At 71.3% G+C, this 56951-nt stretch carries 49 protein-coding genes and 1 pseudogene (1 of these 50 running past the window's edge); 24 read left to right on the plus strand and 26 right to left on the minus strand.

Translation table 11 applies throughout. The features are described from left to right. Nucleotides 1-196: 196 nt before the first annotated feature. Nucleotides 197-1306: a potassium channel family protein gene (locus ACIQ9E_RS08625; RefSeq protein WP_403704077.1), complete on the minus strand. Its 1110-nt coding sequence runs from the start codon at nt 1304-1306 to the stop codon at nt 197-199. A 157-nt stretch (nt 1307-1463) separates the two neighbouring features. Here ACIQ9E_RS08625 and ACIQ9E_RS08630 point away from each other — a divergent pair. Both ACIQ9E_RS08630 and ACIQ9E_RS08635 read left to right on the plus strand, forming a co-directional pair. Beyond that, nucleotides 1464-2129: pseudogene (locus tag ACIQ9E_RS08630) on the plus strand (potassium channel family protein); the annotation flags it as partial. A gap of 57 nt (nt 2130-2186) precedes the next feature. Then, a complete protein-coding gene (locus ACIQ9E_RS08635; RefSeq protein ID WP_403704080.1) occupies nt 2187-3179 on the plus strand; it encodes an NAD(P)H-quinone oxidoreductase in 993 nt (330 codons plus the stop codon). 157 nt (nt 3180-3336) lie between these two features. Here the strand turns inward: ACIQ9E_RS08635 and ACIQ9E_RS08640 are convergent, their stop codons facing one another. After that, nucleotides 3337-4581, minus strand: a complete 1245-nt coding sequence (locus ACIQ9E_RS08640; RefSeq protein ID WP_403704082.1) for an MFS transporter — start codon at nt 4579-4581, stop codon at nt 3337-3339. Nucleotides 4582-4678: 97 nt separating this feature from the next. On the opposite strand from ACIQ9E_RS08640, the gene ACIQ9E_RS08645 reads away from it, so the two are divergent. Then, the gene (locus ACIQ9E_RS08645) at nt 4679-5683 is read left to right on the plus strand and encodes a winged helix-turn-helix domain-containing protein (RefSeq protein WP_403704084.1); all 1005 of its coding nucleotides are present in this window, start codon (nt 4679-4681) and stop codon (nt 5681-5683) included. Between the two features lie 192 nt (nt 5684-5875). Here ACIQ9E_RS08645 and ACIQ9E_RS08650 read toward each other — a convergent pair whose 3' ends face one another. From ACIQ9E_RS08650 to ACIQ9E_RS08675, 6 genes are all read right to left on the minus strand, one after another. Continuing rightward, on the minus strand, nt 5876-6418 hold the full coding sequence (locus tag ACIQ9E_RS08650) for a bacterial proteasome activator family protein (protein WP_403704087.1): 543 nt from the start codon (nt 6416-6418) through the stop codon (nt 5876-5878). Between the two features lie 305 nt (nt 6419-6723). Beyond that, complete coding sequence (locus ACIQ9E_RS08655) at nt 6724-9576, minus strand: ABC transporter permease (RefSeq protein WP_403704090.1); 2853 nt, start codon at nt 9574-9576, stop codon at nt 6724-6726. 55 nt (nt 9577-9631) lie between these two features. Beyond that, a complete protein-coding gene (locus ACIQ9E_RS08660) occupies nt 9632-10408 on the minus strand; it encodes an ABC transporter ATP-binding protein (protein WP_403704094.1) in 777 nt (258 codons plus the stop codon). Between the two features lie 468 nt (nt 10409-10876). After that, nucleotides 10877-11530, minus strand: a complete 654-nt coding sequence (locus ACIQ9E_RS08665; protein ID WP_403704097.1) for a PadR family transcriptional regulator — start codon at nt 11528-11530, stop codon at nt 10877-10879. A gap of 121 nt (nt 11531-11651) precedes the next feature. Further along, nucleotides 11652-12353 (minus strand): hypothetical protein, encoded by a 702-nt coding sequence (locus ACIQ9E_RS08670; protein WP_403704100.1) that lies wholly within the window; start codon nt 12351-12353, stop codon nt 11652-11654. 218 nt (nt 12354-12571) lie between these two features. Then, nucleotides 12572-14497 (minus strand): protein kinase, encoded by a 1926-nt coding sequence (locus ACIQ9E_RS08675; protein WP_403704103.1) that lies wholly within the window; start codon nt 14495-14497, stop codon nt 12572-12574. A 484-nt stretch (nt 14498-14981) separates the two neighbouring features. Here ACIQ9E_RS08675 and ACIQ9E_RS08680 point away from each other — a divergent pair, with 484 nt between their 5' ends. Continuing rightward, nucleotides 14982-16604, plus strand: a complete 1623-nt coding sequence (locus ACIQ9E_RS08680; protein WP_403704106.1) for a protein kinase — start codon at nt 14982-14984, stop codon at nt 16602-16604. A 453-nt stretch (nt 16605-17057) separates the two neighbouring features. Here ACIQ9E_RS08680 and ACIQ9E_RS08685 read toward each other — a convergent pair whose 3' ends face one another. The 3 genes from ACIQ9E_RS08685 to ACIQ9E_RS08695 all read right to left on the minus strand — a co-directional run bounded on the left by ACIQ9E_RS08685 (nt 17058) and on the right by ACIQ9E_RS08695 (nt 19910). Beyond that, nucleotides 17058-18128: a phosphotransferase gene (locus ACIQ9E_RS08685; RefSeq protein ID WP_403704109.1), complete on the minus strand. Its 1071-nt coding sequence runs from the start codon at nt 18126-18128 to the stop codon at nt 17058-17060. A gap of 15 nt (nt 18129-18143) precedes the next feature. Continuing rightward, nucleotides 18144-18665, minus strand: coding sequence for a pyridoxamine 5'-phosphate oxidase family protein (locus tag ACIQ9E_RS08690; RefSeq protein ID WP_403704112.1), 522 nt, complete (start codon nt 18663-18665; stop codon nt 18144-18146). A 564-nt stretch (nt 18666-19229) separates the two neighbouring features. Then, nucleotides 19230-19910 (minus strand): response regulator transcription factor, encoded by a 681-nt coding sequence (locus tag ACIQ9E_RS08695; RefSeq protein WP_006347979.1) that lies wholly within the window; start codon nt 19908-19910, stop codon nt 19230-19232. Nucleotides 19911-20295: 385 nt separating this feature from the next. Between ACIQ9E_RS08695 and pdhA the strand changes: the two genes are divergently transcribed. The 3 genes from pdhA to ACIQ9E_RS08710 are packed head-to-tail and all read left to right on the plus strand — an operon-like array spanning nt 20296 to nt 23997. Further along, nucleotides 20296-21501: a pyruvate dehydrogenase (acetyl-transferring) E1 component subunit alpha gene (gene pdhA, locus ACIQ9E_RS08700; protein WP_403704115.1), complete on the plus strand. Its 1206-nt coding sequence runs from the start codon at nt 20296-20298 to the stop codon at nt 21499-21501. A 2-nt stretch (nt 21502-21503) separates the two neighbouring features. Continuing rightward, nucleotides 21504-22484: an alpha-ketoacid dehydrogenase subunit beta gene (locus ACIQ9E_RS08705; RefSeq protein ID WP_403704117.1), complete on the plus strand. Its 981-nt coding sequence runs from the start codon at nt 21504-21506 to the stop codon at nt 22482-22484. A gap of 22 nt (nt 22485-22506) precedes the next feature. Further along, the gene (locus tag ACIQ9E_RS08710) at nt 22507-23997 is read left to right on the plus strand and encodes a dihydrolipoamide acetyltransferase family protein (RefSeq protein WP_403704120.1); all 1491 of its coding nucleotides are present in this window, start codon (nt 22507-22509) and stop codon (nt 23995-23997) included. 205 nt (nt 23998-24202) lie between these two features. On the opposite strand, the gene ACIQ9E_RS08715 is transcribed toward ACIQ9E_RS08710, so the two are convergent. Then, complete coding sequence (locus tag ACIQ9E_RS08715; RefSeq protein ID WP_403704123.1) at nt 24203-25126, minus strand: D-alanyl-D-alanine carboxypeptidase family protein; 924 nt, start codon at nt 25124-25126, stop codon at nt 24203-24205. Between the two features lie 298 nt (nt 25127-25424). Here ACIQ9E_RS08715 and ACIQ9E_RS08720 point away from each other — a divergent pair, with 298 nt between their 5' ends. Together ACIQ9E_RS08720 and ACIQ9E_RS08725 are read left to right on the plus strand one after the other, a co-directional pair. Further along, a complete protein-coding gene (locus ACIQ9E_RS08720; protein ID WP_403704125.1) occupies nt 25425-26075 on the plus strand; it encodes a GntR family transcriptional regulator in 651 nt (216 codons plus the stop codon). After that, a complete protein-coding gene (locus ACIQ9E_RS08725) occupies nt 26072-27400 on the plus strand; it encodes a nitrate/nitrite transporter (protein ID WP_403704128.1) in 1329 nt (442 codons plus the stop codon). The genes ACIQ9E_RS08720 and ACIQ9E_RS08725 overlap by 4 nt, the downstream gene beginning before the upstream one ends. Before the next feature lie 222 nt (nt 27401-27622). On the opposite strand, the gene ACIQ9E_RS08730 is transcribed toward ACIQ9E_RS08725, so the two are convergent. Next, entirely contained in the window at nt 27623-28447 is an 825-nt protein-coding gene (locus ACIQ9E_RS08730; RefSeq protein WP_403704131.1) for a maleylpyruvate isomerase family mycothiol-dependent enzyme, read from the minus strand. A 444-nt stretch (nt 28448-28891) separates the two neighbouring features. Here ACIQ9E_RS08730 and ACIQ9E_RS08735 point away from each other — a divergent pair, with 444 nt between their 5' ends. Continuing rightward, nucleotides 28892-30667, plus strand: coding sequence for an NHL domain-containing thioredoxin family protein (locus ACIQ9E_RS08735; RefSeq protein ID WP_403704134.1), 1776 nt, complete (start codon nt 28892-28894; stop codon nt 30665-30667). A 65-nt stretch (nt 30668-30732) separates the two neighbouring features. Here ACIQ9E_RS08735 and ACIQ9E_RS08740 read toward each other — a convergent pair whose 3' ends face one another. The 4 genes from ACIQ9E_RS08740 to ACIQ9E_RS08755 all read right to left on the minus strand — a co-directional run bounded on the left by ACIQ9E_RS08740 (nt 30733) and on the right by ACIQ9E_RS08755 (nt 35376). Further along, nucleotides 30733-31191, minus strand: a complete 459-nt coding sequence (locus tag ACIQ9E_RS08740) for an MmpS family transport accessory protein (protein WP_403704137.1) — start codon at nt 31189-31191, stop codon at nt 30733-30735. A 126-nt stretch (nt 31192-31317) separates the two neighbouring features. Beyond that, complete coding sequence (locus ACIQ9E_RS08745; protein WP_403704139.1) at nt 31318-32637, minus strand: M18 family aminopeptidase; 1320 nt, start codon at nt 32635-32637, stop codon at nt 31318-31320. Nucleotides 32638-32736: 99 nt separating this feature from the next. Further along, nucleotides 32737-33348, minus strand: a complete 612-nt coding sequence (locus ACIQ9E_RS08750) for a Uma2 family endonuclease (protein WP_403704142.1) — start codon at nt 33346-33348, stop codon at nt 32737-32739. A 195-nt stretch (nt 33349-33543) separates the two neighbouring features. Next, complete coding sequence (locus ACIQ9E_RS08755) at nt 33544-35376, minus strand: acyl-CoA dehydrogenase (protein ID WP_403704145.1); 1833 nt, start codon at nt 35374-35376, stop codon at nt 33544-33546. 120 nt (nt 35377-35496) lie between these two features. Here ACIQ9E_RS08755 and ACIQ9E_RS08760 point away from each other — a divergent pair, with 120 nt between their 5' ends. From ACIQ9E_RS08760 to ACIQ9E_RS08770, 3 genes are all read left to right on the plus strand, one after another. Then, nucleotides 35497-35985: an SseB family protein gene (locus tag ACIQ9E_RS08760; RefSeq protein ID WP_403704148.1), complete on the plus strand. Its 489-nt coding sequence runs from the start codon at nt 35497-35499 to the stop codon at nt 35983-35985. 141 nt (nt 35986-36126) lie between these two features. Next, on the plus strand, nt 36127-37107 hold the full coding sequence (locus ACIQ9E_RS08765) for a pirin family protein (protein ID WP_403704151.1): 981 nt from the start codon (nt 36127-36129) through the stop codon (nt 37105-37107). A gap of 242 nt (nt 37108-37349) precedes the next feature. Then, nucleotides 37350-38429: an AI-2E family transporter gene (locus ACIQ9E_RS08770; RefSeq protein WP_403704154.1), complete on the plus strand. Its 1080-nt coding sequence runs from the start codon at nt 37350-37352 to the stop codon at nt 38427-38429. Between the two features lie 131 nt (nt 38430-38560). Here ACIQ9E_RS08770 and aspS read toward each other — a convergent pair whose 3' ends face one another. Then, nucleotides 38561-40342 (minus strand): aspartate--tRNA ligase, encoded by a 1782-nt coding sequence (aspS, locus tag ACIQ9E_RS08775; protein ID WP_403704157.1) that lies wholly within the window; start codon nt 40340-40342, stop codon nt 38561-38563. 305 nt (nt 40343-40647) lie between these two features. Here aspS and ACIQ9E_RS08780 point away from each other — a divergent pair, with 305 nt between their 5' ends. Further along, nucleotides 40648-42744 (plus strand): SpoIIE family protein phosphatase, encoded by a 2097-nt coding sequence (locus ACIQ9E_RS08780; protein ID WP_403704160.1) that lies wholly within the window; start codon nt 40648-40650, stop codon nt 42742-42744. A gap of 40 nt (nt 42745-42784) precedes the next feature. Next, nucleotides 42785-43999, plus strand: coding sequence for a helix-turn-helix domain-containing protein (locus ACIQ9E_RS08785; protein WP_403704163.1), 1215 nt, complete (start codon nt 42785-42787; stop codon nt 43997-43999). A 35-nt stretch (nt 44000-44034) separates the two neighbouring features. Here the strand turns inward: ACIQ9E_RS08785 and ACIQ9E_RS08790 are convergent, their stop codons facing one another. Further along, nucleotides 44035-45216, minus strand: coding sequence for a helix-turn-helix domain-containing protein (locus ACIQ9E_RS08790; RefSeq protein ID WP_403704166.1), 1182 nt, complete (start codon nt 45214-45216; stop codon nt 44035-44037). Between the two features lie 169 nt (nt 45217-45385). On the opposite strand from ACIQ9E_RS08790, the gene ACIQ9E_RS08795 reads away from it, so the two are divergent. From ACIQ9E_RS08795 to ACIQ9E_RS08815, 5 genes are all read left to right on the plus strand, one after another. Next, nucleotides 45386-46108, plus strand: a complete 723-nt coding sequence (locus ACIQ9E_RS08795; RefSeq protein ID WP_403704168.1) for a hypothetical protein — start codon at nt 45386-45388, stop codon at nt 46106-46108. 81 nt (nt 46109-46189) lie between these two features. Then, entirely contained in the window at nt 46190-46429 is a 240-nt protein-coding gene (locus tag ACIQ9E_RS08800; RefSeq protein WP_403704169.1) for a hypothetical protein, read from the plus strand. Then, nucleotides 46426-46641, plus strand: coding sequence for a hypothetical protein (locus ACIQ9E_RS08805; RefSeq protein WP_403704171.1), 216 nt, complete (start codon nt 46426-46428; stop codon nt 46639-46641). Before ACIQ9E_RS08800 ends, ACIQ9E_RS08805 begins: the two co-directional genes overlap by 4 nt. A 100-nt stretch (nt 46642-46741) precedes the next feature. After that, the gene (locus tag ACIQ9E_RS08810; RefSeq protein WP_403704174.1) at nt 46742-47206 is read left to right on the plus strand and encodes a hypothetical protein; all 465 of its coding nucleotides are present in this window, start codon (nt 46742-46744) and stop codon (nt 47204-47206) included. Between the two features lie 58 nt (nt 47207-47264). Further along, the gene (locus tag ACIQ9E_RS08815; protein ID WP_403704178.1) at nt 47265-47777 is read left to right on the plus strand and encodes a hypothetical protein; all 513 of its coding nucleotides are present in this window, start codon (nt 47265-47267) and stop codon (nt 47775-47777) included. Nucleotides 47778-47787: 10 nt separating this feature from the next. Here the strand turns inward: ACIQ9E_RS08815 and ACIQ9E_RS08820 are convergent, their stop codons facing one another. Further along, complete coding sequence (locus ACIQ9E_RS08820) at nt 47788-48309, minus strand: DUF6879 family protein (RefSeq protein ID WP_403704181.1); 522 nt, start codon at nt 48307-48309, stop codon at nt 47788-47790. Beyond that, nucleotides 48306-48593 carry a type II toxin-antitoxin system Phd/YefM family antitoxin gene (locus ACIQ9E_RS08825; RefSeq protein WP_403704184.1) on the minus strand — a complete coding sequence of 96 codons (288 nt, stop codon included), beginning with the start codon at nt 48591-48593 and terminating at the stop codon, nt 48306-48308. The genes ACIQ9E_RS08820 and ACIQ9E_RS08825 overlap by 4 nt, the downstream gene beginning before the upstream one ends. Nucleotides 48594-49002: 409 nt before the next feature. Here ACIQ9E_RS08825 and ACIQ9E_RS08830 point away from each other — a divergent pair, with 409 nt between their 5' ends. Both ACIQ9E_RS08830 and ACIQ9E_RS08835 read left to right on the plus strand, forming a co-directional pair. Next, nucleotides 49003-50220 carry an Ig-like domain-containing protein gene (locus ACIQ9E_RS08830; RefSeq protein ID WP_403705188.1) on the plus strand — a complete coding sequence of 406 codons (1218 nt, stop codon included), beginning with the start codon at nt 49003-49005 and terminating at the stop codon, nt 50218-50220. Nucleotides 50221-50253: 33 nt separating this feature from the next. Further along, nucleotides 50254-50619: an iron chaperone gene (locus ACIQ9E_RS08835; protein ID WP_403704187.1), complete on the plus strand. Its 366-nt coding sequence runs from the start codon at nt 50254-50256 to the stop codon at nt 50617-50619. Between the two features lie 134 nt (nt 50620-50753). Here ACIQ9E_RS08835 and ACIQ9E_RS08840 read toward each other — a convergent pair whose 3' ends face one another. The 5 genes from ACIQ9E_RS08840 to ACIQ9E_RS08860 all read right to left on the minus strand — a co-directional run bounded on the left by ACIQ9E_RS08840 (nt 50754) and on the right by ACIQ9E_RS08860 (nt 55553). Continuing rightward, complete coding sequence (locus tag ACIQ9E_RS08840; protein ID WP_403704190.1) at nt 50754-50942, minus strand: hypothetical protein; 189 nt, start codon at nt 50940-50942, stop codon at nt 50754-50756. A gap of 76 nt (nt 50943-51018) precedes the next feature. Further along, nucleotides 51019-52446 (minus strand): beta-propeller fold lactonase family protein, encoded by a 1428-nt coding sequence (locus ACIQ9E_RS08845; RefSeq protein WP_403704193.1) that lies wholly within the window; start codon nt 52444-52446, stop codon nt 51019-51021. A 456-nt stretch (nt 52447-52902) separates the two neighbouring features. Beyond that, nucleotides 52903-53772 (minus strand): ABC transporter permease, encoded by an 870-nt coding sequence (locus tag ACIQ9E_RS08850; RefSeq protein ID WP_403704196.1) that lies wholly within the window; start codon nt 53770-53772, stop codon nt 52903-52905. Further along, nucleotides 53769-54800, minus strand: a complete 1032-nt coding sequence (locus ACIQ9E_RS08855) for an ATP-binding cassette domain-containing protein (RefSeq protein WP_403704199.1) — start codon at nt 54798-54800, stop codon at nt 53769-53771. Before ACIQ9E_RS08855 ends, ACIQ9E_RS08850 begins: the two co-directional genes overlap by 4 nt. Before the next feature lie 375 nt (nt 54801-55175). Next, nucleotides 55176-55553: a hypothetical protein gene (locus ACIQ9E_RS08860; RefSeq protein WP_403704202.1), complete on the minus strand. Its 378-nt coding sequence runs from the start codon at nt 55551-55553 to the stop codon at nt 55176-55178. A gap of 295 nt (nt 55554-55848) precedes the next feature. Between ACIQ9E_RS08860 and ACIQ9E_RS08865 the strand changes: the two genes are divergently transcribed. Continuing rightward, nucleotides 55849-56793, plus strand: coding sequence for a hypothetical protein (locus ACIQ9E_RS08865; RefSeq protein ID WP_403704205.1), 945 nt, complete (start codon nt 55849-55851; stop codon nt 56791-56793). 4 nt (nt 56794-56797) lie between these two features. Beyond that, nucleotides 56798-56951, plus strand: partial view of an endonuclease/exonuclease/phosphatase family protein gene (locus tag ACIQ9E_RS08870; protein WP_403704208.1) — the 5' portion only. It continues 974 nt past the right edge of the window; 154 of the gene's 1128 nt are visible here — the first part of the coding sequence; it begins with the start codon at nt 56798-56800; its stop codon lies off the right edge, out of view.

The following is a 56951-nucleotide window of genomic DNA, read 5'->3' on the forward strand; positions in this document are numbered from 1 at the left end:
GGGGGGGTGGGGTGGGGGGGGGGGGGGGGGGTGGGTGGTGGGGGGGGGGGGGGGGGGGGGGTGTGGGGGGGGGGGTTGGGGGGGTGTGGGGGGGGGGGGGGGGGGGGGGGGGGGGGGGGGGCTTTCCCCCCCCCCCCCCCCCCCCCACGGCCCCCGGACCGGGCAACGCACCCAAGCCCTCCGGGAGCGGACAACCCTAGTAGTCGGTCTCCTCACGGCTGATCGTGATCAGCCGGTCCCCGAATTGCAGCGTCGCCGACTCCGGGTCGGTGTAGTCCAGCATCCGCTTCCGCCGTACGACGGCGACCACCAGGTCCGTCGCCTCCCGGGGCGATCTGCCGATTTCGTCCTGGCGCACCGGACGCTCCGTGAGGCTCAGCCCGCGGCCGTGCGTCATCAGGTCTTCCAGGGTGTCGGCGACATGGGGGCTGGCCGTCGACACCCCCAGCAGACGGCCCGCCGAGCTGGAGCTGGTGACCACGGTGTCCGCGCCGCTCTGCTTCAGCAGCGGGACGTTCTCGTCCTCACGGACCGCGACCACGATCGCCGCGCGGCGGTTGAGCTGGCGCGCCGTCAGCGTGACCAGGGTCGCCGTATCGTCCCGCTGGAGCGAGACGATCACCCGGGTCGCCCGGTCCAGCTCCGCCTTCAGCAGGGTGCGGGAGCGGGTGGCGTCGCCCTGGACGGCGACCAGACCGTCGTTGTTCGCCGCGTCGATCGCCTTCTGCTGGGGGTCGACCACCACGATCTTCTCCTTGGGCATGCCCTGGCCCTTGAGAGTCTCGACGGCGTGCCGGCCCTTGGTGCCGTAGCCGATGACCACGACGTGGTCCCGCATCCTGGAGCGCCAGCGGTGGACGCGGACCTGCTGGCGGGTCCGCTCGGTGAGCACCTCCAGGGTGGTGCCGACCAGGATGATCAGGAACACCACGCGCAGGGGTGTGATGACGAAGATATTGGTCAGCCGCGCGGCATCGCTGACGGGGGCGATATCGCCGTAGCCCGTGGTGGAGAGGGTGACGGTGGTGTAGTAGGCGGCGTCGAGCAGATCGACCTTGCCGTCGGCGTTGTCGTTGTAGCCCGCCCGGTCGAGCCATACGAGCAGGGTGGTGACGGCGAGCACCAGTATCGCCATCGCCAGACGCCGCAGCACCTGCTGGAGCGGTGGCACGGCGGCCGCCGCGGGCATGGTGATGAAACGTCCGGCCTCGGCGTCCTCCCGGGCCTCCGCCCGGGGGCGGGACCAGATGGTCCGCAGGATCGGGAACCTTCCCTCCTTGGGAGGCGGATGCTCCTCGTCCTTCATCGGGTGTCTCCTCCGGCATTGGCCGTCGTGCGGGGCATGAGTGACCATGGTCGCGGATCCGTCCGGGTAAGTCTCGCCGGGTTCGATCGGTTGTGCCGGAGCCACCGGGAACGACGTACGCCGTACGTCGTACGGCGAGGTACCGGACGGGACTGGGAGGAGCAGGCCGGACATGCGCGATCACACGATCATCGTCGGCTTCGGAACGAAGGGCCGCTCGGCGTTGCAGACGCTGATGGCGACGGGGCTGAGAAAGGACCAGGTCATCGTCGTCGACCCCAGTGGCAAGGTCATCGAGTCGGCCGCTGCCGAGGGAATCGAGGGCGTCGTCGGCGATGCGACCCGCAGCGGGGTACTGCTCCGGGCCGAGGTCCAGCGGGCCCGCCAGATCGTCATTGCGACGCAGCGCGACGACACGGCTGTCCTGGTGACGCTGACGGCCCGGCAGCTCAACCGCCAGACCAAGATCGTGGCCGCGGTCCGCGAGGAGGAGAACGGCCCGCTGTTGCGCCAGTCGGGGGCCGATACGGTCATCACCAGCGCCAGCGCCGCCGGACGCCTGCTGGGACTCTCCGTCCTCAGCCCCAGCGCCGGGGCGGTGATGGAGGACCTGATCCACCAGGGCAGCGGTCTCGACCTGGTGGAGCGGCCGGTGATAAAGGCCGAGGTGGGGCGGAACGTACGCGATACCGACGATCTGGTGGTGAGTGTGCTGCGAGGACATCGGCTGATCGGGTACGACGACCCCGCAGCGAGCCCGCTCCAGTTGACGGACCGTGTGATCACGATTGTTCGGGCGGGGGCGTCCGAAGGCGACGGATAGTGCCCCCCGGACGTTCGGAGCGGGCCCGGCGGGTCGTGCGGGAGTAGCCTCGCGGCCATGTACGCGATGACAATTCCGGAACCCGGCGGACCCGATGCGCTGCTCTGGGCCGAGGTGCCCGACCCCGTGCCCGGTGAGGGCGAGGTGCTCGTCGAGGTGGTGGCGAGCGGGGTCAACCGTGCGGATGTGCTCCAGCGGCAGGGCTTCTACGATCCCCCGCCGGGCGCCTCGCCCTATCCGGGCCTGGAATGCGCGGGCCGGATCGTCGGGATCGGCCCGAACGTGTCGGGCGTGGCTCTCGGCGACGAGGTGTGCGCCCTGCTCGCGGGCGGCGGATATGCGGAGAAGGTCGCGGTACCGGCCGGTCAGGTGCTGCCGGTGCCGAAGGGCGTCGGCCTCGCGGCCGCGGCCGCCCTGCCGGAGGTCGCCGCGACGGTCTGGTCGAACGTCTTTATGATCGCCCAGCTGCGGCCCGGCGAGACCGTGCTGGTCCACGGCGGGGCGAGCGGAATCGGCACCATGGCGATTCAGCTCGCGAAGGCGGTCGGGGCCCGGGTGGCGGTCACCGCGGGCAGCCCGGAGAAGCTGGCGCGCTGCGCCGAGCTGGGGGCGGACATCCTCATCGACTACCGGCAGCAGGACTTCGTGGACGAGCTGCGCCGGGCGACCAACGGCGACGGCGCGGATGTCGTCCTCGACATCATGGGCGCGAAGTACCTGGACCGGAATGTCCGCGCGCTGGCGGTCAACGGGCGGCTCGCCGTGATCGGGCTCCAGGGCGGGGTGAAGGGCGAACTCAATCTGGCGACCCTGATCGGGAAGCGGGCGGCGATCACCGCGACCTCGCTGCGGGCGCGGCCGCTCGACGAGAAGGCGGCCATCGTGGCGGCGGTACGGGAGCATGTCTGGCCGCTGGTCGAATCGGGCCGGGTCCGGGCGGTCGTCGACCGCGAGTTCCCGCTGCGGGAAGCGCAGGCGGCCCATGAGGCCCTGGAGTCGGGTACCCATGTGGGCAAGCTGCTGCTCCGTACCGAAAGCTCCCGTGGATAACGAACAGGGGGCAGGGGAGGCAGGGGACGGGGAGCCGGTTCGGAGGGCTGCGGTACGGGCCTGTTGAGCGGCTGGGCCCGGTCCCGGGCGGGCGACGGCGGCCGCCGTCGCCCGAGCCTCCGGGTTCGTCCCGGACGCGGTGGCGGCCGACGGTGGCTCACTGCTCCGCGACGGTGGATCTGTCCTCGGCGGCGGCCGGATCCGGTCCGGCGGCCGGCCGCGGCCCGGGGACGGCCGGTTGTTCCTTCCCTCGCCCGCCGACTGCCGCGAGGGCCAGGGTCACTCCCACCGAAGCGGCCGCCATCAGCGTCATCGCCGTGGCCGGGGAGGTCAGTTGGGCCAGGGTGCCCGCCAGCAGGGCGCCGATGCCCTGGCAGCCGGCCATACCGGTGCCGTGCAGTCCGAGGGCCTGGCCGGTGAGTTCGTCGGGGGTGAGGGATATCAGGCGTTCCTGGAGGATCAGGCTCGCCGCATAGCCGATGGAGGCGACCGCGACGGCGACGGCGGCCGGTACGACGCCGGGCCGCAGGACGAAGAACAGATAGGGGATCGCCAGCAGCAGCCGCAGCGGGACCGTGAGCCGGGAGCGGACCGCGGGCGGCACCAGACGGCCCACCAGCAGATCGCCCGCGAACATGCCCAGCGCCGCGCACGCGTACAGGGTTCCGGCGTCCCCGGGGGCGTAGGAGATGTAGAGCGAAGCACTCCCGACCACCAGTCCGTTGGGGAGCCACAGGCCCAGATAGGTCAGACGGCGGGGGCGCGAGGACCACAGCAGGGCGTTGCTGCGCCAGGAGGCCGCGGGGGAAGGGCGGCCGGAGGCGCGGGCCGGGCGGGCCGTGAGGCCGAGGCGGGTGACGAGGGCGCTCAGCAGGTGCAGTGCCGCCGCGAGGAGCAGACAGTTCTGCGGGGACAGCAGCGTCAGCAGTGCGCCGCCCGCCGCGAACCCGGCCACCTGCATCAGGCCCCAGAGCATGTTGTAGACGGAACGGCCCAGGACGTAGCCGTCCTTGGACAGGATCTCGTTCAGCAGCCCCCCGCGGGCGCCCCCGCCCAGCGAGGCGACCAGACCCTGGAGGAGGACGACGGCGAAGACCGCCGGGATCGGCAGACCGGGAAGGGCCGGGACCGCCGTGACCGCGGCGAAGGCGAGGGCGAGGCCGGTCAGGAGCGTGCGCGGCGGCAGCCGGTCGGAGGCCGAGAGCAGAAAGGCGGCTCCCAGCAACTGCGCGAGCTGGGGTCCGAACATGCTGACCGCCGACAGGAGCGGGGAGCCGGTGGCCCGGAAGACCAGCGTGCCGAGGGCCAGACCGCCGATGGTGTGGGCCGCGCCGGAGGCGCCGAAGGAGAGCAGGAACGGGGTGAATTCAGGGGTCCGGAACAGGGTGCGGTAGCTGCGCATGCACCGCAGTCTCCGAGCTGCGGGAGACGCTGTTAAATGTTTCGCCGGTACGCGAAAGGCCGATACGCGAAAGGCCGGTATCCGAAAGGTCGTACGCATGGGTTTGTGGCAGATCGGCACCGACACCCTGGCCTCCAGCCGGTTTGCGCTGTCACCGTTCGCCGAGACCTTCGCGAGCCTGCGCCTGCTGCACACGGGGAGCGGCTCCCATCCGGGCGAAAGGGCCTGGCTGCGGGCGCAGCTGCCCGGCTACCGGGCCCGCCTGGCGGCCGATCCGGTGGCGGCGGCGCTGGTCCGGGCAGCCTTCGGCACCTCGTGGAACGCCGACTTCCTCTGCCCCGCGCCGGGCGCGGGAGAGGCCTTCGACGAGACCGTGGCCCGGGTGCGCGCGGCCGGGCCGGGAAAGGCGCGGGACGATCTCCGGGTGTCCCTCCGGGGCCCGCTTCCCGCCGCCCTGGACCGGGACGATCTGCCCGAGCGGGCGGCCGCGCTCCTGACGTATGTGTGGGAGGCGGCCGTACGGCCCCACTGGGAGCGCCGGAGACGGGTTCTGGAGGCCGATGTGGCCGCGCGGACCGCACAGGTGAGCCGGGGCGGCTGGGCGGCCGTGCTGGACTCGCTGAGACCGGGGACGCGATGGCTCGGGGAGAGCGGCTTCCAGGTCAATCCGTGGCCGTACCCGCCGCGGGAGATCCCCGCGGGGGCCGAGCTGCTGTTCACGCCGGTGACCCCGAGGACCGGATGGGTGGCGTGGCAGGAGCGCGAGCGGTACGCGGTCTTCTACCCCTGCCTCGGGGTGCTCGCCGAGGACCACCACAGGCGCCCCGTCCCGGCCGGGCTCGGGGCGCTCGTCGGCAGCGCGCGGGCCGGAGTGCTGGCACTGCTCGGAACCCCGCTGAGCACGACCCAGCTGACCGCCCTGACCGGGCAGGGGCTGGGGTCGGTGGGCCGGCATCTCAGGGTGCTGCTGGACGCGGGGCTGGTGGAGCGGCGCCGGGCCGGGCGATCGGTGCTGTACGTCCGCACCGCGGCCGGGGAGATGCTGGTGGCGGCCTCGGGCCCGGGGGCCGGTGCCGAGGACCGGGAGCCCGGGACCGGCTGAGGAAGCCGGGCCGGTGGGTCCGGGAGCGGAGTGCCCCGGGGCTCTTTCCGTACGCCAGGAGCGCCCGCCGGGGCCGTACCGCGGAGCGGGACGCTCCGCGGGCCGGGACGGCACCGGATCAGCGGTGGACGACGGCCCGCGGCGGGGGCCCGGGACGATCCGGGGTTCCGGGCCGCCGCGGGCCGGGACGGTCTACAGATACGGGCCCGAGCGCAGGGCGCCGTGGGCCGGGTCGTCGTCGTGCGAGGCGCCGGGCGGCAGGGCGCGGCGCATCTGCTCCAACTGGGCCCGGGCCGCCATCTGCTGGGCGAACAGGGCCGTCTGAATACCGTGGAACAGACCTTCCAGCCAGCCCACCAACTGGGCCTGGGCGATGCGCAGCTCGGCCTCGGAGGGCACGGCCTCATTGGTGAACGGCAGGGAGAGCCGCTCCAACTCCTCGACCAGCTCGGGCGCGAGGCCGTCCTCCAGCTCCTTCACGGAGCTGGCGTGGATCTCCTTCAGCCGTACCCGGCTCGCCTCGTCGAGGGGAGCCGCCCTGACTTCTTCCAGCAGCTGCTTGATCATGCTGCCGATCCGCATGACCTTGGCCGGCTGTTCCACCATGTCCGTCACGGGGACCTCACGAGACTCGTCGTCACCGTTACCGTCACCGCCGCCGAGAGCCATGCCGTCCTGCCCCACGACGAGGACGTGGGGACTCTCCTGCGAGCGTTCGTTCCTCGGCATATCCATGCCGCCATTCTCGCGCACGCGCGCGTCATCACGCGGTGTGCCCCCGGGCGGGAGTGATCACTCCCGCCCGGGGGCACGAATGCGCAGGTGGCCGCCGGTCCCGCCCGGTCCGGGTTCCTGGCAGGGAGCCCCGGACCGGAGTCACTCCGGGTCGACCGGAGGGCCCGCTTCCGTCACCTCGTCCGGACGGTGCGGGCTTCTGTCACACGGCCTCGTCCGGCTGGGAAGGCCTGATGTCACACGGCCTCGTCCGGCTGGGGCGGCCCCCGTTGCTCCGCCCCGCTTCCGGAGCGCCGCCCGTTCCGTCACGTCGTCTCGCGGCGGGCCAGCGCCCCTCGCGAGCGGGTCATCAGCGCCGCCAGCAGCACCGCGCCCAGCGGGACCACGACCAGCAGGGCCCCGAGGGTCTCCCACGGCATGATGATCGGGACGTACGGGGCGGGCATCTCGTACCCGCCGTTCAGCGCGTCCTCGTACCAGGACTGTTCCTCCCGGCGCTCGGTGAGCAGCAGTCCGATCGCGGGCAGTACACCCGCCGCGGTCCCGAGCACCACACCCATCGTGGCGACCACCCCGCACTGGAATCCGCTGAGGGTCCTGCGGACCCGCGGCGGGGCACCCACCGCGGCCAGCGTCTTCAGATCGGCCTCGGCATCGGCCTGGGAGAGACCCGTGGCGATACCGGCCGCACCGATGGTGATCAGCGCGGCGAAGGCGGCCAGGGCCACCAGCACGATGCTGGTGTCGGACTCGTAGCCCTTCTCGACGGTGAGACTGGTGCTGGTACTGATCCGGGAGAGTTCGTCCTCCAGCTTCTGCAGGTCCTTGTCGGAGGCCTTGCCGTCCGTGAGGACGTAGGAGCCGTACGGTACGGCCTTCATCGCGCCCGCGGACTTCAGAGCGGAGGGCGGGAGCACGGTCTGGAACCCCCAGGCGTTCACCTCGCCGGTCACCTCGTGCACCGGGAAGGACTTGACGGTGCCCGGCTCCTCCTTGCCGGTTTCGAGCGCCTTGTCGGCGGCCTTGATATCGGTGATGACCTTGATGTCGACCGTGCCGCCGTCGCCGATGTGCTGCTTCTTGAAGGTGATGGCCTTGCCGGACTTCAGCGCCTGCTCCGCCGCCGGGTTCTTGATGTCCAGAACCTTCAGCAGCTTCTCGTCGGCGACGACCACCTCGCCCTGGTACGGGCCCTGCTCGCCCTTGCAGCGCCAGTCCTTGGCCAGGGCGCGCCGCTGCTCCACGGTGAACCTGGCCGCCGGGTCCTCCCCGTTGGGCACGTTGCCGTCCGAGTACAGCGGGCACCTCTTGGCCTGCGGGATGACCAGGGTGTACCGGCCGCAGGCCGGGTCCTCGTCGTACATGCCGCAGGTCGACTTGCCGACGACGAGCCGGTCCACATCGGCCCGGACCTCGACCGGGACGCTCCGCTGGACCGCGGTGCGGATCGCGGGTACGTCACGGCCGTTCTCGTCGGTGACGATGACCGATCCGTGCGGGGCCTGAGCGTTGTACGCCGCCTTCTGCTGGGCCTCGTCACTCGCGGCATAGGTGGCCACCGCCACGGTGCCCGCGACGGCCGCCAGGACCGCCGCCACCGCCGGAGCCGTACGGCCGCGATTGCGGACCGCGTCCCGCAGGGCCAGCCGCGGCGACAGCGGCAGAAAACCGCCGAGCCGCCCGAAGAGCCCGACCAGGGCCGGGGTGAGCGCCACGATGCCCAGCTCGGCGATGATCGCACCGGCGCCGACGATCACGATGCTTTCGAACATCATCGAGCCGGCGAGGGCGATGGTGGCGCCGAGGGCCGCCGCGATCAGTCCGATCACCGGCAGGACGCGGCTGCTGCGCCGGATACCGCGGCGTCCGGTCAGCGACGACAGGACGGACTGGCGGGACGAGGTGACGGCCGGGACGAGCGCCGCCATCGTGCCGGTGAAGACCGCCAGCAGGGCGATGCCGAGCAGCTCCAGCGGCCGGGCGTCGAGGGCGCCGAACCGGGCGCCCATCATCTCCTCGAAGGTGCCCTGGAGCGCGATGCTGAGGAGCACGCCCAGGGTGGTGCCGATCACCGCGGCCGCCGCGCCGATCACCAGACCGCCGGCGAGCACGATGGAACGGATATGGCTGCGCTCACCGCCGTTGGCGCCGACCAGGCCGAGCTGACGGCGGGAGCGCCGGGCGCCCACGGCGAAGGCCGGTCCGGCCAGCAGACAGATCTCCAGCAGCGCCAGGCTGACCACGGTGGCCAGGGCGGTCAGCTCTTCGGCCTGGAAACCCGGACCGTCCATCCCGTACTTCTGGAAACCGGGCTTCTGGTAGAGCGGGACCTCGGAGTCAGCGGGCGGGGAGAGAGCCACCGCACGGGATTCGACGATGCCGCCCCTGGCGTTGGTCTCCTTCACCTTGTTCCACGTGAAACCACCCTCGACGGAGACCAGATAGGTCGTCGAGCCGTAGTCGGTCCCCAGATCGGCCTTCTTCAGCGCCTCGTTGAGCGGCTTGATGAAGGCGCCCGGCAGGGCGTTGATCTGGTCCGTCTCCAGACTGCTGGGCAGTTCGTAGGCACCGGTGATCCGGTACTCGCGGTCGAGGTGGCGTGCGGTCAGCTTGCCGCCCACCTTCAGACCGCTCTTCTTCAGGAAGGCGGTCGTCGCGGCGACCTCGCCCTCCTGCGCGGGGAACCGGCCCTCGGTGAGGTCCATGATCCCCTCGGCCATCGGGTCCGTCGCCTTCAGCTCACGGACCTCGGTGTTCAGCAGTCCGTGCGCCGTCTCCAGCTTCGCCCGGCCGACGGTGTCGGGCAGCAGCCGGGCGTCCTTGGGCGCCGCCTTGCGGAGCTCCATGGAGCCTTCGGGGTACGGCTCGTTCTCCTTGAGCACCCTCGCGGGCTCGTAGCGCTGGGCGTCGGGGGACTGGAATACGGCCTCCCCACCCATATCCGGATTGCTGAGCCGGCCGTCCGCCGCGCCTATCCCGCGCTCCAGCTGCTCCGTCGTGGAGAGTTCGGCGCTGCGGAGGGTCAGATCGGCGGCGCTGACACCGATGATCGGCAGCGCGATCATCGCCAGGACGAGGAAGCTGCGTCCCTTGGAGCGCCAGGCGTCGCGGCGGGCGATACGGAGCGCGGCCCGCCAGGAGTGGAACCATTTGTTCACAGTGCTGCCCTCGTGCGGATCATTGGTATGCCGGTCGGTGGGTGCGGTGCGGTCTTCACCGGTCGGCCGCCTGGCCCGTCAGCAGCGAGTCGGCGTCGCTGCGGACCGTCTGGTCGACGACGGAGCCGTCCCGTACGAAGACGACCCGGTCCGCCCAGGCCGCGAAGCGCGGTTCGTGGGTGACCAGGACGGCGGCGGCACCCGCGTCGCAGCGGGAGCGCAGCAGGGCGAGGACCGACTCGCCGGTCTCCGAGTCCAGGGCGCCGGTCGGCTCGTCGGCGAGGACCAGTCTGCGGTCGCCGACCAGGGCGCGGGCGATGGCCACCCGCTGCTGCTGGCCACCGGACATCTCGTCGGGGAAACGCTCGGCGAGATGGCCGAGGTCCATCTCCTCCAGGGCCGCTATGGCCTCCGCTTTGGCCTTGCGCGCGCTGGTGCCGTCCAGCTCCCGGGGGAGGGCGACGTTCTCGGCGGCGGTCAGGGCCGGGATCAGGTTGTAGTCCTGGAAGACGTAGCCGATGCTCCGGCGGCGCAGGGCGGCGAGCGTCTTGCGGCTCGCGGTGGTGATGTCCGTGCCCTCGACGATCACTTGGCCCGAGGTGGGCAGGTCCAGCCCGCCCGCGAGGGTGAGCAGGGTGGATTTGCCGGAGCCGGACGGGCCCATGACGGCGACGAGTTCGCCGGGGAAGACATCGAGGTTGACCCCGCGCAGCGCATGGACCTCGGTGGCTCCGCTGCCGTGGACCCGGGTGAGCTGGACGAGCTGGAGCACCGGCTGGTTCGGCTGTGAAGCACGGGTCTGCTGTGACTGCTGGGGACTGGCGGTGGACATGGTGGGTTCCCCCCTTGGGCGGGCAGATATGAGCGGTCGGCCGGTGCCTCCGGCTCCGCTGGACCATGCGGGACCCGGCGGCCCCGGAGGAAGCGGTGGGGGCCGCGGGCGATGGAACGGCGGATCGGCCGGTGGCGGTACGGGCCGTGGTCGGGCGGGACCCGGTGGCGCGTCGGCTCGTCCCCCGTGAGGACGCATCTGCGGTGCGGGCGCACGGGGGCGAGAACGGTCACGCGTGCGGGCGTGGGTGGAGCGGGTAGTGCGGGTGGTGCTGGTGGTTTCGGTGCGGCGGACGGCGCCTGTGGTGCGGGCGCCTTCAAGTGCCTTCAAGCGGTCGAGCAGGTCGAGCAGGCCGAGCGGTCGAGCAGTGCGCGTGGTACGAGCAGTGCGGGTGGTTCAGGAGGTGCGGGTGGTTCAGGAGGTGCGGGCAGTGCGGGTGGTTCAGGCAGTGCGGGCAGTGCGGGCAGTTCAGTGGGGCCGGGTGCCGGCCGGGTGGGGAGCGGGCGGGGCGGAGGCCTGGCCCCCGTCCGTCCCCTGCGCGGCCTTCCGGTCGTCCAACGCTCTCCGATCGGCCGTGGCGGAGAGCCGGATCAGCCGGGCCTCGGAGTGGTCCAGCCAGCGCGCCTCCGCCTCGGTCTGGAAGATCAGCTGTTCCAGGACGAGCAGCCAGGCGATGTCGTCCCGCTCCCGCGAACCGTCCCCGTTCTCGATGGCGGCCAGCGCCTGCATCTTGAGCCGGGTGTAGTCCTGCATGGCCTTGACCGTGTGGTGGCGCTGGGACTGGATGACCCTGCGGATGTCCACACCGGGCGCGCCGATCGCCATCGCCAGCTTGATGGACAGCTCGTCCCGGGGCGGGCTGGTGCGGTCGACCGGCGCCTCGAACCAGGTCTTCAGTTCGCCGCGGCCCGTCTCGGTGATGGCGTAGAGCGCGTGTCCGGCGTCGTCCTCACCGCTCTGGACGACCATGCCGTCGCGTTCGAGCCGGTTCAGCGTCGTGTAGACCTGGCCGACGTTGAGCGGCCAGGTCGACCCCGTACGGGCCTCGAACTCCGTACGGAGCTGGGAGCCGTACCGGGGGCCGTGCTCCAGAAGGGCGAGTAGCCCGTGGCGGATGGACATACCGAGTATGTATACCGGGTATGCAGGCAGCCTCCAACCGTCCGCAGACGGATGTGACCCGTCCGACTCAAGGGGGACCCGGGGAGGTGCGGAGAGGTACGGAGGACGGACCCGGCGGCCTTCAGCGGTGCCTCAGCCGGATCCCGAGGAAGCCGATTCCCAGACCCATCAGGGCCAGTCCGATGCCCAGCGAGAGCGGGGAGAACTCGTGGGCCGCCGGGGTGCCGGTCGCTTGCGTACGGCGCTGACCTGCCGCGGAGGGGGCGTCGCCGGTGAGGTACGGCGTGGGTTCGGCCGCGGGGTCGGTATCGCCGCGCCGGCCGTCCGCACCGTCCGGGCGGAGGAGATCGCCGTCCGCCGCGGGGGCTGCCGGATCGGGGTCCGCGGGGGCGCTGGCGGAGTCCCCCGAGCCGGTGGCGGACGGCGGGTCGGAGGGGGTTCCGGTACCGGACTGTGACACGGACGTCTCGGTGGGCGGGTCTTCGGTATCGCCCCGGGGGCGCGGCGGAATGTGGTGCGGCGGCTTCCCGGGCCGGATCCGTCCCTCGCCGGCGGGGTGCCCGGCGAGGGATTCACGGGGGTCGGGCGCGGGCGCCGCGGCCCCCGTCCCCGGACCGCCGGTGTCCGGTGGCGGGCCGGTGCTGCCGGGGGGTACGGCGGTCTCCGGGGTGCCGGGGTCGGCGGCCGGTGCCGCGGCGGTGACGGTGGCGGCGGCGGCCGTTCCGGTCAGGAGGCCCGGTCCGTTCCCGTACACCGGGAGTGAGGCCAGCACGGCCAGCGCGGCGAAGGTGATCGCACAGCGCGAGCGGAGTGTGGGATGCACCGGGGGGAGCCCCCTCCCGTACGGGCCGCGAGGCGGCGGCCGGCGTCCGTGATCACGGACTCAGCGTCACATGCCACGGGCCGTCCGGCATCTCGGGCGGCGCGGTTCCACACGAGAGGGGGACATCGCGCCCCCGGTGTCGACGCGGTGTCGACGCGGTGTCGACGCGGGCACCTCGCCGATTGGGGGCGGAAGCGGGTTCGTGGCCCGTACCGCCGTCAGCCGGCCTTGCCCGTGGAGATCGTCAGTTCGAACTCCTGGCGCTCGGAGACCGGGCTGCCCGCGCTCGGGAACTGCCCGACGACCGCGTCCTCCGGGTACTGCGGGTTGTCGACCTCGGTCACCTTCCAGGTCCAGCCCGCGGCCCGGAGACAGTCCTTCACCGAGAGCAGATCCTTGTAGAGCAGGTTCGGGGCATCGACCTTCGACGGGTCGGAGGAGTCCTCGCGGGCCTCCGAGCACTTCTCGTCGTTGATGGTGCGGGTGCGGTCCGGGGGGATGGGTTCCGTGGACGTCCCGGATCCGCTGTCCGTCCCCGTCTCCGTACCGCGGTCTCCCGATCCGGTGGATCCGGCCGGGGTTTTCACGACCTCCACATCCGGCGAGTCCTTGTCCATCAGGGAGCCGAAGAAGCCGATCCCGAAGTTGATCGCGATGAAGGCGGAGAACACGCAGATGATGCCCAGGACCACCTTGCGGCCCCGGCTGGTTCCCTTGGGCGGCGGGGGGCCCGGCCGGTGCTGCATCACCGGAGCGGGCCGGGGGGTGGGCGGGGAACCGTACGGCGGCGGGACATGGGCGCCCATTCCGGCCCCGCCCTGCTGCGGATAGCCGTACGGCGGAGGGGCCATGCCCTGCTGCGGCGGCGGGGTGCCGGGGCCGTGGCCCCGGGAGCCGTACGGAGTCCGAGGGCCCGGCTGCCGATACGGCGCACCGGCGACGCCGTGCGCCGGGGAGTGCGCGGGCGGTTGCTGCCGGGGGTGCGGCCCGGCGTGCGGATACGGCGGGCCCATCGGGGCATGGGCCGGCGCATGCCCCTGAATGTGCCCCTGGACATGCCCCTGGCCGTGCTGCGGCGGTCCCGGCGGCCGGGACGGCGGACCGGTGTGGGGCGGGGTGTGCGGGCCGGTGTGCGGCGGGGTGTGCGGGCCGGTGTGGGGCGGGGTGTGCGGGGACGGCGCATGCGGCGGGAACACCGCGGAGCCCACTCCGGCCCCGCTCCCCCCACCGCCCGGACCGCTGATCACGGAGGGCGCCGCGGTCTGCCCGCCCGCGGCCACCCGCAGACACTCGTCGCGCATGGCGTCGGCGGAGTGGAACCGCTCGTTCGGGTTCTTCTTCAGCGCCCGCAGCACCAGCGCGTCCACCGCGGGCGTGACCGAGCGGTTGACCGTGGAGGGCGCGACCGGCTCCTCCTGGACGTGCGCGTAGGCGATGGCCAGCGGCGAGTCCGCGTCGAACGGCAGCCGCCCGGTGAGCAATTGGAAGAGCATGATGCCGACGGAGTAAAGATCGGAGCGGGCGTCCACCGCCCGCCCCAGGGCCTGTTCCGGCGACAGGTACTGCGGGGTGCCGACGACCATGCCCGTCTGGGTCATGGACGTCACGCCCGACTGCACGGCACGGGCGATGCCGAAATCCATCACCTTGACGACCCCGCGCCGGGTCAGCATGACGTTGCCGGGCTTGATGTCCCGGTGCACCAGCCCGTTCTCGTGCGAGGACTCCAGGGCGGCCAGCACATCGGCCGCCACCTTCAGCGCCCGGTCGGCGGGCATCGCCCCGTACTGCCGGATGTCCTGCTGGAGTACGGCGCCGAGCGGGCGGCCCTCCACGTACTCCATGACGATGTACGGCACCAGGGCACCGCCCAGTTCGTCCTCGCCGGTGTCGAAGACCGAGACGATATTGGTGTGGGAGAGCTTGGCGACGGCCTGCGCCTCGCGGCGGAAGCGCTCCCGGAACGACTGCTCGCGCCCCAGCTCCGTATGGAGGGTCTTGATGGCGACCTGCCGGTCGAGCACGGTGTCGTACGCCAGGTGCACCGATGCCATCCCGCCCTGGCCCAGCAGATCGCGGAGCAGGTAACGGCCGTTCGCGACCGAGCCGCCGACATGGTGGCCCTGCGCGCCGTCCTGGCTCATGCTCTGCTTCCCCCTCGGCGAGAGCGTCCGCGGGCCGGCGGGCTGCCGCCGCGCGGATCGCGGTGTGCGGTGCATATCGCACACCCCCGCGGCCTCCGGCGGTCCCGGCGGCTCCGGTGCTCACGCGATGCCCCGTTTACGGGGCAAGTCTGCCGCAGGTACCCGGCACGTCAAGCCGGGTGCCCGTTCCGTGACCCTCCGCACGGGAAGCGTCCCGGAAGCGTTACAGGAACGCCGTACGAGGCGCGTGGCCGGGCTCACAGCCGCCCCGGGAAGGGGTCCGTCCCGCACGGCGGTGTCGGTGGGAGGCTGTAGCGTGAGGCAACGGAACGCCTGTCCCGGGCGTTGGGTATGAGACGGATGCGCACGCGGCGGCCGATATCGGGCACCCTGCATTCGGCGCACGCCGCCCCGGGACCCCACCCCGGCAACAGAACACGACGGCTCCACCGAACAGACACCGAAGAGACGACGGCGAGGACTGATGGCACCCGAACCCGAAGCAGGCGTCGGCGGCGTGCCGGGATCCGGGGACCACTGGGGGCCCGGCGGTCTCGTCGGCGGCGGTCGCTATCGGATGACGCACCGCCTGGGCCGCGGCGGTATGGCCGAGGTGTATGCGGCCGAGGACGTCCGGCTGGGCCGTGAGGTCGCGGTGAAGCTGCTCCGTGCCGATCTCGCGGAGGACCCGGTCTCCAAGGCCCGTTTCACCCGTGAGGCACAGTCCGTCGCCGGGCTGAACCACCATGCGATCGTCGCGGTGTACGACTCCGGGGAGGACGCCGTCGGGGGCCAGTCCGTCCCCTATATCGTCATGGAGAAGGTCGAAGGGCGGACGATCCGCGATCTGCTGATCAACGCCGAGGCGCCCCCGGTGGAGCAGGCGCTGATCATCGTCTCCGGGGTGCTGGAGGCCCTGGCGTACTCGCATCAGCACGGCATCGTGCACCGGGACATCAAGCCGGCCAACGTCATCATCACCAACTCCGGCGCGGTCAAGGTGATGGACTTCGGTATCGCCCGCGCCCTGCACGGCGCGTCCACGACGATGACGCAGACCGGCATGGTCATGGGCACCCCGCAGTACCTCTCGCCGGAGCAGGCGCTGGGCAAGGCCGTCGACCACCGCTCCGATCTGTACGCGACGGGCTGTCTGCTCTACGAACTGCTGGCGCTGCGGCCCCCGTTCACCGGCGAGACCCCGCTCTCCGTGGTCTACCAGCATGTCCAGGATGTGCCCGTACCGCCGTCCGAGGTGCTGGACTCGGTCCCGCCGGAGCTGGACGGCCTGGTGATGCGGTCGCTGGCGAAGGACCCGGACGACCGGTTCCAGAGCTCGGAGGAGATGCGCGGACTGGTGCAGTACGCGCTCCAGATGCTCCAGCAGCAGGGCGGGCACACCGGCGGCTGGAACACCGGACCGGTCGACACCTACGGCGGCGCCACCCGGGTCATGGGTGCGCCGGGCGGTCCCACAGCGGTCCACCCCGCGGTGCAGGGCGAGACCTCGGCGGGTCCGATCCTGCCGCCGGTCAATCCGGACGACGGCGGTTTCTCCGGATACGGGCAGCAGCCCGGCGGCCGCCGCCGCCGCGGCAGGATGGTGCTGTTCGCCGCGCTCGCGGTGATCGCCGTAGTGATGGGCGTGGCGATGGCGCTGCGGGCCGCGGACTCCGGCAAGGAGACCCCCAGCGACGACACCAAGGTGTCCGACTCGCCGTCGGTGCCGGCGTCGCCGTCGCCGAGTACGGAGTCCAAGCCCTCCGAGAAGGAGGTCGAGAACGAGTCCCCGCGCTGGTCCGAGCGGCCGAAGTGGCCCAAGAACAGCAAGTCGTGGCAGCCCTCGCAGTCGACGAAGCCGTCGGACGACACCAAGCCGTCGGACGACACCAGCGAGGAGCCGCCGACCCAGTCGGAGAACCCGGGCTCGGAGGGACCTCAGCCCGGGCAGCCGGGTGGCGGTGAGAACGGCGGTGTCCCCGGGGGAGGCTCGGGCAGCAATCCCGCGGGCGGTTCCGGGACCAATCCCGCAGGTGGCTCGGGGACCAATCCCGCGGGCGGTGGCGGCGAGGCCGAGGGCTCGGCGCAGGGGACGACCAGCGGCTGACCCCCGGCCGGGCGGGGGCACCCGGCTGCGGACGCCGGGCGCAAGGCAGTCAGGCCCTGTCCGGGCGATCTTGTCGGGCCCGCGACGACGGCTACGGCACTCCCCCGGGGCCTGGCGGCCCGGGTGGTACCCCCACGCTGCGTTGTCGGACCACGCGAGTACTCCCCCGCAGCCCTCCGGGCGCGGGGGTGCCCCCATGCGTACGAGCCGTGGACCTCCGCCTTGCGATGCACCGCATCCGGGGGCACCACCCAGCCGCAGGGCTGGGGGAGCCGCGGGCTGATCCTCGAAGATCGCCCGGACAGGACTTAGGGGATGGGGGAGTTCCGGGCCCGCTGCCCGGCCGCCTGCCGAACTCCCCGCCGGGGCGGAGGCGCGGGATATGAGGCGTGCCGGATGCAGGGTGCCGCGTCCCGCGTGCAAGGTGCCGGGTGAGCGTGCCGGGGCGGCCCGTCAGTTGGCGAAGGCCTCCCGTACCGCCTCGTACTCCCTTGTCCACCACACCGCCAGGGCCGACACCGCGGCGAACTGCGGGTCGGCCCTCCGGTCGTGGCGCTGGTAGCGCCAGCGCAGTATCCAGAAGTCGTTGAGCCGTTCCCACCACACGCGGTGGACGGCCGCGGCGAGTTCGGAGGTGTCCGCTCCGACGGCCCGCCGGTACGCCCTGGCGTACGCCCGCACCTTCGTCAGCTCCAGTGCGCCTTCGGGCCGTACGAAGAAGATGGCGGCCGCTCGGACCGCTTCCTCGGCCCGCGGCTGGACGCCCAGCCGGTCCCAGTCGACGATCGCGGCCGGTTCGGCGTCCCGGTAGAGGAGGTTGAGGGGGTGGAAGTCGCCGTGCACCCAGCCCCCGGCGGGCGCGGGCGGCGGCCGCAGATCGGCGTGCAGCTCCAGCAGGGTGCGGCGTTCGACGAGGCGGTGCTCGGCGAGGACGTCGAAGGAGTCGCGCGGCCCGCCCGCGGACCGGATCAGCGAGAGCAGTTCGTCGATGAGGGAGAACGTCTCCTGCGGATCGGCGCTTTTGTACGCGTCCCGGCCGCCCGCCTCCTCTTCGGGCTCCTGCGCGGGCAGTTGACGACCGCTCCGGGCGGACCGGCCCGGCGGATGGTTCATCACCTCTTCGAGGCGGGTGTGGACCAGTCCGAGCAGGGCGCCCAGCCGGCGGCACTCGACGGTGGAGAGATGGGCGCCGTCGCGGTGGCGGCCGTTCACCCAGGGATGCAGGGCGTAGCAGTGGCCGCCGATGACCGCGACCGTATCGCCGCGGGCGTCCGCCACGGGCGGGGCGACGGGCACCCCGAGGGGTTCCAGCCGCTGGGTCGCCCGGTGCTGGCGGATGATGATCTCGGGGTCGTCGTCCAGATGGTGCTTGAGGAAGTACGCGCCCCGGGTGGTGGCGAGCCGGTAGCCCCGGTTGAGCAGGCCCTGGGAGACCGGCTCGCAGGACAGCGGTTCGCCGGGGTTGTCGTAGCGGCGCAGCAGAGCGCCGACGGGAGGGACGGCGGTGTCATATGAGCGCGGCACTCGCCAGATGCTAGATCACGCAGCGTGTCCGTTGGGCTGCTCTTCGCGATACTCCAGCGTATGCAGCGTGACGAACTGAGGTTCGACGCGCATGAATACGGGCTCGAAGGGTTCGCCGTCCGCCCGCTCGGGTGCGGCGCCGAAGAGCAGCAGCTCCTCGTCGGTCGGGCAGACGATCCGGGCGGTCCCGATGAACTGGACGGACCAGACGCAACGGCCCCCGCGGTCGAAGGAATCCGCGCCGTAGGCGACGACGCTGCCGTTGCAGGCGCGGTGGTAGCCGAAGCCGCGGTGGATGCGGAGGACGACTCCGCCGTCGCTGACGATATGCCGGGCGGGGGCGACGAAGGGCATGGCCCGCATGCTGGTCGCCAGCCGGCCGAAGGAGACCCGGCCGAGCAGGTCGATGGCGCGGGCGGTGTCCGCATCGGTCTCGGAGCCGGTGCCGGTCTCGGTGCCGGTCTCGGTGCGGGTGTCCGCCGTACCGAAAGGGTCTCCCGTACCGAAAGGGTCTCCCGTGGCCAGGGGCTCTCCCATGGCCAAGGGGTGCCCCGTGCCGAAGGCGCCGGAGGGGCCGGAGGGGCCGGAAGCCCCGGGTCCGCACGGAGTCCCGGAGAGGCCGGAGGTCCCGGGCAGGTCCGGGGTACCGGGGCGGCCGGCGGAAGCGGGGGACTCGGTGGGCATGACCTCCACTCTCGGCCCCGGGAACGGTGCGCGGAAGGGGCCGCCGCCCCTGCTCGACGGGGACGTTAGTCCCGCCCGGGCGGTGCCGGGTGGGCCGGAAAGCTCGGGTGAATGCGTCACGAAGAGTGATACCCCCTGTTATGGCGTGTACGCCTGACGGTTCGCCTGCCGCGCGGCTCGGCTCGGCTCCTGAGCCCGGACCACCCCTAAGGCCGCCGCCCTGCCCGAAACCGGACGCCCGCCCTCGTTGCCGGGAGCGGTCAGGCCCTCGTACCTCCGCAGCCCGTACCCCCTGTACGTCCCGCGGGCCGCCCCCGGGCAGCCGGACTCCGGCGTTTTCCGCCGGTCCGGCAGGTCCGGCGGACGGGCCCGGGGCCCGGGGCCGCCCGATGACGGCACCCCCGCCCGAGCCGGGGTTTAGTACGTCCCGGACGGGGACGAGGACCGGCCCTCCGCCTGGAGCCGGGCCACGTACGCCGCCGCCTGCGAGCGCCGTTCCATCCCCAGCTTGCTGAGCAGGCTCGACACATAGTTCTTGATGGTCTTCTCGGCCAGGTGCAGCCGCTCGCCGATCGCGCGGTTGGTCATGCCCTCCCCGATCAGGTCGAGGATCCGCCGCTCCTGCTCGGTCAGCGAGGCGATCTTGTCGTCCCGTTTGGGGCCGCCGTCCCGCAGCCGGGCGAGGACCCGCGCGGTGGCGACCGGATCCAGCAGGGAGCGGCCCGCCGCCACGTCACGGACCGCCGACAGCAGCTCATTGCCGCGGATCGCCTTGAGCACGTATCCCGAAGCGCCCGCCATGATGGCGTCGAAAAGCGCCTCGTCGTCCGCGAAAGACGTCAGCATCAGGCATTTGATGGACTCGTCCTGGGAACGGATCTCCCGGCAGACCTCCACCCCGCTGCCGTCCGGAAGCCGGACGTCCAGTACGGCGACATCGGGCCGGGTCGCCGGAATCCGGGCGAGGGCGTCCTCGGCCGTTCCGGCCTCGCCGACGACGACGATGTCGTCCTCGACCGAGAGCAGTTCATGGACGCCCCGGCGGACGACTTCATGATCATCGAGTAGGAATACGGTGATTTTTCCTTCTTCGCGCACGCTTGCAGTCTCACACATCGACTCTTCCCGTGCCCCGGGTGGCCGGGATACCGTGCGGTTGTTCCCGGCGGTTCACCAGGCCGCCACCCATGGCCGCGTCCAAGGCCCTGACCAGTGATTGTTCCCCCGGTGCCGCCCCATTTCGCGATTTACTTGGAAATCCAAGCAAAAATGCAGGTCAAATGGGGTTTCGCAGGAATGAGGGACACTGGGTAACGTGCTGAGGACAGGGCGCTCGCCGGGGCACCTGTCACGTCTGTTCCCGGCACCGCACCCACCCCGTGCGGGGAGCGGGAGCAGACGAGCCTCCCCGGCCTCCTGAGGCCCGGGGCGACCCCAGCCTCCCGGCGAACCCGGGGGACCGGACAGACGGAGGAGCACGCACGTGACCGTGGAGAGCAGTGCCGCCCGGAAACCGCGGAGGACCGGCGGCACCAAGCGCGTGAGCGCCGCGAAGAAGGCACAGCCGGCCCGGCCGGGGCCTTCCGAGCCGCAGCTCGTTCAGTTGCTGAACCCCGAAGGGGAGCGCGTCCCGCACCCCGATTTCGATTTCGACCCGACCCCCGAAGAGCTGCGCGGCTACTACCGGGACATGGTCCTGACCCGCCGTTTCGACGCCGAGGCCACCGCCCTCCAGCGCCAGGGCGAACTCGGCCTGTGGGCGTCCCTGCTGGGCCAGGAGGCCGCGCAGATCGGCTCCGGCCGGGCCCTGCGCGACGACGACTACGTCTTCCCGACCTACCGCGAGCACGGCGTCGCCTGGTGCCGCGGCGTCGACCCGACCAATCTGCTGGGCATGTTCCGCGGCGTCAACAACGGCGGCTGGGACCCCAGGAGCAACAACTTCCACCTCTACACCATCGTCATCGGTTCGCAGACGCTGCACGCCACCGGCTATGCGATGGGCATCACCAAGGACGGCGCCGATTCCGCCGTGATCGCCTACTTCGGCGACGGCGCCTCCAGCCAGGGCGATGTGGCCGAGTCCTTCACCTTCTCCGCGGTCTACAACGCGCCCGTCGTCTTCTTCTGCCAGAACAACCAGTGGGCGATCTCGGAGCCCACCGAACGCCAGACCCGGGTACCGCTCTACCAGCGCGCCCAGGGCTACGGCTTCCCCGGCGTCCGCGTCGACGGCAACGACGTCCTCGCCTGTCTCGCCGTCACCCGCTGGGCGCTGGAGCGGGCCCGCCGCGGCGAAGGACCCACCCTGGTCGAGGCCTTCACCTACCGCATGGGCGCGCACACCACCTCCGACGACCCCACCAAGTACCGCGCCGACGACGAGCGCGCCGCCTGGGAGGCCAAGGACCCGATCCTGCGGCTCCGCCGCCATCTGGAGCGGGAGGGCCACGCGGACGAGGCCTTCTTCGCCGCCCTGGAGGAGGAGAGCGACGTCCTCGCCAAGCGGGTGCGGGAGGCCGTGCGGTCGATGCCCGACCCCGACCCGATGGCGATGTTCGACAATGTCTACGCGGACGGGCATGCGCTCGTCGATGAGGAGCGCGCCCGGTTCGCCGCGTACCAGGCGTCCTTCGCGGACGCCCCCGGCCACGCGACCGGCACCGACGCACACGGAGAGGGGCACTGACCGTGGCCGTACAGAAACTTCCCCTCGCCAAGGCGCTCAACGAATCGCTGCGCACGGCGCTGGAGACCGACCCCAAGGTTCTGATCATGGGTGAGGACGTCGGCAAACTCGGCGGCGTCTTCCGGATCACCGACGGACTCCAGAAGGACTTCGGCGAGGACCGGGTGATCGACACCCCGCTGGCCGAGTCCGGCATCATCGGCACCGCCATCGGGCTCGCCCTGCGCGGCTACCGCCCGGTCGCCGAGATCCAGTTCGACGGCTTCGTCTTCCCCGCGTACGACCAGATCGTCACCCAGCTGGCGAAGATGCACGCCCGTGCGCTGGGCGCGGTCAAGCTGCCGGTCGTCGTGCGGATTCCGTACGGCGGCGGGATCGGCGCGGTGGAACACCACAGCGAGTCGCCGGAAGCGCTGTTCGCCCATGTCGCCGGATTGAAGATCGTCTCGCCGTCGAACGCCTCCGACGCCTACTGGATGCTCCAGCAGGCCATCCAGAGCGACGACCCCGTCATCTTCTTCGAGCCCAAACGGCGCTACTGGGACAAGGGCGAGCTGGACACCGAGGCGATCCCCGGACCGCTGCACACTGCCCGGGTGGTGCGCGAGGGCGACCGGATCACCCTGGCGGCGTACGGGCCGATGGTGAAGGTCTGTACGGAGGCCGCCGCGGCCGCCGCCGAGGACGGTGTCTCGGTCGAGGTGCTCGACCTGCGCTCGGTCTCGCCGCTCGACTTCGACACGATCCAGCGGTCGGTCGAGAAGACCGGCAGGCTGGTGGTGGTGCACGAGGCACCGGTGTTCTACGGTTCGGGCGCGGAGATCGCCGCCCGCATCACGGAGCGGTGCTTCTACCATCTGGAGGCGCCGGTGCTGAGGGTCGGCGGCTTCCACGCCCCCTACCCGCCGGCGCGGCTGGAGGAGGAGTACCTGCCGGGTCTGGACCGGGTGCTCGACGCCGTCGACCGCGCGCTGGCGTACTGAGGAACGAGGGAGTGCCGAGATCATGACGGAGAACGCTTCGCGCTTCCGTGAGTTCAAGATGCCCGATGTGGGCGAGGGACTCACCGAGGCGGAAATCCTCAAGTGGTACGTACAGCCCGGTGACACCGTCACCGACGGGCAGGTCGTCTGCGAGGTCGAGACGGCGAAGGCGGCGGTCGAGCTGCCCATCCCGTACGACGGCGTGGTGCACGAGCTGCGCTTCCCGGAGGGCACCACGGTCGACGTCGGCCAGGTGATCATCTCCGTGGATGTGGCCCCGGGCACGGCGTCCGGGGAGACCGCGGGCGGGGCCGCCTCGGGGGAGGCCCCCGCCGCACCGGCCCCTCCGGCCGCCGCGCAGGAGGAGCCCGCCGAGGCCGCGCCCAAGGGGCGTACGCCGGTGCTCGTCGGCTACGGCGTCGCCGAGACGTCCACTCGGCGCAGGCCCCGTAGAACTACTGCTCCCGCCGCTCAGGTCCCGGTCCAGCAGGCCGCCGCCGCGCTCCAGGGCGAACTGAACGGCAGCGGGACCGGTGCGGCCGGCGGCGGGCTGAACGGCAGCCGGGCCCTCGCCGATATCCCCCCGGGCGCGCTCGGCTCCCGTCCGCTGGCCAAGCCGCCGGTACGGAAACTGGCCAAGGACCTCGGTGTCGATCTGGCGCAGGTTGTGCCCACCGGCCCGGACGGCGTCATCACCCGCGACGACGTACGCGCGGTCGTCGCTCCCCCGGCCCCGGAGACCGCCCCGGCCCCCGCCGGACCGGAGCCCGCCGGCGAGGTCCTGCCTCCGGTGGCCCCCGCGCAGCCCGGTGCCCGGGAGACCCGTATCCCGGTCAAGGGAGTACGGAAGGCGACCGCGGCGGCCATGGTCGGCAGCGCCTTCACCGCGCCGCACGTCACCGAGTTCGTCACCTTCGACATCAGCCGCACGATGAAGCTGGTCGAGGAGTTGAAGACGGATCCGGACCTGGCCGGGGTGCGGGTCAACCCGCTGCTGCTGATCGCCCGCGCGCTGCTGGTCGCCGTCCGTCGCAACCCCGGGATCAACGCCTCCTGGGACGAGGCCGACCAGGAGATCGTCCAGAAGCACTACGTCAATCTGGGCATCGCCGCGGCCACCCCGCGCGGTCTGATCGTGCCGAACATCAAGGACGCCCAGGACAAGACCCTGCCCGAACTGGCCGCCGCGCTCGGCGAACTGGTCTCGGTGGCCCGGGAGGGGAAGACCACGCCCGCCGCGATGCAGGGCGGCACGATCACCATCACCAATGTCGGTGTCTTCGGCATCGACAGCGGGACCCCGATCCTGAACCCGGGCGAGTCCGCGATCCTCGCGGTCGGTGCCATCAAGCTCCTGCCCTGGGTCCACAAGGGGAAGGTGAAGCCGCGTCAGGTCACCACGCTGGGGCTCTCGTTCGACCACCGGCTGATCGACGGTGAACTGGGCTCCCGCTTCCTGGCGGACATCGCCGCGATCCTGGAGCAGCCGAAGAAGCTGATCACCTGGGTCTGATCACCTGGGTCTGATCATCCGGGTCCGATCACCCGGGTCAGAGGCGCCGGGGCGTGAGTGCCGAGTGCGGGGCGCCCGGCTCCGATCACCCGGGTCCGATCGTCCGGACACCCCGCTCAACAGCCCGGGGCCCGTGACCAGGCACATGGTCACGGGCCCCGGGCTGTGGTGTATCAGCGGCCGGTGTATCAGCGGCCGGCAGGCATCAGTCCTGCTGGGCGCCCGCCGGGAGGCTGCGGAGCTGCATCGTCTTCGCGGTGGTCGACTTGAAGCCGTAGTCCAGGAGCTTCGCGGCGTCCGTGAAGCGGTCCGTGCCGTTCAGGGCGACACCGATGTACGTCTTGCCGTTACGGGTGGCGGCGAACACCAGGCAGGGGCCGGCGGCCGTGCCCGTACCGGTCTTCACACCGACCGCGCCCGAGTAGGAGCCGAGCAGCTTGTTGGTGTTGTACCAGGTGTACGTGCGCTTCTTGCCGTTCGACGCGGTGGCCACGGCCACGTACTTCGTCGCCTTGACGACCTCGCGGAAGACCGGGTTGGTGAAGGCGTGGCGGGTCATCAGCGCCATGTCGTTGGCGCTGGTGTAGTTCTGGCCGGTCTGCGAGATGCCGTCGAAGGAGTCGTACTTGGTGTTCTTCAGGCCGAGTGCGGCGGCCTTGCGGTTCATGCTGCCGATGAACGACTTCGTCCGGGCGGCGGTGTTGCTTCCGGTGCCGAAGGCGTCCGCGAGGGCGTAGGCGGCGTCGCAGCCGGACGGCAGCATCAGGGCCGACAGCAGCTGCCGGACCGTCAGCACATCGCCGACCTTGAGCTGGGCGGAGCTGCCGCCCTTCTTGACGACGTAGTCGGTGTACGTCTTCTGGATGGTGATCTTGCGGTTGAGATTGAGGTTCGGCGAGGTCAGGACCGTGGCCGCGGTGACGATCTTCGTCGTGCTCGCCATCTGGCGACGGGTGTCCGCGCCCTTTTTGTAGACCGGCTTACCGCTGGCGTAGTCCAGCATGAAGGCGCTCTTGGCGCTGACGGTCGGCACCGCCGGGGCGGCCTGCGCGGAGGTCGCGGCGAAGGGGGAAGCGGCGATCAGAAGGCCGCTGGAGAGGACAACGGTGGCGGCGCGACGGACGCGCACGCTGCTGAGTATCAAAAGAAACGCTCCGAATGGGACGAATGCGTCAATTGCCGTAATGCATAGGGAAAGAAAAGAATGGGGGACCCGGGCGGCTGTGAGCCGCAAGGGGTCGCTGGGGTAGACGTTCGGACGTGCCGAATGGATGCACGGTGCCGTGTCGTTTCTGCGGAAAAATTTTCGGGGGCGGGGTGTTCTGCGTCACAATGCCCCGCGCGGACCGGGTAGCCGTGTGCGGGGGCCGGGTCCGCCTGCCGGACGCCCTCTGGGCATGCACCTGTGTTGTATCTAAGCTGTGCGCATGCCTGCCTCCGCCCCCGTCACCCCCGCCGCCGAACGCGTCTACGTCCATATCAAGCAGGCCGTACTCGACCGCCGTTACGCGGGAGGGACCCTGCTCACCGAAGGCGAACTCGCCGACGCGGTGGGCGTCTCCCGTACCCCCGTCCGCGAGGCGCTGCTCAAACTGGAGGTCGAAGGGCTGATCAAGCTCTACCCCAAGAAGGGCGCGCTGGTCCTCGCCGTATCGGCACAGGAGATCGCCGATGTCGTGGAGACCCGGCTGCTGGTCGAGGAGCACGCCGCCCGGAAGGCGGTCCCCGCCTCGCCGCAGTTGCTGGCCCGGCTGGAGGAGCTGCTGGAGCAGCAGAAACGCCAGGGTGAGGAGGGTGATCTGGCCGCGGTCGCCGTCACCGACCGGAACTTCCATCTGGAGATCGTCCGCAGCGGCGGCAACGCCATCCTCTCCAAGCTGTACGAGCAGCTCCGCGACCGTCAGCTGAGGATGGGCGTCGCGGTGATGCACGCCCATCCCGACCGGATCGCCAAGAACGTGGTGGAGCACGGCGAGATCCTCGAAGCGCTGCGGGCGGGCGATCCCGAGGCGGCCGCCGCGATCATCCACCGGCATGTGGGCTGGTTCAACAGTCTGGCGCGGGGCGACGTCCGATGAGCCCGCGGTCCGCCGCGGGCGCCCCCGGTCCGATATCCCTGCCCGGTGACCCGCCGGGCGGCCGCCGGGCCGCCCTGATCTGGGGCATCGGGGTCTCCGTCTACTGCGTCGCCGTCGTCTTCCGCACTTCCCTGGGGGTCGCGGGGCTCGACGCGGCCGACCGCTTCGGCGTCGGCGCCTCCGCGCTCTCCACCTTCTCCATCCTCCAGCTGCTGGTCTATGCGGGGATGCAGATTCCCGTGGGCGTTCTGGTCGACCGGCTCGGCACCAAGAAGGTGCTGGCCATCGGGGCGGCCCTGTTCACCCTCGGCCAGCTCGGCTTCGCGCTCTCCCCCTCGTACGGGATGGCCCTCGCCGCCCGGATCCTCCTCGGCTGCGGGGACGCGATGACCTTCATCAGCGTGCTCCGGCTGGGCGGGCGCTGGTTCCCCGCCCGGCGCGGCCCGCTGATCGGCCAGATCGCCGCGCTCTTCGGGATGGTCGGCAATCTGGTCTCCACGGTCGTCCTGGCCCGGCTGCTCGACGACCGGGGCTGGGTCTTCGCCTTCGGCGGCAGCTCGGTGGCCGGAGCCGTGGTGCTGGTGCTGGTGCTCTGCTTCCTGAAGGACCACCCCGAGGGGCACGAACCGGCGCCCGTCCGGAACCGGGGCGCGGGCTCCGTCCGCCGTCAGATCGCCGGCTCCTGGCGTGAACCGGGCACCCGGCTCGGGATGTGGGTCCACTTCACCACGCAGTTCCCGGCGATGGTCTTCATGCTGCTCTGGGGTATGCCGTTCCTGGTCGAGGCGGAGGGGCTGGCGCGGGAGACCGCCGGGGCGCTGCTGACGCTCGTGGTGCTGGTGAGCATGGTGGTGGGTCTGGTGTACGGGCAGATCATCGCGCGCCACCATGCCGCGCGGCTGCCGCTGGCCCTGGGCACGGTCCTGGCCACGGCCGTGGTGTGGGGCGCGGTGCTGGCGTACCCCGGCGGCCGGGCTCCGCTCTGGCTGCTGATCACGCTCTGCGCGGTGCTCGGTGCCTGCGGTCCGGCGTCCATGATCGGCTTCGACTTCGCCCGGCCGGCGAATCCCCCGGAGCGCCAGGGCACGGCGTCGGGGATCGTCAACGTCGGCGGTTTCACCGCGTCCATGACCACCCTGCTGGCGATCGGGCTGCTGCTCGACAGCAGCGGCGGCAACTACCGGGCCGCCTTCTCCAGCGTCTTCGTCCTAGAGGCGCTGGGCGTCGTCCAGATCCTCCGCCTGCGCGGCCGGACGGCCCGGCTGGAGCGGGAACGGCTGGTGGCGAGCCGGGTGGAGGTGGTCCACGTACCGGCGAAGGCGTAACGGATCCCGGACCGCGGCGGCGTGACGGTCGGCCGCGACGCGGGGTGCCGTATCGCACGGCTGTAGGGCACGGCGCCGTATCGCACGGTGTCGTGACGCGAGTGCCGGTGCTCGCGCGGGAGGGTCCCGCCGGACGGCGGGCACGCGCGGGCATCGGGTGGCGGTCTCGGGGCGCAGGGCCCGGGGCGCGTCGCCCGGGGCAGACCGCTCAGGGCGCCGCGCTCAGGGGGTGACCGCGAACTCCCGCAGAATGACGGCGCCCAGCTCCTGGTCCCCGTCCACCTTCACCCGGTCGGCGACCGCGGCCGGCCGCACCCGTCCGCACGCCAGCCGGTAGTAGGTCTCCCAGTCGGTGGCGAGGGTGACCACGGGGCCCAGCGACGGCGACCCGTCGACCGAGCCCCGGCCGTCCGCGCCGACCCGGACCGTGCGGAGGAACTCCAGCGGCCCGTGAACGTCGATCACCACGGCGGAGTTGGGCGGGGCTCCCGCGTCCTTGGCGACCACCTTCGGCAGCGCCTCCAGCAGCACGTCCCGGGTGATGTGCGCGCCCGGCGAGTCCAGGTTCCCGGGCTGCCCCAGCGCGGCGCGCAGATCCTGCTCGTGCACCCAGGAGTCGAAGGCCCGCATCCGCATCGCCACCTCAAGGGTCTGCTCGGCTCCGAGCGGCGCCCGCACCCTGGCCTCCGGCGTGCGGTTCTCGTTCCGCAGCTGCCGGGCCCGCCGGATCAGCACGTACTCCAGCTCGGCCACCATCTCCGGCGCGGTGTGATGCCGCCGCACGTCCACCTGCATCTCCATGTACCGCGCGAAGTCGCTCTTCACATGGTAGAGATCGCGGGGCAGGGTGTGGATCGGCCGGGGGTCGCCGAGGAACTCGGTCTCCAGCCCGATGACATGGGAGACCACATCCCGGACGGACCAGGCGGGGCAGGGCGTCGCCCGGTTCCACTCGCCTTCGACGAGTGGTGTCACCAGCTCCGTTATCGCGTCGAGGGAGTGGGTCCAGGCATCGGCGTAGGTCTGGAGGCTGGGATGGACGGTCACGGGACCCCTCGACGATTCTGCGGGTGGCTGGCGGTGGCGGTGGCGGGCTGGTTGCGGTGGGAGTGGGAGGCTCGACAGTAAGTTACGCCGCCGGGCCGCGGCCCGGCAGGGCTTTCGTCTCACGATCGTAGGCCCGGGTGCAAGGCCGGAACACGGGGACGGCGAGGGTTCGCCACGGTTGCGGGCGTTCTCTTCCCGGCCGCTGGATCCACCTGAAGCCTCTGCGGAACGGCGAAAGACGGTGGCTCTGGTGATGCTGATCGGGCAGCCTTGCCGGTATGGAGATCAGCGTCAGCCTCCCCGAAAGAGATATTGCGTTCCTCGACGCGTACGCGGCTGCGACATCCCCCGATTCCCGGTCCGCCGTGATCCGGTCCGCCATCGGCCTCCTCCGGCGCCCCCGCCCCGGAATGCGGGGATCCGGTCATGCTGTTGGATGGAGGCATGGCTACTCGTGCACGTGTTCGCTCCCCCGAGCTGGTCGGCGGCGGCGGTTGGATCAACACCGGCGGCAGGGATCTGAAGCTCGCCGACCTCCGCGGCAAGATTGTCGTACTCGACTTTTGGACCTTCTGCTGCATTAACTGCCTGCATGTCCTCGACGAACTGCGCGAGCTGGAGGAGAAGCACCGCGACACCCTGGTGATCGTCGGGGTGCATTCGCCGAAGTTCGTGCACGAGGCCGACCACCGGGCGGTCGTCGACGCCGTCGAGCGGTACCAGGTGGCGCATCCGGTGCTCGACGATCCGGAGCTGGTGACCTGGAAGCAGTACGCGGTACGGGCCTGGCCGACGCTCGTGGTGATCGACCCCGAGGGGTACGTCGTCGCCCAGCACGCGGGCGAGGGGCATGCCCACGCCATCGAGCGGCTGGTCGCCGAGCTGGAGGAGGAGCACGCGGCCAAGGGGACCCTGCGGCGCGGTGACGGGCCCTATGTCGCGCCCGAGCCCGTCGCGACCGATCTCCGCTTCCCCGGCAAGGCGGTGCTGCTGCCGTCCGGGAATCTGCTGGTCTCCGACTCGACCCGGCACCAGCTCGTGGAGCTGGCACCCGACGGCGAGACGGTCGTCCGCCGGATCGGCGGGGAGGACGAGTTCAACGAGCCGCAGGGGCTGGCGCTGCTGCCCGGCGGGCGGGTCGCCGTCGCCGATACGGTCAACCACCGGATCCGTGCGTACGACCCGGTGAGCGGAGCGGTCGAGACCCTCGCGGGCACCGGGAAGCAGTGGTGGCAGGGGTCCCCCACCGAAGGGCCCGCCCTGACGGTCGACCTGTCGTCGCCGTGGGATCTGGCCTGGTGGGACGGGCTGCTGTGGATCGCCATGGCCGGGACGCACCAGCTCTGGACGTACGACCCGGAGGCCGGGACGGTACGCCGGGCCGCGGGCACCACCAACGAGGGCCTCGTCGACGGGCCCGCGGACGAGGCGTGGTTCGCCCAGCCGTCGGGGCTCGCGGTCGCCGCGGACGGGGAGCGGCTGTGGATCGCGGATTCGGAGACCTCGGCGCTGCGGTGGATCGGCCGCGACGGCTCCGTGCACACCGCGGTCGGCACCGGGCTCTTCGACTTCGGGCACCGGGACGGGGACGCGGCGCAGGCGCTGTTCCAGCATCCGCTGGGGGTGACCGCCCTCCCGGACGGGTCGGTCGCCGTCTGCGACACCTACAACCATGCGCTGCGGCGCTACGACCCGGCGACCGGGCAGGTCACCACGCTCGCCACGGAGCTGCGAGAGCCCTCCGGAGCGGTCCTGGCCGACGGCGACATCGTGGTGGTGGAGTCGGCCGCGCACCGGCTGACCCGGTTGCGGCTGCCGGAGGAGGCGGTACGGGTGGCGGCGGTGGCGCACCGGACGCAGCGGGCGGCCACGGCGGTCGCGGGCGGGCCGGTGGTCCTCGATGTGATCTTCGAGGCGCCCAACGGGCAGAAGCTGGACACCCGGTACGGCCCGTCGACCCGGCTGCTGGTCTCGGCGACACCGCCGGAGCTGCTGCGCTCCGGCGCGGGTACGGGTACGGAGCTGTCGCGGCGGCTGGAGATCGACCCGGAGGTCGGGGAGGGGGTGCTGCACGTTTCGGCGATGGCCGCTTCGTGCGACGACGATCCGGCCAATGAGTACCCGGCGTGCCATGTGCACCAGCAGGACTGGGGTGTTCCGGTGCGGGTGACGGCGGACGGGGAGGCCAGGCTGCCGCTGATCCTGGCGGGCCTGGCCTGACCGGTAGGGCCCGCGGGCGGTCACGGGGTACTGCCCCGTGACCGCCCGCGGGCCTCCGGGGCGGATCAGGGGAGCTTGTTCGCGGCGATCGGGGAGATTGCGATGCAGGGGCCCGCGGCCACGTTGCCGGTGCTCTTCTTCTCCGCGATGACCTTGCCCTCGTGGGTCACCTTGCAGGTGAAGTCGGCGCCGGCGAGGTCCAGACCGGTGGGGATGACGGTGGGCGCCATGACGCCGCGCAGGGTGACCGTCTTCGTCCACGGGAGCTGCGGCTTGTTCACCGTCTCCAGGGTCGGGTTGGTGGCGTCGCCCTGGCCGTTGGCGAACTCGATGGAGTCGACGCCCTTGCCGGTGACCTCGTAGGTCACCTCGTACTCCTTGTTGAGGGTGTTGTCGACGGCCTTGGAGGCCTCGTCCTTGACCTTGTTCTTGACGGCGTCCTCCGCCTCGGCGCAGGCGGTGAGCGTCAGGACGAGTCCGGCGGCAAGGGCGGCGGCGGTGGTGTGGCGCAGGGAACGGCGCATTGGAGAGAGAACCCCCGGGGTCGTGGTCGGCAGAGCCGCAGACAATCGTAAAGCGAAAGTAAAGTCAAGCTGTGGGCGGCGGGATGGCGGGGCCGCGCCGCCGTCGGCGCCGCGGCCCGTGACCCGTCAGCCTTCCAGGAATGCGACCAGCGCATTGGCCAGCAGATACGGGTCCTGCGCGCCGCACAGCTCCCGCGCGCTGTGCATGGAGAGGATCGCCACTCCGATATCGACGGTCCGGATGCCGTGCCGGGCGGCCGTGATCGGGCCGATGGTGGTGCCGCACGGCATCGCGTTGTTGGAGACGAAGGTCTGCCACGGCACGCCCGCCCGCTCGCAGGCCGCGGCGAACACGGCCCGTCCGGAGCCGTCGGTGGCGTACCGCTGGTTGACGTTGACCTTGAGGATGGGGCCGCCGTTGGCTCTGGGGTGGTGCGTGGGGTCGTGGCGCTCGGGGTAGTTGGGGTGGACCGCGTGGCCGGTGTCGGAGGAGAGGCAGACCGTTTCGGCGAAGGCGCGGGCCCGGTCCTCGTAGCCGCCGCCACGGGCGTACACGGAACGTTCCAGCACGGAGCCGAGGAGCGGGCCTTCGGCGCCGGTGTCGGACTGGGAGCCGTTCTCCTCGTGGTCGAAGGCGGCGAGGACCGGGATGTACGGCAGGCCGGCGCCGCGGGCCGAGACGGCGGCGAGGGCGGCCGCGCCCGCGTGCACCGAGAGCAGGTTGTCCATCCGGGGGCCGGCCACCAGCTCCCGGTCCCGGCCCAGGTAGGCGGGGGGCTCGACGGGGTGGACCATCAGGTCCCAGCCGGTGACCGAACCGTCGGGGAGCCCGGCTTCCTCCTCCAGGAAGCGGATCAGATCGCCTTCCAGGACCTCCCCGAGGCCCCAGACCGGCTGCATATGCCGCTGCTTGTCGAGTTTGAGGCCCTCGGTGTTGACCGAACGGTCGAGGTGGACGGCGAGCTGCGGCACCCGCAGCAGCGCCCGGTCGACGTTGACCAGCCGCTCGGAGCCGTCGCCCAGGGTCAGCCGCCCGGCGAGCCCGAGGTCCCGGTCCAGCCAGGTGTTGAGCAGGGTCCCGCCGTACAGCTCGACGGCGATCTGGCGCCAGCCCGCGGAGCCCGCGTCGGGCAGGGGCTTGACCCGGAGGTTGGGCGAGTCGGTGTGCGCGCCGACGATCCGGAAGGGGGTGTGCGGCGCGGCGCCCTCGGGCACGAACCAGGCGATGATCGCCCCGCCGCGGATCACATAGCGCCCGCCGGCCTCGCCGTCCCAGGCGTCGGCCTCCCGCACCTCGCGGAACCCGGCCTTCTCCAGCTTCTCGGCCGTGTTCGCGACGGCGTGGTACGGCGAGGGTGACGCGGCCAGGAACGACATCATCTCGTCGGTGTGACCGGGGCCGAAGGGCCCGGCCGCGCTGCTGGTGCTCTGCGGGCTGCTGCTCATGAACCCACTGTAACGACCACGGTCCGACCGGCTCCGTGGCCTGTGGAAAACCCGGGCGACGGCGGTATCCCCAGGCCCGGGGCGGGGCCCGGTGCGGGGTCAGAGCCGGTCGTATTCGCCCAGGTCGATGTCGATGGTGAAGGGCTCGTCGACCTTCAGCCGGTCGCGGTGGACCCCGGTCGGTTCGTACCCGCGGCCGGTGGCGGAACGGATGTGGGTGTGGACGACGGGCCGCCTGGTGCGGGGGGCCATCTCGACCAGCCAGAAGTGGGGGATTCCCGCCGCGGCGTACTTGAGCGGTTTGGTGGAGCGGTCGCGGGATTCGGAGTCGGGGGAGACGACCTCGATGGCGAGAACGACGTCCGATGCCTCGTACCGGGTCTGCTCGTCGGCGCCGTCGCTCTCGGCCGTCACGACGACCAGATCGGGCTCCGGGACCGTTTTGCGGGTCAGCACCACCGCCATTTCCCTCCGCACCCGCAGATGCTCGGGGACGGTTTGCCGCAGGCCCAGTTCCAGCAGGAACATCAGCAGCGAGTGGAACTTGCGCTGCGGGCTCACGAAGACCAGGCTCCCGTCGATCATCTCGGTGTGCGGCGGGAGATCGAGGGCGAAGTAGTCGTCCACGGTGTAGCCGTCCTGCGGGGGCATGGGCCACATGGAGCCGTCGGGCTGCCTGTGCTGCGTGTGGTCCCCCGCCTTGGCAGTCATGGTGATTCCTCCCATGGACGGGATCCTGGACCCTGTCTTCAGCGTGCCCAGTTGATACGAGGAATCGGCCGCCCGAATGGGCGATATGCCGGTCCGGGGTTGACGAACGGCCCGGCTCCTCGGGGTCCCCGAGGAGCCGGGCCGGTGCTGGTGGCCGGAGGACCGACGGGCCTGCGGCTCAGCAGCGGCGCGGGATCAGAACGCCGCCTCGTCGAGGTCCATCAGCGACCCGTCGACCGACTCCGCCAGCGCCCGCTCCACCGAGACACCCGGCAGGACGTTGGCGGCGAAGAACTTCGCGGCGGCGATCTTGCCCTGGTAGAACGGCACGTCCTTCGCGGACACCGACTCCGACCGGAGCTTCTCGGCCGCGACCGCCGCGCCGCGCAGCAGCAGATAGCCGACGACGACGTCCCCGGACGCGTACAGCAGCCGCGTCGTGTTGAGGCCGACCTTGTAGATGTTCCGGACGTCGTCGCCGGTGGCGATCAGGTCCTTGGTCATCGCGCCGACGATCGCCTCCAGTTCGACGGCCGCCTTGGTCAGCGCGTCCCTGGCCGGGGCCAGTTCCTCGCCGCCCTCGGCGAGCGCGAGGAACTTCTTGATCTCCTCGGCCAGTCCGTTCAGCGCCTGCCCCTGGTCGCGGACGATCTTCCGGAAGAAGTAGTCCTGGCCCTGGATGGCCGTGGTGCCCTCGTAGAGGGTGTCGATCTTGGCGTCGCGGATGTACTGCTCCAGGGGGTACTCCTGGAGGTAGCCGGAGCCGCCGAAGATCTGGAGCGCCTGGGCGAGCTGCTCGTACGACTTCTCGGAGCCGTAGCCCTTGACGATGGGCAGCAGCAGGTCGTTGAGGGCGACCAGGGACGCGGTGTCCTCGCCCGCCGCCTCCTTGACCGCGATGTCGTCCTGGACGGAGGCGGTGTAGAGGACGAGGGCGCGCATGCCCTCCGCGTACGCCTTCTGCGTCATCAGCGAGCGGCGGACGTCGGGGTGGTGGGTGATGGTGACCTTGGGCGCGGACTTGTCCATGAAGTCGACCAGGTCCTGGCCCTGGACGCGCTCCTTCGCGTACTCCAGGGCGTTGAGGTAGCCGCTGGAGAGCGTGGCGATCGCCTTGGTGCCGACCATCATCCGCGCGAACTCGATGATCATGAACATCTGGCGGATGCCGTCGTGCTTGTCGCCGATCAGCCAGCCCCTGGCGGGGTGCTTGTCGCCGAAGGTCATCTCGCAGGTGTTGGAGGCCTTCAGGCCCATCTTGTGCTCGACGTTGGTCGCGTAGACGCCGTTGCGCTCGCCCAGTTCGCCGGTCTCCCAGTCGAACTCGTACTTCGGTACGAGGAAGAGGGAGAGGCCCTTGGTGCCGGGTCCGGCGCCCTCGGGGCGGGCCAGCACGTAGTGGAAGATGTTCTCCGCCATATCGTGCTCGCCCGAGGTGATGAAGCGCTTCACGCCCTCGATGTGCCAGGAGCCGTCCTCCTGCCGCACGGCCTTGGTCCGGCCGGCGCCCACGTCCGAGCCGGCGTCCGGCTCGGTGAGGACCATCGTGGAGCCCCACTCCTTCTCGACGGCGAGGGCGGCGACCTTCTTCTGTGCCTCGTTGCCCTCGGCGTAGAGGATTCCGGCGAAGGCGGGGCCCGACGCGTACATCCAGATCGCGGGGTTGGCGCCGAGCAGCAGCTCCGCGTACGACCAGATCAGGGAGCGGGGCGCGGTGGTGCCGCCGATCTCCTCGGGCAGGCCGAGCCGCCAGTACTCCGAGTCCATGAAGGCGCGGTAGCTCTTCTTGAAGGTCTCGGGGACCGGGGCGGTGTGGGTGGCGGGGTCGAAGACCGGAGGGGTGCGGTCGGCGTCGGCGAACGACGCGGCCAGGTCGTTCTCGGCGAGCCTGGCCAGCTCCTCCAGGATGCTCCGGGCGGTGTCGGCGTCCATTTCGGCGAACGGACCCGTGCCGTACAGCTTGTCGCGCCCGAGGACCTCGAAGAGGTTGAACTCGATGTCGCGGAGATTCGACTTGTAGTGCCCCATGGCGACGGCTCCGTAAAGATCGAAACGCAGTACCGGTGAGTAGCTACTGCCATGATGCTACCCATCGGTAATAAGGCACAACCCCGAAGCGGGCATCTGTGACTCGTTACTCTTGCTGTCATGTACGGCTATGACCAGAGTCAGGGCGCTCAGCAGCAGTACGCACCTCAGCAGCCCTACGGGGCCCAGCCGCACGGCCAGCCGTCCCATGGGCAGTCCGTGCCGGGCCAGCCGCTCTATCCGGAGCCGTCCCCGCCGTCCCTCGCCGACGCCGTCCGGGCCTTCACCACCGGTTCGCTCGCCGCGGAGGACTTCCAGCAGATCTTCGCCACCTCCAAGGTGTACTGCCCGCGCGGCGACAACCCCGGCTTCCTGGCGCTGCACAACACGCAGCAGCCGGTGATCCCCATGTTCAGCTCGCTGAAGGAGCTGCGGCGGTACGCGGGCAAGGAGTCCAAGTACTTCGTGATCACCGGTGCCGAGGTGATCGACCTGCTGCCGACCGGCTACGGCTTCGTCCTCGATATGGAAGGGCGGCACCGGATGGTCTTCGACGCCAAGGCGGTGGAGCAGATGGTCGACTTCGCGATGCGCCGGATGTACGGCTGATCCGGATGTACGGCTGAGACGCACGGCGCCGCACGGCGCGGGGGGCCCGGGGGAATATCCGCCGGGCCCTCCGCCGTTCCGGGTGGCAAGAAGTTCAGCATTCAACTAAAGTGGGAATCCGGTAGCCCGAGGAGGTACCCCATGCCTGCAGTGACCGTCGAGAACCCGCTGACCCTGCCGCGCGTCGCCGCACCCGCCGACGCCGTCGCCCGTCCCGTACTGGCCGTGTCCACGGCCCCCACCGGGTTCGAGGGCGAGGGCTTCCCGGTGCGCCGCGCGTTCGCCGGGATCAACTACCGCCACCTCGACCCGTTCATCATGATGGACCAGATGGGCGAGGTGGAGTACGCGCCGGGCGAGCCCAAGGGCACCCCCTGGCACCCCCACCGGGGCTTCGAAACCGTCACCTACATCATCGACGGGATCTTCGACCACCACGACAGCCAGGGCGGCGGTGGCACCATCACCAACGGCGACACCCAGTGGATGACGGCCGGCTCCGGTCTCCTCCACATCGAGGCGCCGCCGGAGCACCTGGTGATGTCGGGCGGCCTCTTCCACGGCCTCCAGCTGTGGGTGAACCTCCCGGCCGAGGACAAGATGATGGCCCCCCGCTACCAGGACATCCGCGGTGGCCAGGTGCAGCTCCTCACCTCCCCCGACGGCGGCGCGCTGCTCCGGATCATCGCCGGTGAGCTGGACGGGCACGCCGGTCCCGGGATCACCCACACCCCGATCACGATGATCCACGCCACCCTGCGGCCGGGCGCCGAGATCACCCTGCCGTGGCGGCAGGACTTCAACGGCTTGGCGTACGTCCTGGCCGGACGGGGTTCCGTAGGCGCCGAGCGGCGGCCGGTCCACCTGGGCCAGACCGCGGTCTTCGGCGAGGGCGGTTCGCTGACCGTCCGCGCCGACGAGAAGCAGGACGGGAACACGCCCGATCTGGAAGTGGTGCTGCTCGGCGGCCGGCCGATCCGGGAGCCGATGGCGCACTACGGGCCGTTCGTGATGAACACTCGTGAGGAGCTCCAGCAGGCCTTCGACGACTTCCAGAAGGGCCGGCTGGGCACGATCCCGGCGGTCCACGGAATGAAGCCGTCGGGCCCGTCGGGCGAGTAACCGTCCGCGTCGCGGGGCGCGAGCCCGTTTCGCGCCCCGTACCAGACCCCGCCGGGTCGTTCCCCCCGACGGCTCGGCGGCAGCCGCCCATCCGGTCCCCCGCCGGATGGGCGGCGTTTTTCCGTTCCGGGCGGTACGGGGGCGGGCGAGGGATCCGGTACGGGCCCGGGGCCCGGGGCCGCTGTCACCCGTGCGGCCGCCTCCCGCGCGCCCGCCCGCCCCGGCCGTGATCGCGTGGGAGCGTGCACACCCTCCTGCCCGAACCGGTACGGCGGCTCGCCGCCTGGTGCGCCGTCCTGCTGCTGGTCTCCGGGGTGGGCGCGGTGGCCATCTGGCTGGTCATCACCTTCCGTATCGCCGTCACCCCTCTCCTGCTGGCGATCCTCGGCACCGCCCTGCTCGGCCCGCTCCACCGCAGGCTGGTCCGGATGAAGCTGCGCCCGTCCCTCGCGGCCGGGCTGACCTGCGTCGCCGTCGTCGCGGTCGTCGGCGGGGCGATGTACATCGTCGTGGGCGCGCTGATCGACAACGGCGCCCAGATCCTGGAATCGCTGCGCAGCGCCGCGAAAGGCATCACCGACCACTTCGGCGCCGCGGGCACCTCCCTCGCGGATATCGCCCGCAACGCGAAGGAACTGCTGGCCAAGTTCGGCGGAACGGCCGCGTCCGGGGTGATCAGCGGGCTGAGCGTGGTCGGCCAGGCGATCGCCACCGCCGTGCTCGCCCTGCTGCTGATCTTCTTCTTCCTCAAGGACTCCGACAAGGCCGCCGGATTCGCCCGCTCGGTGATCCCGGGACCGGCCGGGGAGACCGTGGAGGCCATGGGCCGCCGGGCCTTCGAGGCCGTCGAGGGCTTTATGCGCGGGACGACGCTCATCGCCCTCATCGACGCCGTACTGATCACCGTCGGACTGCTGATCCTGCGGGTGCCCGGCGCGGTCGGCCTGGGCGCGCTGGTCTTCGTCGGCGCCTACATCCCCTACCTCGGCGCCTTTCTGTCCGGTGCGATCGCCGTCCTGGTCGCGCTGGCGGACCGCGGCTGGGTGATCGCGCTCTGGGCACTCGGCGTGGTGCTCGCGGTGCAGGTGCTCGAAGGGCATCTGCTCCAGCCGATGATCCAGAGCCGGACGGTCCAGATGCACCCGGCGGTGGTGATGCTGGCGATCACGGCGGGCGCGGGCGTCGCGGGCATCCTCGGCATGCTGCTTGCGGTGCCGCTGACGGCGGCGGCCTTCGGGATCGTCGGCGAGCTGCGGACCCGGTACGGGACGGCGGACCAGCCCCTGCCGGGCGGGTCCGGTCCCGTGGCGGAGGGCAACTGAGCCGGGGCTTTACGGTACGGGCCCGGCCCGTACCGTAAAGCCCCCGCGCCGGTCGGGAAACGGCCAGGGGCCCCGTACCACCGCGTCTGCGGTCGTACGGGACCCCTGGGTCCGTCACTGCCCTGCCGGGGCTACTCCGCCGCGGCCGACGGCTTCGCGACCGGCTTGCGGAGCTGGAGGTTCAGCTCCCGCAGCCGCGTCTCGTCCAGCTCCGTCGGCGCGCCCATCATCAGGTCCTGCGCGTTGCCGTTGAGCGGGAAGGCGATCGTCTCCCGGATGTTCGGCTCGTCGGCCAGCAGCATCACGATCCGGTCGATGCCCGGGGCGATACCGCCGTGCGGCGGGGCGCCGAGACGGAAGGCGCGCAGCATGCCCGCGAACGCCTCCTCCGTGGTCTCCCGCTCGTAGCCGGCGATCTCGAAGGCCTTCAGCATGACCTCGGGCTCGTGGTTCCGGATCGCACCGGACGACAGCTCGATGCCGTTGCAGACGATGTCGTACTGCCACGCCAGAATGTCCAGCGGGTCCTTCTCCTCCAGGTCCTGCATACCGCCCTGCGGCATCGAGAAGGGGTTGTGGGAGAAGTCGATCTTCCCGGTCTCCTCGTCCTTCTCGTACATCGGGAAGTCGACGATCCAGCAGAAGCGGAAGACGCCGTCCTCGAACTGGCCGGCCCGCTTGGCGGCCTCGACCCGGACCGCGCCCATGATCTTGGCGACCTCGTCGCTGTCACCGGCGCCGAAGAAGACGGCGTGCCCGGCGGCCAGGCCGAGGCGCTCGGTGAGGACCTTGACGTTCTCCTCGGTGAGGAACTTGGCGATCGGGCCGGTCAGCCCACCGTCCTCGCCGACGCGGACCCAGGCCAGGCCCTTGGCGCCCTGCTCCACCGCGTACTCGCCGAGCTGGTCGAAGAACTTCCGCGGCTGGGCGGCGACGTCCGGCACCGGCAGCGCGCGCACGTGCTTGCCCGCGAAGGCCTTGAACTCCGAGCCCTCGAAGACGTCGGTGATGTCCACCAGCTCCAGCTTGGCGCGGAGGTCCGGCTTGTCGGAGCCGTACTTCAGCATCGCCTCGCGGAACGGGATCCGCGGGAACGGGGACGTGACATGGCGCCCGCCGCCGAACTCCTCGAAGATCTCCGTCATCAGCTTCTCGACCGGCTGGAAGACGTCCTCCTGCTCGACGAAGCTCATCTCCAGGTCGAGCTGGTAGAACTCGCCGGGGGAGCGGTCGGCGCGGGCGTCCTCGTCGCGGAAGCAGGGCGCGATCTGGAAGTACCGGTCGAAGCCGGAGATCATCAGCAGCTGCTTGAACTGCTGCGGGGCCTGCGGCAGGGCGTAGAACTTGCCGGGGTTCAGCCGGGACGGGACGACGAAGTCGCGGGCGCCCTCGGGGGAGGTCGCGGCGAGGATCGGGGTCGCCATCTCGTTGAAGCCGAGCGCCGTCATCTTGTGGCGGATGGCCGAGATCACGGCCGTACGCAGCATGATGTTGCGGTGCATGCGCTCACGGCGCAGGTCCAGGAAGCGGTACTCCAGCCGCCGCTCCTCGTTGACCCCGTCCTCCGCGTTGATCGTGAAGGGGATCTGGGCGGCGGCGCCCAGCACCTCGACCTCGGCGACCTCGACCTCGACCTCGCCGGTGGCCAGCTCGGGGTTGACGTTGTCGGTGCCCCGGCTGACGACCTTGCCGTCGATCCGGACGACGGTCTCCTTGGTGAGGTGGCTCAGCGCCTCGTTCGCGGCGGTGCCGGGGCGGGCCACGAGCTGGGTGATGCCGTAGTGGTCGCGGAGGTCGATGAAGAGGATGCCGCCCAGGTCTCGGCGATTGTGCAGCCAGCCGCTCAGCCGGACGTCCGTGGAGACGTCAGAGGCGCGGAGCTCGCCGCAGGTGTGGGACCTGTACCGATGCATCGTCGTTCATCCAGTCTTGTGGTGGTCGGGGCGGGTCGCGCCGGGTCCGGAAGGCCGTGGCCGGTCGCGGGGCCGGGCCGGTTGCCTGGTGCCGCCGGGCCGTGCTGCGAAACCCCATACATGAGCATGGGACTCTCAAGAGGTTACCGCCCGCCCCTCCCGTCCCCCATCGGCTTGTACCCGCCCGCGCCCCCCGGGGCCTGGCGCGGGGCGCCCCGGTGCCGTGCGCCCGGCGCACTCCCGGGGCCGCGATCCGCCTCGTACCCCCGGGACCGGGGGCCACCGGATCGGAATAAAGTGAGCAAATGCGCACTGAGGACGTCCTGGCCGCCATCGCCACCGGCCTGTGGCGATGGGACAACGCGGGCGGGACCGTCACCCTCGACGCGGAGGCCGCCCGGCTGCTGGGCCTGGCGAAGGAACCGGGGCCCTCCTCCTCGTACCCGGAGAACGCCGTCCGCGCCCGGATCCACCCCGTCGACTGGAACGAGATCAACGGCGTCGTCTCCCTCGCCATCGCGGAGGGCACGGTCGCGGAGGGCCGGCTGCGGGTCGTCGACACCGAGGGCCGGGTGGTGCGGATCGTACGCAGCCGCTCCAAGCCCGTCGCCCTCGACGGCGGCTTCGAGATGATCGGCATGCTCCAGGAGGTCGCCGAACCCGCCGAGGGCACCGCGGCGAAGTCCCCCATCACCGGCGACTGGCGCCGCTCCCGGGAGGCCTTCCTGCTGGACGCGGGCCGTGCCCTGGCCGAGGCCCGGTCCACCGCCGAGGTGCTGCGGGTCGCCGCCTCGCTGTCCATGCCGGGGTTCTCGCCCGACGGGCTCGCGGTCTTCGGCGCCGCCGGGGAGCGGCTGACGATCATCGGCCACCACGGGCACCAGAGCGCCGGGGGCGACCCCTTCTCCGATATGCGGCTCGACACCGACCATCCGGCGGCCGAGGTGGTCCGCACCGGCCGCGCGGTCTATCTGCCCAGCCCCGACGATTACGCCCGCCGCTACCCCACGAGCTGGCCGCTCGCCCAGAAGCTGGGCCGCCGCTCCTGGGCGTACCTCCCGCTGATCGTCGCCGGGCGCACGATGGGCGCCTGGATGGCCGCGTACCGGCACCAGGTCGTCTTCACACCCGACGAGCGGTCGGTGCTGACGACCGTGGCCCGGATGCTGGCCCAGGCGCTGACCCGGGCCGGGGTCGCGGAGACCGAGCGCGAGCTGTCCGAAGGCCTCCAGCGGTCGATGATGCCGGTCATCGGCCCGGCGATCCCGGGCACCGCGGTGGCCGCGCGGTACGTCCCCACCGGCGGCGGGCTCCAGGTCGGCGGCGACTGGTACGACGTGATCCCGCTGCCGTCGGGCCGGATCGCGCTGGTCATCGGCGATGTCCAGGGCCACGATGTGCGGGCCGCCGGACTGATGGGCCAGCTCCGGATCGCCCTGCGGGCGTACGCCTCCGAGGGCCACCGCCCGGACGCGGTCCTCTCCCGTGCCTCCCGCTTTCTGCACGGCATCACCGAGGCGTCCGGATCCTCCGACTCCGGCTCGCGCTTCGCGACCTGCCTGTATCTGGAGTACGACCCGGGCAACGGCGGTGCCGAGATCGCCCGCGCCGGGCATCCGGAGCCCGCGGTGCGGATGGCTGACGGCACGGTCATCATCCGCCCCACCGAGGGCGGGCTGCCGCTCGGTATCGACCCGGACTCGGACTATCCGACGACCCGGCTGGAGCTGGCGCCCGGCGAGACCATGATGATCTGCACCGACGGCCTGCTGGAGACCGGCGGCCACGACCTCGACACCGGCTGGGACCGGCTCCGCGAGGTTCTGGAACGCCACCCGTCGACCGGCTCCCTGGAGGAGCTGGCCGACTCGCTGGTGTCCGCGGTGCACGGGCCCGTATCGCACTACACGGTCGGCCCGCTCGCCGACCGCCGCGAGGACGATGTGGCGCTGGTGCTGCTCTCCCGCGAGGGCGAGCCCGGCCCGGCCGAAGAGGCCCCGCGGCGTACCGCGATGACGATCGCCCAGGCCGAACCCGAGCGCATCGCCGCCGCCCGGCAGACCGTCCGCGAACTCCTCCACGACTGGGCGGACCCGGAGCAGGTCGACGCGGCGGTGCTGATGGTCTCCGAGATGGTGACCAATGTGCTGGTCCACACGGACGGCAACGCCCTGCTGACGGCCCGCATCGCGGGCGCGACGGGCCCCGCCCCCCGGGTCCTGCGGGTGGAGGTCGCCGACGCGAGCGACGAACTCCCCCACAAGCGCCGCCCCGGCGAACTGGCCTCCTCGGGCCGCGGCCTGGTGCTGATGGAGATGCTGGCGGACGCGTGGGGGGTGGACCCGCGGGGCGAGGGCAAGTGCATTTGGTTTGAGCTGCACGAGTCGGAGCGGAAGGGCTGATCCTTCAGCCGGGTGCGCCCGGCGGACGTACCCTCGGGGTATGGCTGTTGAGCACCTCGGTGACCGGCTGGCCCGCCTGCGGCGGACGGCCGGTCTCACTCAGGAGGGACTCGCGGAGAGGGCCGGTGTCTCCGCCGATGTCGTCCGCAAGCTCGAACAACGACGCAAGCACAGCGCCCGGTTGCCCACCCTGCACGCCCTCGCGAACGGGCTGGGAGTGGAGCTGGCCGGTCTGCTCGGAGACCCGCCGGGGGTGCCGTCGACCGGCGCTGCGGATCCCCCGCAACTGGTGGCCGTCCGACGCGCCGTCATGCCGCCGCTGTTCGCCGTCCCCCGCGAACCGGAGGGCGCCGAAACGCTCTCCCTGCCCCTGCTCCGCAGAGAGATCGCCGCCGGGTGGACGCTCTACCACGACGCGGAGTTCGGCCGTCTCATGGACGTACTGCCGGGCATCGTGAACGACGCCCGGTTCGCGGCGTCCGTGGGCAGACCCGAGGACCGTGCGCGGGGACAGGCGGCGCTGGGCAAAGCGCTCCAGCTCGCGGGTCATCTCGCGATCCGCCTGGGCAAGACGGATCTGGCGCTCTCCGCGCTCGAACGGGCCATGGACGCGGCCCGCGACTCGGGCGATCCGCTGCTCGCCCCGATGATCAGCAACTCCGTCGCCTGGAACTACCAGCGGCAGAACCGCCTGGACGATGCCGAGCACCTCGCGGTCCACGCCGCTGACGCCGCGGAACAGGCCGGGGGCGACACGGCCGAAGGGGTCCGGGTGTGGGGCGGCCTGGTGATGTCCGCCGCGACCAGCGCGGCTCGGCGAGGCGACTACGACACCGCGAACCGGATGATGCTCGACGCCGAGAACGCGACCCGGCGGCTTTCCGTGCTGCCCTCATCCGGCGACGGCCGGATGGTCTCCGTCTTCAACCGCTCGTCGGTACGGATCGAACGGGTCCGCCTCGCGGTCCAGCACGCGCGCCCGGCGGAGGCTCTGGCCCTGGCCGAGGGGATCCGCCTCAGCCCCGGCACCCCCGTCTCGTGGCGCACTTGGCTGCTTCTCGACATTGCCCGTGCCCAGGTCGACCTGGGCAACGCCGAAGGCGCGGTTGCCACCCTGGAGAAACTGCACAGGATCGCCCCGGCGTGGATACGGCATCACACACTGGCGGTGGCGATCGTCAACGACCTCAGGGCGGGCCCGAGGCACCCGCCGGGCCTGCGGCGTCTCGCCGAGTTCCTGGGGCCGGCGAACTAGGCGCCGCCGCCGGACGGATGGTGAGGGCGCCCCGGTCAGAGTGTGAGACCGGACAGTTTCGCCAGCTTGAGCAGCTGCGGATTGCTGCGTCGGTGCAAGGACGCCACTACCCGGAGTACCTCTCGCCCCATCGGGTTCAGCTTTGCCATCTGAGGGGCCGCGCCATAGGCGGCGGCGAGGCTCTCCAGTGCCCCGTCACGGTCACCGACATCCACTTGGGCCCGAGCGATGTTGATGCGGGTGGCAGCGGTACGTGTGGGAGTCAGGCCGGCCAGAACGGGGTCGATGCCGTCGGCGAGGGACAGCGCCTCGCGTGGCGTGCCCAGATCCAAGCGGGTGGCCAGCACATGAGTCGCCGTGTTCATCGAGCCGAACAGCATGGCGGAGCGGTTCCACTCCGTTCCCAGTTCCTCCGAGACCCGCCAGGCGGAAGAGATATGACGCTCCGCCTCCCGCCTGCCCTCCTGCTTGTCGGCCAGCCGTCCGGCCAGCGTCATGCCGCGCAGATTGAGAACACCGACAGCGAAAGCGCGCTCCTGCCCCGACAGCCCTGCTTCCGCGTCGGCCACGGCCCGGTCGACCAGGGCCAGCCCGCCCTCGTAGTCACCGCCGTTCAGATACGCCCCGGCCCGGTCCCGCGCCGCGATGGCGACGCCGAGCGGGGTCGCCTTCTGTTCGACGGCCCACCGCTGGCGGGTGACGGCCAGTTCCGCCATGTCCATCCAGCGGTGGCGGGCCGCGACCCAGTAGACCGCGCTGTAGACCTCGGCCAGTGCCATCCAGCCCTGTGTGGAGTTCGCCCCGTACGCATGAGTGGTCGCGTCCCGGAGCAGTCCGGGCAGCAGTCGCATCAGCGCACGGACCTCGAAGCCGTCGCGGTGCTGACCGACCTGTTCCAAGCGGGCGCCGATATGCGCCTCGAACACCTCGTTCCGGCCCGGGACGTCGTAGTCCCGCAGCGCTGAACGCAGGGCGGACAGAGATTCTTCGTCGTCCTGCTGGACACGGGCCTTCCCCAGCACTTCGGCCACGGTCAGACCCATGGCTCTGGCCACTGCGGCGGCGGTCGCGTGGGTGAGGGCACGGTCCCCCACCTCCACCTTCGAGAGTAAGGAGACGGAGACATTGGCTTTGTGGGCCAGCCTGATCTGAGACCAACCACGCTCCTTCCGGAGCGCGGCCACATTCGCTCCAGGTGGCCGTTCACTGGTGCTCATAGGTTTCAGTCTGCCCTAAGTCGTCCCGTTCGGCCCTGTGGTCACAGGACGTTCGGACACCTGGCATCCAACCGTGCATGAGATGTGCAAGGCCCCTTATGTCCACCGGCGTTGACTCAATGAACGGGGCAGTTACCCCATTGTGCCGCGCCACGGGACAGGAGCCTTGATGAACGCAGTCCAGACCTCGCAGGAGCCGGAGCTGGACAGTCTCCGCCGGGCGCTGGACGTGCTCGTGTGCTGGCGGGTGCGGGAGTGGTCCGGGGTGGCCCGGCTCGCCGGGGACGTGGGGCCGCTGGTGCAGGACTGGCTGAGGGACTCCGGGGTCTGGGAGTCGCTGCCTGTGCACTCCCGGGCCGCGCTGTACTGGTGTGTCGCGGACGGGCGGGCGGTCCGGCGGGCGTGGCACGTCGACCCGGGTGCGGAGGGGTACGGGGAGCGGGTCACCGCGCTCGTCATGGATGTGGCCTACTTCGCGGCCGTCTGCGACCCTGTGGGGGCCGGGCGTTGGCCGGAGGCCGACCCCGAGCGGACCCGGCACGCCCTGCTCGCGGTCGAGCTGCTCGGGCAGTTCGGGAAGCTCCCCGTGGCCTGGCGGGCTGCCGTGCTGCGGGAGCTGCACCGCGCGGCCCGGCTCCGGGATCCGGCGCGGCGCCCGCTGGCCGAGGTGCTGGCCGAGGCGAGCGTGTACGCCATCAAGGGGGAGGACCCGCCGGGGCCGGAGTACGCGGACCTCCGGACCGTCGACGCGCCCGAACTCGTCCAGCGCATCGCCCGCTTACCGCGCGGCTGGCGGGGCGAGGCGTTCCGGCGGATCGCCGCCGGGGCCGACCCCATGACCGTGGAGGCGGCTGCACGGGACGCCATCAGGGCCGTCTGCACCACCCCGTAAACACTCAAGCGCCCCGAACGGAACCGTTGCAGCGGTCCGCCGGGGCTTGCCGAACAGCTTTCCTCAAGGAGCTGAACGACCGTGTTCGACCTTATCGTTCGGGCCGCCGCATGGGTCCGGTTCTTACTCGTCCCCCTCGACTTCTCCCCCGTACCCGAGCCCCCGGTCCGGACGGACCCCTGGCGCCGCCCGTGGACCAGCCCCACGCAGGAGGAGGCGCAGGCGATCCTCCGTGCCAGGGACGAGGCCGCCCGCGTAAAGCGGAGGCTGTACTACCTGCCGCCGGGTGTGTTCCTCCCCCTGACGGGAGCCCGCCGATGACCCGCGACGGCCTCACCACCCCCGTACCCCCGCCGTCCGGAGGCCCCTGCGTGGTCTGCGGCCACACCTCGCCCGCCGCCGTGGAGGTCGGCTACATCCAGCAGACGAGCGGCCCGGGGGTCGTGCAGTACGCGTGCCCGGGGCACGCGGCTGCGTACCTGCCGGGGCCTGTGCCCGACGAACTGGGACCTGTGCCGCTGACCGGGGGGTAACTCGGCTCTGCTCGAACGGGGGACATCCGCCGGAAGCAGGGACCCGTGCCACCCGCCGCCCCTAAGCTGACGCGGCCGTCACGAGAGGAGATCGCCAGAAATGCGCCTCGAACGCTTCCATGCCTTTGCCCTGGAGACCCTCGGTAAAGGGCCTGACGTCCGGGAGGTCGAGCCGTGGGACCGTGGCGATCACACCAGGGGCCTGCATGTGACGTTCTCGACCGGCGCGCAGGTCTGGATCAGCATCACCGGGGCGCTCGCCCCCGGCGAGAAGCACGAGAGCGCGGAAGCGCCGGTGCACGCCGAGCCGCCGGCCGAGGTGTCGGCTCCCGAGCTTTACCAGGACGGGTCCGCAACGCCCGAGAGGGTCAAGCGGTACCTCGCGGCGGTGATGGCGAACTCCGGATGCGACGAGATCGCCCTCGTCTATCCCTACACCGATGACGGACACCCCGGATTCGGGCTTCAGTTCCACAACGGTGCCAGGGGCTTCTGCCTGTTCGTGCACTCCGCCCGGCCGGGCCAGTCTCCCGGTGCCAAGTACGAACTCCAGTCTGCGTTCTAGCGATTCACCGGGCCGGTGTGCGGGTGCCCCTTGGTTCACCACCGAGGGCACCTGCCGTGTGACGTGGGAGCCGGGACGGAACGATTCGCAGGCGGGCGCCGTGGAGTGCGTGGTGGGCGGGCACCAGGTCCCCGAGCCCGTGTGGGACCTCAGCGCTCTGCCGGTGCCGGACTACGCCGACCACTTCGCCCTGACGACGGACCCCACCGCCGCGCCGGAACGCTGGGCGCGTGCCATGTTCGGGGACGAGCCCGACCTCGCCGCGCGGTTCATCCGGCGCGGGCTGCTGGGACTCCGGCTCAGCCGTGGGGCGTCGGCGGACAACGTGGCGGGATGGCGGATCGCCGCCCGGGGCGAGGACAGGATCCGGCTGGAGGCCGCTTCCTGGTTCCTCGACGGCGTACTCGTCGTCCGGGCACCCGAGGGCGATGTCTCGCTGAGCACCTTCCTGCACTACCGCCGCCGCCCCGGCCGCGCGATACGGCCCCCGCTCTCCGCCGTCCACCGGCGGCTCGCCCCGGGACTCCTCCGCACCGCCGAAGCGCACATCAGGGCCTCACGAGTGGCATAGGCCGGCCCGCTCACCTGTCCCCGTACCGCTCCCACCATTCGGCGAACGGCACGGCCCGGCTCAGCGCGAGGTCCCGGTGGGCCATCCACTCCGCAGGGTCCGGGTGGGATTCTGCCCCCAGGAACCTGCCGGACTCTCCGTAGTTCATCGAGACCACGGAGGATTCATCGAACATCCAGAAGTCCGGAACCCCTTCCAGCGGGTTCGGGCCGTCCGTGGTGTCGAGGATGAAGAACTCCTCTCCGGCAGCTGCGTTCTTCCGGTATCCCCAGCCGAGTTCGAACCGGAGGTAATCCGTCAGGGGGCGCGAGATGATGTGGACGCGGTACATCCGCTTGCCGGATTCGACGTTGCCCCGTACCTCGTCGGCCCATTCCTGGTTGTAGCCGTCCGGTTGGGGCTCACCGGCCAGAAACGCACGGATCATCTCCGGGTCGGACGATCCGCTGTAGTCGTCCAGGGTCTCCAGCCGGAAGGCTTCCCGGCGGAAGCCGGAGAAGAGCTTTTCGAACTCGGCGGACGAGATGCTCACGGCGTACCTCTCGATGATGTCGGGCGGGGCTGCGGGCCGCGGACTTGCGGGATGCCCGGTTCCTGCCGAGCAGTGGTCTCCTGGTCGGCGCGGAAGGCCTCCAAGGAGATGTCCGGCGCCGTAAGGGACATGGCCGCAAACTCGCTTCGGCGCAGCGGGACCAGCTCACCGATCCGGTGACCGTTTCGCATGACGGTGAACGACTGGCCGTTCCGGACGGCGTCCATGATCTCTTCGGTTCTCGTGCACAGATCGTGCTGCGTGATCTCAGGCCGCGCTGCCATGCTGCGCACGGTAACGCTGGATGCCACATGGCGCCACCGGCTTGGATCGGTGACACGATGTTCGGATTCTGCGGCATCTGCCTGTACGGGCTCTGCGACCCCGCCCCTGGGACGAGTCGGACCCATCACCCGGAAATTCTCACCCCGGTGAGGCAACCGGACCGGCCCTCCAACCCCTTCTTCTCAGACAGAACGCAGGAAACGAGTACGGGGGGCAAGGTGGGGGCCTTGAGCAGCGACGGGTGTCTTCTGGTGCCGGGAGGTGCCCGGGAGGCGCGTCCGCCGGGCGCCGTTCGGTCGGGCCCGGCCCCGACGCAACCCGGGACCGGCCGCCGGCTCTGACCGCAGGCCACGACGAACCCTCACGCATATCCGCCCGTCAACACCCTCTGGAGCCTCCGTGCGCCCGATATCCATACGTCCGACCGCTTCCGCGCGTCGCACCACCACCGCCGTCTCCCTCGTCGCCGTGCTCGGGTCGCTCGTGCTGACCGCCTGTTCCGGCGGGGAGTCGGCGGAGAAGGCCGACGCCAAGGCCGCGGGGGCCGTGAAGGCCGAAGGGCCGCCCGCGACCGTCGCGGTGACGCCGAGCGGGAACGGGGTACGGGCCGGAGCGCCCGTGAAGGTCACCGCCAGCGGCGGGACCCTGACCTCCGTCACCGTCACCGACGGCAAGGGCGCCGCGCTCTCCGGCGCACTGTCCGCGGGGAACACGGTGTGGACGTCCGAGCGCCCGGCGGCGCCCGGGGCGACGTACCGCGTGAGTGCCAAGACCCGGGGCACCGGCGGGACCGCGGGCACCAAGGAGGCGTCCTTCTCCACCGCGGACGCCGGCAAGGTCAACACGGTGGTCCTGGCGCCCGTCGGCAAGACCATCGGCATCGCCCACCCGGTGTCCATCGCCTTTACGAAGCCGGTGAAGAACAAGGCCGAGGTGGAGAAGGCCCTCAAGGTCACCACGGACAACAACACCGAAGGCTCCTGGGGCTGGGTCAAGGACTTCCACGGCAAGGACCGGATCGACTGGCGGCCCAGGAACTACTGGAAGCCGGGGACCAAGGTCACCCTCGATGCCCGGCTCAACGGCGTCGACTCCGGCCCGTCCGGCGGCTTCCTCGTCAGGGACTACGCGCTCTCCTTCACCATCGGCCGCGCCCAGGAGGTGAAGGTCGACCTCGACCGCAAGCAGCTCGCCTTCCAGCGCGACGGGAAGACGGTCAAGACGATCCCCGTCTCCGGCGGCGACCCCGACCACGGCGACAAGGCGTCCTGGCGCGGTATCCAGGTCCTGATGAGCAAGGAAGGCACCGTCAGGATGCGGTCCCAGAGCGTGGGCCTGGGTGACGCGTACGACAAGATGGTCGGCTACTCGATGCGCCTGACCTGGTCGGGCGCGTACGCCCATGCCGCACCCTGGAACGCCGCCTACTTCGGCAAGGCCAACAAGAGCTCCGGCTGCATCGGCATGAGCACCGCGAACGCCCAGTCCTTCTACCGGGACATCCAGGTCGGCGACCCCTTCACGGTGACCGGCCAGGACACCAAGGGCCTGCCGCCCCAGGGCAACGGCTTCAGCAACTGGAACCTGTCCTGGGAGGAGTGGCAGCAGCGCAGCGCCCTGAACTGAGCCCGCTGTGGCAGGGCCGCATAGGCTCATGGAATGGTGCAAAGCAAGGCAAGCGACGTCGACGGTTATCTGGCCGAGGCTCCGGAGGAGCGCAGAGCCGTGCTGACCGAGCTGCGGTGGCTGTGCCGGGCGGAGCTGGTGGGCTTCGACGAGGTCATGGCGTACGGGATGCCCGCGTACCAGCGCGACGGCAACGCGGAGATCGCCTTCGCGAGTCAGAAGCAGTACCTCTCCTTCTACCTCCTGCGCAGCGATGTCCGCGAGGCGTTCGAGGAACGGCTCGCCGGGCAGGACATGGGAAAGGGCTGCTTGCGGTTCCGCAGGCCGGAGCGTGTCGACTTCGGCCTGCTGCGGGATCTGCTCAGGGCCACCGCGGCCCGGCCCGGCACGGTCTGCTGACCCCGCCGGACCGCCGGGCGCCTTCAGGCGGGGAGGGGAGTCCCGTGGTACTGGCCGAGTCGGCAAGGCGACTGGGGTCCTCGTACGGGGCGAGGCCGCTACCGACGAGTGACGGCTCACCACCCCGCCGACCTTCAGCCCGTCGGCGGGCGGTCGAGGATCAGATCGCCCGCGCGCCGGAGGGCTTCCAGCCGGGTAAGGCCGTTGTGGTCGGCGGCCAGGGTGTGGCGGCCCACCGTCATGCAGAAGGCCGGCAGACTGCGGGCCTCCACCTCGTCGGGGTCGGCGCAGAAGGTGCCGATCATCTCCCGCAGCAGCTCCATGCGCCGGTTGAACGGGACCGGCCGTTCCTCCCGGGTGCGGGGAGGAACGGCCGGTGTCGGACCGGTGTCCGGTGGGTCAGGTGCAGTTGATGAGGAGCCCGGTGGTGGCGGTGCAGGTGCGGGACGCGGTGTCGTTGGCGGGGTTGGGGTCGGTGGGTGCGCCGGCGGTGCGGGTGGCGGTGACGGTGTAGGGGGTGCCGAGGCTGAGTACGGCCACGGGCACGGTGATCCGTCGGGTGGTGCTCGCGCCGGGGGCGAGGCCGGTGGCGGTGCAGGTGGCCGTGCCGGTGGTCAGCGTGCAGTCGGGGCTGGTCGCCCCGGTGGGGGTGGGCAGGCCCACGGTGACGGTGGCCGAGGCGAGGGTGCGGGGGCCGTGGTTGGTGAGGGTCACGGTGTAGTCGATGCGGCCGTTGAGCAGGCCGGGGCGGGGCGTGGCGGTCAGTTCCACGCCGAGGTCGGCGGTGGGGCGCTGGGCGATCGCGATGTCGACGGGGGTCGTGCCCACGGGGATGCCGCTGGTCGTGCCGGTGGCGGTGTCGATCACGGAGACGGTGGCCGAGTTGCCGTTGGCGGCGTAGACCTGGCCCCCGTCCGGGGTGACGGCCACCCCCCTGGGGGTGTTTCCGGAGGCGGTGGTCGCGGTCACGGTGTTGGTCGCTGTGTCGATCGTGGCGACGGTGGCGCCCGCGCCCCGGGAGACGTAGGCGCGTGTGCCGTCAGGGGATACGGCGACGTCGTACGGGCCGTCGGTGAGGGGGACGTTGGCGGACACGGTGTTGGTGGCCGTGCTGATCACCGCGACGGAGTTGGAGCGGGGGCGGGTGACATAGGCGTAGTTGCCGTCGGGGGTGACGGCGACGCTCTGGGGGAATCCGGCGACGTTGACGGTGGCGGTCACGGTGTTGGTCGCGGTGTCGACCACGGATACCGAGCGGGCGTTGTAGTTGGTGACGTAGGCGCGGCTGCCGTCCGGGGAGACGGCCACCTGCTGCGGGGCGCTGCCGACCGTGACGGTGGCGGTCACGGTGCCGGCCGCGGTGTCGATCACCGTCAGCCGCTGGAGGGCGCTGTTGACGACGTAGGCGCGGGTCCCGTCGGGCGAGACGGCGATGCCGTTGGCGCCGCTGCCGACGGGGATGGTCGCGGTGACCGTACCCGTCGCGGTGTCGGTCACGGTGACGGAGCCGGCGTCGCCGTTGCTCACGTACAGGCGGGCCCCGTCCGGGGAGGCGGCCACGCCTTTGGGACCGTCGCCGACCGGGAAGGTGGCGGTGACGGTCTCGGTCGCGGTGTCGATCACGGAGACGGTGTCGTCGCTGTAGTTCGTCACATAGGCGAGCGGCGCTTCGGCCGCGATCCGTGCCGCGGGTGCCGCGGATGCGGAGTGCGCGGCGGGGGCCAGGGCGGTCAGCGAGGCCAGGGCCAGACCGCAGGAACCGGCGATCGCGAGGAGGCGGCGGCCGGGCCGCTTCCGGGGCCGGGCGGATGTGGTGGGCAGGCTCATACGGGGGTTCCTCTCCCATCGGCCCCGGCATGGGAGTGCATGGCCGGACGGCCGGCCGGTGGCCTGTGCGGTGGTGTCGCCGAAGTGGGCAGCCGGTGATGCAGGGGGCAGCGGCAGGGGTTGTGACCGGAGTGCACCCCGCCCCTGCTTCCGCCCGATGATCACTGTGGTGCCTGCCGCGCCGATCCGATCGCGGTCACCGGCACAACCATCCGAACGGATGATCCTTCGGTCGTATATTCAGTCCTGTGGGCCTGTGCTGTTCGGGAGTGCCGGCGGAGTACCGGCCCGAGGAGAGGCGGTGGTACGGACCGCAGGAAGGGCCCGCGGCCGACGCTCCGGCCGGCGTACCCGGGACGAGGCCCGCGGCGGGGTGAACGGAGGGGGCTAACAGCTGCGGCGGGGCGCTCTCGACCCCCGTACGAGAACGCCCCGCCGCCGCAATCGCGCCCCGGTCTACTTGCGGTTGTAGAGCCGCATCGTGACCGTCCCGAAGACCGTGACCAGCGCGACCGACCAGCCCAGCGTCCACGCGATGTCCGCCGCCGGCCATTCGCCCGCCATCAGCTCGCGTACGGCCGAGGCGACATGGGTCACCGGGCTGTTGTTCACGAACGCCTGGAGCCAGCCCGGCATCGTCTTCGGGTCGACGAAGATGTTGCTCAGGAAGGTCAGCGGGAAAATGATCATCATGCTGACGCCCATGACGGACTTCTCCGTGCGCAGCATCAGGCCGAACATCGTCCAGACCCAGGAGAAGGAGAAGGCGAAGACGAGCAGCAGCGCCACCCCGAGGACCACGCCGACGAACCCGCCGTCGGGGCGGTAACCGATCAGCATGCCGACGGCCAGCATCACGACCGACCCGATGCCGTAGCGGATGAGGTCGCCCAGGAGATAGCCGACCATCGGGGCCGGACGCCAGATCGGCAGCGTACGGAAACGGTCGAACACGCCCTTGCTGATATCGGTGTTGACCGCGACGCCCGTGTACATCGTGATCATCACGATGCTCATGGTCAGGATGCCGGGCAGGAGGAACTGGATGTACTCCTGGGTGGATCCGGCCAGTGCCCCTCCGAAGAGGTACGTGTACATCAGGACCATCATGATCGGGAACGCTGTGACGTCGAACAGTTGCTCCGGCACATGTTTGATCTTGAGCATGGCCCGCCAGCCGAAGGTGACGGAGGCGGAGACCGCGCTCGGTCTCCGCGGCCGCTCCTGTCCCACCAGCAGGGCCGCGAGGTCCTCCGCCTTCGGGGTCTCCAGAACCAGGTCGTCGAGATCGGCGGCGGTGTCGGTGTTCGTCGTCGCGGTGGTCATGCCGCCGCCCCCTTCGTGTGCGCGGCGGTGGCGCCGGCGGTGCTGTTGGTGCTGTTGGTGCCGGTGTGGGTCGTCTTGTCGGTCAGGGCGAGGAAGACCTCGTCCAGGCTGGGCTGTCCCAGCGAGAAGTTGTCGACCGTGATCCCGGCCCGGGAGAGTTCGGCGAGCGCCCGGCCGGCGTGCTCCGCCGCGTCCCCGTCCTCGACGAGGCCGCCCACCCGGGCGGTGAGCGCGACCGGGTCGGAGTCGAGCTGCACCTCGCCGCCGAGCGCCGCGGCGAGCAGCTTCTCGGCCTCGTGGCGCTGGTCCGCGTGGCGCAGGCGCAGATGGACGCTGCCGGAGCCGACGGACGCCTTCAGCTCGCCCTTGGTGCCCTCGGCGATCACCTTGCCGTGGTCGATCACGGCGATCCGGGACGCCAGCTGATCGGCCTCGTCCAGATACTGCGTGGTCAGCAGGACGGTGGTGCCCTGGGAGACGACCGCGCGCACGATGTCCCAGACCTGGCTGCGGCTGCGCGGGTCGAGCCCGGTGGTGGGCTCGTCCAGGAACAGCAGGTCGGGGGTGTTGAGGATGGACGCGGCGATGTCGATACGGCGCCGCATACCGCCCGAGTAGTTTTTGATCTGGCGCCCCGCCGCCTCGGAGAGGCCGAAGGCGTGCAGGAGCTGTTCGGCGCGGCTGCGGGCGGCGGCCTTGGAGTGGCCGAGCAGACGGGCGAGCAGCAGCAGGTTCTCGGTCCCCGTGAGGTCCTCGTCGACCGATGCGTACTGGCCGGTCAGGCTGACCCGGCTGCGTACCGTGTCGGCGTCCTTCAGGATGTCCTTGCCGAAGATCCGGGCCTCGCCGCCGTCCGGCCTGAGCAGGGTGGCCAGCATTTTGACCGTGGTGGTCTTTCCGGCGCCGTTGGGGCCGAGGACGCCGTAGACCGTGCCCGCGGGGACCGCGAGGTCGACGCCGTCGACCGCGCGGTTCTCGCCGAAGACCTTCACCAGGCCTCGGGTCTCGATGGCCAGTTCTGTACTCATGCGTCAGTCCTTGTGTTTCTTGTATTCCTTGATGAAATCGAAAACTTCTTCGGAGTCGCTGTGGAGGATTCGACTCGTCCGGTGCGGGGAACTCATCGCCGCCGGGCGTCTCCGTCGGGACTTTTCGGAGTTCCGGCGACGGGTAAACGGGTTAAAAACGGTATCAAAGTAAATAAAGCCGCGAGGTGTGCTTCAGGAGACGTGCGGGCCGGCCGCCCGCGCCCCGCGCAGCCCGCAGGGTCCGTGTCCGCAGCTCACGGACCCGACCGGGCTGCTGCCTGCTACTCGCCGTGGCGGGAGGGGCGCGGGACGTGATCGCGCGGCCGCCGGATCCGATCCGGCGGCCGCGCGTCGGGAAACTGCGGGGCTGTGGGGCTACGGCTCCCTGGTGTGGAAGACGTAGAACGACGCCACGCCTGTGACCGCGGCGACGATCACGCCCAGCCAGGCCGAGCTGAGGATGCTGTCGCCGGTCAGGCTGTGCAGGAAGCCGACGGCCGCTCCGGCCAGTGCGCCGTACGAGGCGGCCCGCAGCTCCTGGATCAGCCGGCCCTGGATGCGGCCGATACCGTAGGCCAGCGCCGTGAAGACGATGCCCGCGACCACGCCGTACAGGACGTCCCACCAGGTCACCGGGGATCCGGTGCGGTGCAGGAAGCCCGCGTAGAAGCCGAAGAAGGCGCCGAGGGCGAGGGGGACGGCCCAGGCGGCGGAGATGTGGTGGCGGGCGGGCAGTGCTGCTGGTGCGGCCATGGCGGGACGCTCCTTCCCACGCGGGTCCTCCGAGCCCCGGCCTCGGTGTTCTGCACCCGGTCCTGTTCCCAGGGCACACCAGGGGTCCCCGCCCGGCAACTCGTACGGCCGGTGGTGCGGTGGATTCGGTACGGGGGCGGGTACGGCCCCGATGCGTGCGGGCCCGGGGGTACGGCCGCGGGGTGCGTGGCCCCCGGGGTGCGCGGGTCCGGCGCGCCCGGGTTGCGGGGGTCCGGCGTGCCCGGGTGGCCGAGCACCGGTCGCGCCCCCGGCCCAGGGCGCTTTCCCTGGAAGGGTGCGGAGCCTCCTGTCGACCGTCCTGATCGCCCTCGTCGCCGTACTGACCCCGCTGAGCGCGCTCGCCGTATGGGCCGACCGGGAGATCGGCGACACCGACGGGTACGTCGCCGCGATGGCCCCGCTCGCCGCCGATCCCGAGGTGAGGAACGCGGTCGCCGACCGGATCACGGACCGGGTGACGGCCGAGCTGGCACGCCGCGGGGGCGGATCCGGAGAAGGCAGTTCCGGAGAGGGGGGTTCCGGCAGCGGGGCGGCCGGGGACGCCGAGCTGCGGCAGCTGGTGCACGACGCCGTGCTGTCGTTCGCGGCGACGGAGGCGTACCGCACGGCCTGGAACACCGTGAACCAGGCCGCGCACACCGCCGTCGAGAACGCGCTCACCAGCTTTGACGGCAGAACCGCCAGTGTCGATCTGGCGCCGGTGGCGGAGGAGTTGAAGGCCCGGCTGAGCAGGGACGGAGTTCCGTACGCCGACCGGATTCCGGTCGGTGACACCCGGACCGTGGTGCTGGAGTCCGACCGGCTGGGCGCGGCGCGCGGGGTGTTCGACGGCCTCCAGCACGCGGGCATCGCCCTGCCGCTGCTGACGGTGGTGCTGGCGCTCTGGGCCCTGCTGCTGGTGCCGCGCGGGCTGCCCGAACTGGCGCTGGCCCTGGCGGTGGGCGGGGCGCTCCTGCTGGCCGCGGTCGCGCTCGTGCGGCAGCTGACGCTGGGGGACCCGCCGATGGCGCTGAACCGGCCGGCCGCGGGAGCGGCCTTCGACGCGCTGACCGCTTCGCTGAGGCTGACGGCGTGGGCGCTGATAGGGGCCGGGGGGCTGGTAGCGGCCCTGACCGTCCGTAACCGTCGTAAGCGGTTGAAAACCATCCGTAAGCAGGCGCGGGAGAACGGGATGGAGCGGGAGGAAGCGGAGGGAGGCACTCAAGAAGTGGCTAGTTGATGCCATGGGCGACCGGACGGGCCGGATGTCGCGGACACTGGTGTTCGACATCGCGGACGACCGAAGGGCTTCGTACATGGACAGCGCCAGCGCCAGCGCCACCTCGACGGCGGCGGATGACGCGGGAGATCATGAGGAGCGGCCCCACGAAGGTCCCG

The sequence above is a fragment of the Streptomyces sp. NPDC094448 genome, from assembly GCF_044763775.1.
In the GTDB taxonomy this organism is placed as follows: Bacteria; Actinomycetota; Actinomycetes; order Streptomycetales; family Streptomycetaceae; genus Streptomyces.

Bases quoted from the DNA above. Each gene is read 5' to 3' on its own strand.
- ACIQ9E_RS08625 (WP_403704077.1), bottom strand. From the start codon at position 1,306: ATGAAGGACGAGGAGCATCCGCCTCCCAAGGAGGGAAGGTTCCCGATC.
- ACIQ9E_RS08635 (WP_403704080.1), top strand. From the start codon at position 2,187: ATGTACGCGATGACAATTCCGGAACCCGGCGGACCCGATGCGCTGCTC.
- ACIQ9E_RS08640 (WP_403704082.1), bottom strand. From the start codon at position 4,581: ATGCGCAGCTACCGCACCCTGTTCCGGACCCCTGAATTCACCCCGTTC.
- ACIQ9E_RS08645 (WP_403704084.1), top strand. From the start codon at position 4,679: ATGGGTTTGTGGCAGATCGGCACCGACACCCTGGCCTCCAGCCGGTTT.
- ACIQ9E_RS08650 (WP_403704087.1), bottom strand. From the start codon at position 6,418: ATGGATATGCCGAGGAACGAACGCTCGCAGGAGAGTCCCCACGTCCTC.
- ACIQ9E_RS08660 (WP_403704094.1), bottom strand. From the start codon at position 10,408: ATGTCCACCGCCAGTCCCCAGCAGTCACAGCAGACCCGTGCTTCACAG.
- ACIQ9E_RS08665 (WP_403704097.1), bottom strand. From the start codon at position 11,530: ATGTCCATCCGCCACGGGCTACTCGCCCTTCTGGAGCACGGCCCCCGG.
- ACIQ9E_RS08675 (WP_403704103.1), bottom strand. From the start codon at position 14,497: ATGAGCCAGGACGGCGCGCAGGGCCACCATGTCGGCGGCTCGGTCGCG.
- ACIQ9E_RS08680 (WP_403704106.1), top strand. From the start codon at position 14,982: ATGGCACCCGAACCCGAAGCAGGCGTCGGCGGCGTGCCGGGATCCGGG.
- ACIQ9E_RS08690 (WP_403704112.1), bottom strand. From the start codon at position 18,665: ATGGGAGAGCCCCTGGCCACGGGAGACCCTTTCGGTACGGGAGACCCT.
- ACIQ9E_RS08710 (WP_403704120.1), top strand. From the start codon at position 22,507: ATGACGGAGAACGCTTCGCGCTTCCGTGAGTTCAAGATGCCCGATGTG.
- ACIQ9E_RS08720 (WP_403704125.1), top strand. From the start codon at position 25,425: ATGCCTGCCTCCGCCCCCGTCACCCCCGCCGCCGAACGCGTCTACGTC.
- ACIQ9E_RS08725 (WP_403704128.1), top strand. From the start codon at position 26,072: ATGAGCCCGCGGTCCGCCGCGGGCGCCCCCGGTCCGATATCCCTGCCC.
- ACIQ9E_RS08735 (WP_403704134.1), top strand. From the start codon at position 28,892: ATGGCTACTCGTGCACGTGTTCGCTCCCCCGAGCTGGTCGGCGGCGGC.
- ACIQ9E_RS08740 (WP_403704137.1), bottom strand. From the start codon at position 31,191: ATGCGCCGTTCCCTGCGCCACACCACCGCCGCCGCCCTTGCCGCCGGA.
- ACIQ9E_RS08745 (WP_403704139.1), bottom strand. From the start codon at position 32,637: ATGAGCAGCAGCCCGCAGAGCACCAGCAGCGCGGCCGGGCCCTTCGGC.
- ACIQ9E_RS08750 (WP_403704142.1), bottom strand. From the start codon at position 33,348: ATGACTGCCAAGGCGGGGGACCACACGCAGCACAGGCAGCCCGACGGC.
- ACIQ9E_RS08755 (WP_403704145.1), bottom strand. From the start codon at position 35,376: ATGGGGCACTACAAGTCGAATCTCCGCGACATCGAGTTCAACCTCTTC.
- ACIQ9E_RS08760 (WP_403704148.1), top strand. From the start codon at position 35,497: ATGTACGGCTATGACCAGAGTCAGGGCGCTCAGCAGCAGTACGCACCT.
- ACIQ9E_RS08765 (WP_403704151.1), top strand. From the start codon at position 36,127: ATGCCTGCAGTGACCGTCGAGAACCCGCTGACCCTGCCGCGCGTCGCC.
- aspS (WP_403704157.1), bottom strand. From the start codon at position 40,342: ATGCATCGGTACAGGTCCCACACCTGCGGCGAGCTCCGCGCCTCTGAC.
- ACIQ9E_RS08780 (WP_403704160.1), top strand. From the start codon at position 40,648: ATGCGCACTGAGGACGTCCTGGCCGCCATCGCCACCGGCCTGTGGCGA.
- ACIQ9E_RS08785 (WP_403704163.1), top strand. From the start codon at position 42,785: ATGGCTGTTGAGCACCTCGGTGACCGGCTGGCCCGCCTGCGGCGGACG.
- ACIQ9E_RS08790 (WP_403704166.1), bottom strand. From the start codon at position 45,216: ATGAGCACCAGTGAACGGCCACCTGGAGCGAATGTGGCCGCGCTCCGG.
- ACIQ9E_RS08795 (WP_403704168.1), top strand. From the start codon at position 45,386: ATGAACGCAGTCCAGACCTCGCAGGAGCCGGAGCTGGACAGTCTCCGC.
- ACIQ9E_RS08805 (WP_403704171.1), top strand. From the start codon at position 46,426: ATGACCCGCGACGGCCTCACCACCCCCGTACCCCCGCCGTCCGGAGGC.
- ACIQ9E_RS08810 (WP_403704174.1), top strand. From the start codon at position 46,742: ATGCGCCTCGAACGCTTCCATGCCTTTGCCCTGGAGACCCTCGGTAAA.
- ACIQ9E_RS08825 (WP_403704184.1), bottom strand. From the start codon at position 48,593: ATGGCAGCGCGGCCTGAGATCACGCAGCACGATCTGTGCACGAGAACC.
- ACIQ9E_RS08835 (WP_403704187.1), top strand. From the start codon at position 50,254: ATGGTGCAAAGCAAGGCAAGCGACGTCGACGGTTATCTGGCCGAGGCT.
- ACIQ9E_RS08840 (WP_403704190.1), bottom strand. From the start codon at position 50,942: ATGGAGCTGCTGCGGGAGATGATCGGCACCTTCTGCGCCGACCCCGAC.
- ACIQ9E_RS08845 (WP_403704193.1), bottom strand. From the start codon at position 52,446: ATGAGCCTGCCCACCACATCCGCCCGGCCCCGGAAGCGGCCCGGCCGC.
- ACIQ9E_RS08850 (WP_403704196.1), bottom strand. From the start codon at position 53,772: ATGACCACCGCGACGACGAACACCGACACCGCCGCCGATCTCGACGAC.
- ACIQ9E_RS08855 (WP_403704199.1), bottom strand. From the start codon at position 54,800: ATGAGTACAGAACTGGCCATCGAGACCCGAGGCCTGGTGAAGGTCTTC.
- ACIQ9E_RS08860 (WP_403704202.1), bottom strand. From the start codon at position 55,553: ATGGCCGCACCAGCAGCACTGCCCGCCCGCCACCACATCTCCGCCGCC.